Below are 57,439 nucleotides of genomic sequence, written 5' to 3'. Positions count from 1 at the left end.
GGAAAGATCGGCCAGCACCAGGTTGGGGTAGGAGGTGGCGATCCGCTTGTCCTGCAGATCCTCGACCTTCCAGTCCTGGCCCTGCGGGGCGGCATAGCGGAAGGTCGAACCGCCGAATCCGAGCGAGAGTCGTTCGTGCACGGGTGCACCCGAGTCCAGCGACAGATCGCGACCGGTGATCCCCAGATCGAGCTCGCCGGATCCGACATAGATGGCGATGTCCTTGGGCCGGAGGAAGAAGAACTCCACCTGATTGGCCGGATCGAGCACGGTGAGATCGCGGGAATCGGTGCGTTTGCGGTAGCCGGCCTCGGTGAGAATGGCGACCGCGGATTCGGAGAGTGCGCCCTTGTTGGGCACTGCGACGCGTAGCATGGTGGTCCTTTCGGTCGGGGGGACGGTCGGGGCGTCTACAGATGTCGGTAGACGTCCTCCAGCCGCAGCCCGCGGCCCACCATCAGAACCTGCACCCAGTAGAGGAGCTGGGAGATCTCCTCGGCGAGCGCCTCGTCGCCCTCGTGTTCGGCGGCCAGCCAGACCTCACCGGCCTCCTCCAGCACCTTCTTGCCCTGGGTATGGACGCCCGCGTCCAGCGCGGCGACGGTACCCGACCCGGCGGGACGGGTGGCTGCGCGATCCTGGAGCTCGGCGAACAGGGCCTCGAAAGTCTTCACGGCAGGTCATTGTTTCAGACCACCGCCGCGCGACTCCGCCCGAGTGGCGCCACTGTGTCGTGGCACCCACCCGGGCGAGCACGCGCGTACCGCTCACGGCTGTGTCCAGTGCGCATGCGCGAGGGCCTTCCGTGGTCACTGCGCTACCGCCTCCGGGCCCGGCTCGCTCACGCTGGGTCCTTGCGCATGAGCGAGGGCCCTGCGTGGTCACACTGCGCTACCACCTCCGGGCCCGACCCCGCTCACGCTCCGGCGAGCAGGGCCTCCAGTTCGGCGACGGCGGTGCGCAGCTGCGCCGCGAACGCGTGCATCTCGTCGGCGACGGCCGCCGGGGTGGCCAGATACAGATTCCACCGATCGGGCAGCAGCACGTAGGCGATACCGATGCACTTCGGGCTGGTGGACCCGAAACCGAAGTAGCTGATGTTCACCGACGGCGCGGAGCTGGTGCTCAGATAGTCGTCGCGCAGGACGGTCCAGCCGGGGCTGGAGTACAGCGGGATCGGGTCGGTGACGCCCAGTTCGGCGCCGCGGCGCCGCTGGATCCATTCGAGTTCCCACAGATGCTGTTCCGGCGCCGCACCCGACTGGCACTGCTTCGCCCGTTCCACATGCGCGGCGGCGGCGGCCCGGGCGGCGGCCAGTTTCGCGGCGGGCTCGGCCGCCGGGTCCGTCAGGGTGTCGGCGAAGGTCACCATCTCCGGGGTCACCACTCGCATCGCCTCGGTACGGCCGTTGCGGTACTGCCGGGTGGCGATGGATTCGTAGGTGGCGCCGGTGAGGCCCTTGCTGCGCCGATGCGCGAGCTGGTAGCTCAGCTGCGCGAACGCGTCCGGGGAGATGCCGAGCTGTTTGGCCCGGGCGGTGCCGAAATCGGGGAACGAGACGATTGTGGTGGCATTGTCGGCGGCGTACTGCGCGAACGCCGCCCCGGCAGCGACCACCTCCGCCTGCTGCTCCGCGTCGAGCCGGAACTCGATCTGCTCGGCCGGCGGCAGCCCCTGCCCCCGTGCGCCGGACCGCTGGAGATGTTCGCCGACGGGAGTCTCCAGCAGGGTGTCGACGAAGGACAGGATGGTGGTGCCGTCCAAGCCGCAGTGCTCGACATTGATGCCGGCCCGGCCGTCGGCGAAGACGATGAACGAGACCGATTTGTCGAACCACCGGTTGGCGCTGTCACCGTGCAGCAGGGTGTCGGCGGCGTGCAGGTCGTCGCGGGGGGCGAAATCCTCGAGGCAGACGGCGAACAGCGCCGTTTCGACCGTGTCGAACGCCTCGGCATTGTGCGGATCGGTCAGCAGCCGGGCGCGGGCGCGCGCCCAGTCGGCACGCGGCGCGGTGGTCAGCTGTCCGACGGAGGTCCCGGCCGGGGCCGGCTCGGTGGCCGATTTCAGGATCGCGCGCAGACCCGCGATCACATCCTCGAAGGCGTACGGGTCGCCCTCGGGTCCGATGACGTCCAGCCGGAACATGGCCCCGCGGTGCAGTACGAGGATGTGCCGGGCGGTCGACGGCCCGGGTTCGGCGTCGCTGTAGGGCACCCGCACGGTGTCCTGCTCGAGGCCGGGAATCCGGGTCTCGGAGAACAGGTACTTGTTCTGCCACATGGACAGACGCTGCCCGCGCTGGGTGACCGGCGGGATCTCCTCCCGGTCCAGGGCCAGCTTGTAGTCGACCGCCGCGGCGACCAGCGCGGCGGCGCGCTCGGCCTGGTCGGCCGCGGTGGAACCCGCCAGGGCCGTATCGTCGCGGAACAGGAAGAAGAAGTTGGCGTTCAGCGCGATCCGGTCCCGGCGGCCCAGGTAGCGCGAGGGCCAGAACCGGTCGAGCCAGCTGCCCACGCCCGGGGTCTCGTCGTATTCGCGCAGCGCGTCGTGCAGCACGCGGCCGGGTCCGTCGGGGCGCAGCAGATCGGCCACGGCCGCCTCGGTGGCGGCGAGCTGCTCGGCGTCCAGCAGCGGTGTGCACCACTGGACGAAACGCGCGCAGCTGTCCTCGAGGGTGGGCAACGGGACCCTCGGGAGCTGGTCCTCGGCGGCGAAGGTGGGTTCGGTCAAGTCGTTCTCCGGTTCGGTCGTCGGTCGTCGGGTTGCATCCGGCGATCAAGTATTGGGTACGGGCGCCGAAAGGGGCCGGGACACATAGAGATTGGCATACAGCCAACCGTCGTTCTCCAGGCCGGTGGTATCGATGCCGTTACCTGCCAGCGTACTCAGCACCTGCTCGCGTTCGGCCGCCGAGGCGAACCGGCGCTGGGCGAATTCGCCGGGCATCCGCTCGGTGCGGTAGCCCAGGGCCGCCAGTTCCGCCTCGATGGGTTCGAAACCGTACATGCGCAGCACGAAGTGGGCCATCCAGGGGCGCCGGTCGGGGTGGGCGGTGGCGATCCGCACGATCGTCTTCTCGGTGACGTACCCGATACAGCCGGTCGAGACGACCAAATCCGCCGAGGCGAGGATCTCGCGTTGGTCGTCGCCGGGGTCGGTGGCCTCGAGGTCGGCGTGTACCACGGCGTCGAGCAGCCCCGCGGCATGCGCGTAGTCCAGTGCGGGTGCGGAGGCGTCCATACCGAGGAAACGCACCCCCGGCAGCGCGTCGGCACCGGCCGGCCGGGCGCGGTCGCGCGCGATCAACTCATCGGTCCCCAGCCCCGGGTCCGCGTACGATCCGGCCAGTTCGGCGAGGGTGGTGTCCCAGCGCAGCAGGGCCGCGTTCACGCCGTAGGAACAGCCGATGTCCAGCACGGCGGGCGCCGCGCCCTTCGCCGCGCCGCATTCGGTGATCTGCCGCCGCAGATGCGGTTTCGCCAGTTCCGGGATGCGGTAGTCCAACTCCGCCATCCGCGCGTAGTAGTCACGCGGATCGGGCCTCGAGTAGATGTCGTCGAAGGATGCTTTCCCGGTGGTGTGCAACGGAACTGGCACGGTGTGTTCCTCTCCTCGGGCGGTACCCACTCGATCGCGTCGGGTCAATCGAGCAGCCGGTCACCCCGGACGGCCTCGGCCGCCGCGAGATGATCCGGAAGCACCCGTCCGAACAGTTGACGGGTGCGTTCCACGGTGCCGATGACACCGGGACGGTCGCTGTAGGCGAAGATCGCCGTATGCCGCGCGGCCGCGCCCTCCACCGGGGAGACCCGGTGCAGCGAGAAGCGGCCCTGGAAGACTTGCAGGTCCCCCGGGCGCAGTACCAGGCGCCGGATGCGGTGCTCGCCCGATCCGGTCAGGACCGCGCGCACATCCGCCAGGTTCTCCGTCCGGGGCGAGCGGATACCGGGGCAGTATTCGAAGACACCGCCCGCGTCGGGGGTGGCGGTCAGCATGCTGACGGTGAACTCGTTGGTATCGAAATGCCAGGGATGCGATTGACCCGGGGAGACCACATTGAGGACCAGCCCCGCCAGCGGGTCGGCGAATTCGTGCAGCCGGTCCCGGCCGAAACAGTCGGCGAGGAAGCGCTGGAACAGGTCGTCGGTGTAGAGGCGGTGGATGAGCGCGTCGGCGGGAATGCGATCGCGCGGTACGAAGGCGTTACCGCGCTCGAATACGATCCGGCCCGGGTGGTCGACCGGCAGCTCGCTGTCGAGCGGGATGTTGTAGGCGTTGACCCGCTCGGTGCGGTAGTAGGCGTGCGGCGCCATCCGCTCGCCCTGCTCGGCGAGCAACGCGTGCAGTTCGGGCCGGATGAACTCGCGGAGAACGGTACAGCCGTCCTCGGCGAGATCGGCCCGGGCCGCCGCCACCGCGGCTCGCCAGCCGGGGGCGCCGGGTTCCGCGAGCGGGTAGCGGGATGTGTCGACGATGTCGTTCAAGGTCACCGTGGCGGCCATAGCGACATTGTTATCGGACTGTCTGCGACACGCCCGGTGTTTGCCGGAGATAGCAGGTGAGTCCGGTCACGGACCGTTCGGTCTTGTTGTTCCGCAACATCGTTCGTGCCGGCTGATCGTCCCTGATCACAGCGGCCACGAAGGAAAAGCCCACGAAAGGCAGCCCATCATCGGATGTTCGGGCACGAAGGCGATCGGGGCCTTGTTCGCACCCTCCGAATCCGCCGAGCCCGAAGCGGCCTCGCCGCCGGGCCGGGCCCGTAGCGGTGGCCGCCGCTTCCGGTGTCCGGCCGGTTGGTCCGGTAGTCGCCCGGCAACCGGACCGCGGCGGCCGGACGACCGGCGGGTGTCCCGTTCCCGGAACTGTCCGGCGACCGGTCGGCCGCCCGGTGGTGATCCGGATCACCGTTGAAGTCGACCTCGGGTCAGGGCGGAAGCTCGTCATACCGGCACCACGCTGGCGGCCCGCGAGCTCCTGGCGTACGCCCGGAGTCTTCAGGACACGGCGGGATCGCCCGCGGCGACCGTGCGGCAGGTCCGCAACACCTCGTCGAGATCGGTGTGCGACAGACCGATCAGACTGTCGCGGTGCACGCGTGACGGGTGCACCGCGACGGGGATCTCGCACGGGACCACCAGCACCCCGCACCCCGCGGCCGTCGCGGCCGCCACTCCGGTGACGGAATCCTCCACCGCCACGCAATCGCCGGGCTCCAGGCCGAGCAGCTCTGCCGCCCGCAGATACACTGCCGGATCCGGTTTCCCGTGCGGGACCTCGTCACCGCAGACCGATACGTCGAAGCGGTCGCGGCCCAGGGTTTCCAGCGCCAGCTCGGTGAGCGACCGTTTGGTGTTGGTCACCAGCGCGGTGGGCAGGCCCGCGGCACGCACCATCTCCAGCGCCTCCACTGCGCCGGGCCGCCACGGGATCGGGCCGCTCATCAGTTCGGTGACGCGCTGTTCCAGGAAATGGCCGGCCGCCGCCAAGGCCTCGGGCTCCGGCGGCAGACCGAGCTCGGTGAACATGATCCGCAGCGCGTTCGCCCCGGACGCCCCGATGAGGGCGTGCCGGACCTCCTGGGTCATCTCCCGGCCCAGTTCCCGCGCCAGCTCCCGCACCCCGATATCCCAGAGTTTCTCCGAATCGAGGAGGGTGCCGTCCATATCCCACAGCACGCCGGTAACCCGTTTCATATGTACGGCCTTTCGTCGCGGTCGGTCGTATCGCCTGTCACCGGAAGACCCGGAACCCCGGCCGACCCTATCGGCTGCGCGGCCGGGTGGAAGGCTCCGGGCGGCGGCTCACTGCAACCGGGACGCGGTGATCACCAGCTGACCGCCCTCCGGCACCACCTGGAACGACCGATTCTCCGATTGCACCGAACCGTTGCTCATGGTGTAGGTGATGGTGGCCACGGCCGAGCCGGTACCCGATGGGGTCACCGCTCCGATGCTGACGGCGGAGATGGTGGACCAGAACCGGGTGTACTCGGCGTAGCCGCCGGTGGTGGCCTGGTACGCGGGCGAGAGCTGGGACCAGGCGGCGGACGGGTTGCCGGGCAGCAGGCCGTAGTACCCGCGGACGAACTGCTCGACGCGGGCCGCCGAGGGCGGACCGGTTTCGGCCGTGGTGGTCGACGGCGCTGTGGTCGTCGCCGACGACCGGGTGGTGGTCTCGGTATCGGATCCGGAGGTCTCGGGGGCGAGCGCCAGGGAGGTGCCCGGGGCGAGTGCGGCCGGATCGTCGGCGTCGTCGCCGCCGGTGAAGTTCGCGAGGACCAATCCCGCGACGACCACCAGGACCAATGCGGCGGCGCCCGCCAGCAGCGCCGTCCTGGTGCGGTTTCCAGAGCCCTCGCGAGCCGGTGCGTGTTGCGGCGCCGGAGCGGAGGCACCGGCCGGGGCGGGCGACGGGGCGCCACGGAACGCCGGTGGGGTAGCGCCCGGCGGCGGAACCGGAGCCGCGGCGGGAGGTTCCGGCGACAGCGGAGTGGTCGCGGCCGCCTCGGCGGGCAGGATCTTCGTGGCGGCCGGCGACAACGGCTCCACCGGCTCCGGCGCCCGCCCGGCGGCCACCTCCTCGAGCATGACCTGCGCCTCGTGCATGGTGGGCCGGGTCGCGACCTCGGTCGCCAACAGCCGCATCAGCACCGGTCCCAGCGCGCCCGCGCCGGCGGGCGGTTCGACCTGTCCACCGGCCACCGCGTGCAGCACCGCCAGCGGATTGTCGCCGTCGCCGAACGGCGGACGGCCGGTATGCGCGTGGTACAGCGTGGATCCGAGCGCGAACACATCGGAAGCGGGGATCGGCTGCTCACCGCGGGCGACCTCGGGGGCCAGATACGCGGGGGTACCGGCCAGGAAACCCGTGGCGGTCACCGTCACGTCGCCGGTGGCGCGCGAGATACCGAAGTCGGTGATCTTCACCGTACCGTCGTCGCCCACCAGCAGATTCGCCGGTTTCACATCGCGGTGCACGATTCCGGCGTCGTGCGCGGCGGCGAGCGCGGCGGCCGCCTGAGCGCCGAGTTTGGCGACCTCGAGCGGACCCATGGTGCCGTCGAGATTCAACCGGCTCGCCAGGCTCGGCGCGTTCATGTATTCCATGACCAGCCAGGGCTGGCCGTCCTCCTCGGCGACATCGAACACCGAGATGGCGTTGGGGTGGTGCAGACGCGCGGCGATCCGGCCCTCGCGTAGTGCGCGTTTGCGCGCCTCCGAGGTCTGCTGTTCGGTCAGGTTGGGTCCGAGCAGCACCTGTTTGACCGCGACGGTGCGCTGGAGCCGGATATCGAGTGCCCGCCACACCACACCCATGGCGCCGGTGCCGATGGGATCCGTGAGCCGATACCGTCCGGCGATCAGCCGATCCTTGGTCATCTCTGTCGTGGCCCCTTCTGTTCGCCGCCGAGTCTTCCAGCACTCCGCGCGTCACAGGCGGCTGCCTACGGCTCCGCTCCGGCCCGGCGCGACCGAACCCCCCGACAACATTGTCGAGACTTCTGATTCGGCGGTAACCTCAGCGGAAATTCCCGGAAATCCTACGCTCCGGCACCCGGAAGCCGCGCGGGCAGTAGGGGTTTACCGACCCCGCCGCACCCCGATCACCTGCGTTTTCGATCTCTGACGGCGGCGTGGGGCAGCCGGGCCGTCCCACGAGTGACGACAATCACATTGCTGGCAGGTTTATCCGGGCTCACACATTGAAGTACTTCGCCTCCGGATGCAACAGGACGAACGCGTCGGTGGACTGCTCGGGATGCAGCTGCAGTTCCTCCGACAGCGTGACCCCGAGTCGCCCGGCGTCGAGCAGGTCCACCAATTTGGCGCGATCCTCGAGATCCGGGCACGCGCCGTACCCGAACGAGTAACGGGCACCGCGATAACCGAGGGAGAAGTAGTCGGCGATATCGGTCGGATCGGACTCCGCGATCGCGTGGCCCTCCAGGGTGAGTTCCTCGCGGATACGCCGATGCCAGTACTCGGCGAGCGCCTCGGTGAGCTGCACCCCGATGCCGTGCACCTCCAGATAGTCCCGGTAGTTGTCGTCGGCGAAGAGCTGGTTGGCGTAATCGGCGATCGGCTGCCCCATGGTGACCAGCTGGAACGGCAGCACGTCCACCTGCCCGGTCTCGCGGGCCCGCTCACGCGAGCGGAGGAAATCGGCAACGCACAGGAACCGGTCGCGCTGCTGGCGCGGAAAGGTGAACCGGTGACGCTGCGGCGCGTCGGGTTCCGGTTCGGTGAGCACGACGACGTCGTCGCCCTCGGACACCGCCGGGAAATAGCCGTACACCACCGCGGCGTGCTGCAGCACGCCCTGGGTGCTGAGCTCGTCCAGCCAGGCCCGCAGCCGGGGCCGGCCGTCGGATTCCACCAGTTCCTCGTAGCTGGGACCGTCACCGCCGCGCTGACCGCGCAACCCCCACTGGCCGAGGAACAGCGCCCGTTCGTCCAGCAACCCGGAGTACTCGTGCACCGGGAGACCTTTGATCACCCGGGTGCCCCAGAACGGCGGCACCGGGACCGGCAGGTCGGCGGCCACGTCCGAGCGGGCGGGCACCTCGACCGGCGTCTCGGCCGCCCGTCGCTGTTCGGCGATCCGGCGCGAGCGCTCGTGCCGCGCTTTGCGTTCGGCCGCCTTCTCGCGTGCGGCCACCGCCTCCGGGCTGTCCGGATCGGGGCCGTCACCGCGCTTCTGCGACATGATCTCGTCCATCAGCCGCAGGCCCTCGAAAGCGTCGCGGGCGTAGTGCACCTCGCCGTCGTAGACGTCGGTGAGATCGTTCTCCACATAGGACCGGGTGAGCGCGGCGCCACCGAGCAGCACCGGGAACTGGTCGGCGACCCCGCGGGAGTTGAGCTCCTCGAGGTTCTCCTTCATCACCACGGTGGATTTCACCAGCAGCCCGGACATGCCGATCACATCGGCCTTCTTGTCCAGGGCGGCATCGAGGATGGTCGCGATGGGCTGTTTGATGCCGAGGTTCACCACCTCGTAGCCGTTGTTGGACAGGATGATGTCCACCAGGTTCTTGCCGATATCGTGCACATCGCCCTTGACCGTGGCGAGGACGACGCGACCTTTACCGCTGTCGTCGGTGGCCTCCATATGCGGTTCCAGGTGGGCGACCGCTGCTTTCATGACCTCGGCCGACTGCAGCACGAACGGCAACTGCATCTGCCCGGACCCGAACAGCTCACCGACGGTTTTCATCCCCGACAGCAGGGTCTCGTTGATGATCTTCAGCGGCGGCACTTCCCGCATGGCCTCGTCCAGGTCGGCCTCCATCCCGGCCCGCTCGCCGTCGACGATGCGCCGCTCGAGCCGGTCGAACAGCGGCAGCGCGGCCAGCTCGTCGGCCCGCGAGGCGCGGGAGTCGGCCGTGGACACACCCTCGAACAGCTGCATGAGCTTCTGCAGCGGGTCGTAGCCTTCGCGGCGGCGGTCGTAGACCAGGTCCAGGGCCGTCTCCCGCTGCTCGTCCGGAATCCTGCTCATCGGCAGGATTTTCGACGCGTGCACGATGGCGCTGTCCAGGCCGGCCTGCACGCATTCGTGCATGAACACCGAGTTCAGCACCTGGCGGGCGGCGGGGTTGAGGCCGAAGGAGATATTGGACAGGCCCAGCGTGGTCTGCACCTCGGGGTGCCGGCGTTTGAGTTCCCGGATGGCCTCGATGGTCTCCAGGCCGTCGCGACGCGACTCCTCCTGCCCGGTGCCCAGGGTGAAGGTGAGGGTGTCGATGATGATGTCGCTCTCGCGCAGACCCCAGTTACCGGTGATATCGGCGATGAGCCGTTCGGCGATGGCGACCTTGTGCTCGGCGGTGCGGGCCTGCCCCTCTTCGTCGATGGTCAGCGCGACCACCGCGGCGCCGTGTTCGGCGACCAGGGCCATGGTCTGCTGGAACCGGGAATCCGGGCCGTCACCGTCCTCGTAGTTCACCGAGTTCACCGCGCAGCGCCCGCCCAGGTGTTCCAGTCCCGCGCGCAGCACCGGCGTCTCGGTGGAGTCGAGCATGATCGGCAGGGTGGAGGCGGTGGCCAGCCGGGACGCCAGTTCCGACATATCGGCGGTGCCGTCGCGGCCCACGTAGTCGACGCAGAGGTCGAGCATATGGGCGCCGTCGCGGGTCTGGTCCTTGGCGATATCCAGGCATTTCGCCCAGTCCTGGGCGAGCATGGCCTCCCGGAACGCCTTCGAACCGTTGGCGTTGGTGCGTTCCCCGATCATCAGCACACTGGCGTCCTGCCGGAACGGCACCGCGGTGTACATGCTCGAGATACTCGGCTCGGGCTCGGGCGAACGGCGCTGCCCGATCGGCGCCAGCCCGGTCTCGACCTCCCGGACCGCCTCGGCCACCTGACGGATATGTTCCGGGGTGGTACCGCAGCAGCCACCGACCAGGGCCAGGCCGTAATCGGCGACGAAACCGCGCAGCGCGGTGGCCAGCTCTTCCGGGGTCAGCGGGTACTCGGCGCCGTGCGCGCCGAGTACCGGCAGGCCCGCGTTCGGCATCACCGACACCGGGATGCGCGCGTGCTGGGACAGGTAGCGCAGATGTTCGCTCATCTCGTCCGGGCCGGTGGCGCAGTTGAGGCCGATCAGGTCGATACCCAGCGGTTCGAGCGCGGTCAGCGCCGCGCCGATCTCACTGCCGACCAGCATGGTGCCGGTGGTCTCCACCGTGACGTGGGTGATGATCGGGATCCGGCGCCCGGCCCGCTCCATCGCCCGCCGGGTGCCGTTGATCGCGGCCTTGACCTGGAGCAGATCCTGGCAGGTCTCGATCAGGACCGCGTCGGCGCCGGCGTCGAGCATGCCGAGCGCGGCCTCGGTGTAGGCGTCGCGCAGGTCCGCGTACGGCGCGTGGCCGAGGGTGGGCAGTTTGGTGCCGGGGCCCAGGGAACCGAGCACGTACCGCGGCACGCCGTCGGGGCCCGGTCCCATCTCGTCGGCGACCTCGCGGGCCAGCCGGGTGCCCTTCTCCGAGAGGTCCCGGATCCGGTCGGCGATCCCGTAGTCGCCCAGGTTGGGCAGGTTGCAGCCGAAGGTATTGGTCTCCACGGCATCGGCGCCGGCCTCGAAATAGGAACGATGGATATGCCGCAGGACCTCGGGGCGGGTGTCGTTGAGGATTTCGTTGCAGCCCTCCAGCCCGCGGAAATCGTCGAGCGTCAGGTCCACGGCCTGCAGCATCGTGCCCATCGCGCCGTCACCGATCACGACACGCCTGGTGAGAGTGTCGAGCAACGTGGTATCGAACTCGGCGGAGCGGGAGGCAGACATGGATTCCAGACTAGTGTGCGCCTCCGTCACGGTGGCGCCCTGCTTCCTGCCCTGTGCGGGCGACCACAATCGGCGACACCACCGACAGGCGCGGCGGGACCGATACTGCGCGCCGGTGGCGCCCCGCCCCGTAGGCTGGCAGGGGTGAGCTCGAGTGAATCTCCGGTGGATCGGGAACTGCCCGCACTGCGCGACCCCGTGCTCGTTGCGGCCTTCGAAGGCTGGAACGACGCTGGTGACGCCGCCAGCGGCGCGGTGGAGCATCTGGAGTTGATCTGGGATGCGCGGCCGCTGGCCGAACTCGATTCCGAGGACTATTACGACTACCAGGTGAACCGGCCGATGGTCCGGCAGGTGGAGGGCGTCACCCGGGAGATCGTCTGGCCGGCGACCGTCCTGTCGGTGTGCTCCCCGCCCGGCAGCGATCGCGACGTGGTGCTGTTACGCGGGATCGAACCGAATATGCGGTGGCGGCGCTTCTGCGCGGACCTGCTGGAGTTCATCGATCAGCTCGGCGTGCAGACCGTGGTGATCCTCGGAGCGCTGCTCGCCGATACCCCGCACACCCGGCCGGTGCCGGTCACGGGTTCGGCCTACAGCAAGGAGGCGGCCGAGCAGTTCGGCCTCGAGCAGACCCGCTACGAGGGGCCCACCGGGATCACCGGAGTGCTCCAGGACCAGTGTGTGAAGGCCGGGGTCCCGGCGGTGTCGTTCTGGGCCGCGGTGCCGCACTACGTGTCGCAACCGCCGAACCCGAAGGCGACGATCGCCTTGCTGCACCGGGTCGAGGATGTCCTCGATATCGAGGTGCCGCTGCGGGAACTGCCGCAGCAGGCCGAGGAGTGGGAGTCGACGGTGAACGAGATGACCGTCGCCGACGACGAGATCGCCGAATACGTGCATTCGCTGGAGGAGCGCGGCGACGCCGCGATCGACGTCAACGAGGTGATGGCCAAGATCGATGGCGACGCCCTGGCCGCCGAATTCGAGAAGTACCTGCGCAGACGAGGACCCGGCGGCTTCGGGCGCTGAGGGGGGTACGCCGGGCCGCCGGGTCCTCGGTTCAGCCGGCCACCGACCAGATGCGGGCGGCGGCATCACTGGCCAGTTTCGCGATGAGCAGTTCGCGTGGGATCGTCTGGCCGGTGAGGTGATCGAGCGAGGGGACCACCACGTGATGGGCGTCCGCCCGCTGGAGTTCCCGGGTCAGTTCGGCGAACGCCGTCCCGTCACCGGGGCGGGATTCGTGGAACGTCGCGGCGAAGCACAGTCCGCGGGCCTGCGCCAGCTCACGTAGCGCGGCCTCCATATCGTCACCGTCGCCCGCGGCCAGATCGTCGCGTAAATACCCGTATACCAACGCTTCCACCCGAACCTCCTGAATCCTTCCCCACACGGGGGCGGGGAACCATTTCCTGCTCCGGGATCTCCTCCCCGCATTCGCGGGGGTGTTGCTTGAACCGGTACGAAGCCGGTCCGATTCGAGCATGACCCAACCGTGACGACGGCAGAAGAGGTCATGCGGGGGACATCTGGATGCCCTCTGGGGTCCACGGAAAGTTTGCTGGTGCAATACTGGCCGCGTGACTGCTGCTGAAGATCGTCCGCTGTGGGCCATCCGGATGCGCTCGGAACGCGATGCGCGTGGGTGGTCACAGGCGGACGCCGTCCGTGCCCTGCGCGCCAAGTCGTCGCACAATCTCCCGACCGACAGCACCCTGCTACGCAATTGGCGGCGTTGGGAATCCGGCGAATCACGACCCGACGATTTCTACGCGCCCCTCATCGCGTCCGCCTTCGATTCGGTGGCCGCCGCGTTCTTCCCGAAGGCCCGCCCGAGCCGCGACGACGAATTGCTCACCGCCACCGGGATGGACACGCTCGAATTCATGGGACGCCTTCGGATGTCCGATATTTCGAGCGCCACCCTGGACGCGGTACGGATCACCGCGCAGCGGCTGTGCTGTGACTACGCCTCCACCGATCCGCACGAACTCCACCTCGAGGCCGCGGGCTGGCTGCGCCGGATCGCCGCGCTACTCGACAGCCGGCTCACCCTGGCCCAGCACAAAGAGGTCCTGGAGCTGGCCGGCTGGGTGGCACTGCTGCTCGGCTGTCTCGAATACGATCTCGGCCGGCGCAGCAGCGCCGAGGCCACCCGGCGCGCGGCCCGGTCGCTGGGCCAGGAAGCCGGGCACACCGAGATCATCGGCTGGAGTTCGGAACTGGCGGCCTGGTTCGCGCTGACCCAGGGCAATCATCGCGGGGTCATCCAGGCGGCCGAAGCGGTGCCGGCGGAATGCGCGGCCAGCGGGGTCGGTGTGCAGTTGGCCGCCCAGCGCGCGAAAGCCTGGGCGCGGCTGGGCGATCGCGCGGCGGTGGACGCCGCCCTGGCCGAGGGCCGTACCCTGCTGAACCGGCTCGGCCACCCCGAGGATCTCGAGAATCATTTCGTGGTGGACCCGCAGAAGTTCGATTTCTACGCCATGGACTGCTCCCGGGTCGTCGGCGACGATGCGCGCGCCGAGATGTACGCACAAGCGGTGCTGGCCGATTCGGTGTCCCTGGATGGTTCGGTACGCAATCCGATGCGGGTCGCCGAAGCCCACCTCACCCTGGCCGTGGTCGCCGCCCGCGGGCGCGATCTGGAACTGGCGGTGGCGCAGGGGCGGCGGGCGTTCGAGGCGAAGCGGCGATCCCTGCCCTCGCTGCTGTGCATCGGCAGCGAGGTGGCGCAGGAACTGGTGGAGAATTTCCCCGGTGATCCGCGGACCCGCGCTTTCCTCGACGAGCTCCGGTCGCTCTCGGGTGTCTGAATCCACGTCGGACGCGCCGGGAGCCTCCACGTGGAGTGCGCGGGAGTCGGCGCGCGGACGGGCGGGCCGCCCGACTCGGCAATCCATCACCGGCAGCCGCGGGGCCGGCACAGTCCACGGATCGGCGCCGCCCGGCTCACCCGGTACGCCACTTCCGGAAGCCGGGCAAGGCGGCCCCGAATTCCCACCGTTCGTCGTCACGGTGGTCACGTGCCACACATCCCCCGGTCACCGATGGGCAGCGTCGGGCACCCGCGGCGGACACGGCGTACCCGGCAGGGTCTGCAACTCGAAATGCCACCATTCGTTGTCGAAGGTCCGGCACAGCCCCCAGCGGTTGCCGTTGGCCTCCAGCCACGCGGCGCCCTCCCGGGGCGCGATATCGACGGCCCGGCCGGTGACATGGGTGGATTCCTCCGGGGGCAGCACCCAGCGCCGGGTCTCCTCCGGACTCCCGTAGGTGCGCAGCCCCTCTTCCCACATCGCCCGCTGCTCCTCGGGCGAACGGTAGCCCGAGTTGATCGTCATCGGCACACCGCGGGCGTGTGCCTCCTGTTCGGCCATGGTGTAGGCCAGGGCCAGCAGCGGGTCCAGGCCCTCGGTGCCCGCCGCGGCCACCTCGGTGAGCGGCGGGACCGGGAACGCCGGTGCGGGAGTGGGGGCCGCGGGCGCGGCGGTGGCGGGCGCGGCGCCCAGTACCGGTCCGGCGGCCGTGGCCGCCAGGATCGCGGCCGTCACAGCGATGCGGCGGGGCAGCAGGCGCGCGGGGTCGATCATGACGAGGATCCTATCGGCGCGCACTCGCCGATCTCGCTGGAATTACCCCTGAGCTGCACAAACGTGACCCGGAAGCCATGCACTCGTCACCCGTCCTACCGATCGGATCCCTCCGTGGCACGCCCTGACACGCTCTTGCACCTCCGGCGACTCACCGCACCGACCGCAACCTCGCGAACATCTCCATCAGCACATGCGTGAGGTTGATGACCACCAGGCCCGCGCCCGCATCGAACGCCGCGGCGGCCCGCTGATCACTGGAGACGATGTCGAGCCGGATCCGCCCCTGATCGGCGACGACCGCGTGGACCTTCTCGATTTCGGCCAGGACGGCCGGGTCGGCCGGACCGTTCGCACCCATGGACACCGCGAGATCGGCCGGGCCGACCATCAGGCCGTCGACCCCGGGCGTTGCCACGATCTGCGCGGCATTGCGACAACCCGCCGTGGATTCGATCATGGCGATGACGAGCGTTTCCCGCGCATCGGCGGCGAGATGGTCGGCCGCGGTCCGCGTCCCGTACCGGCCCGCCCGGCCGTAGGTCGCGAAACCGCGATCACCCACCGGTGGGTACCGCGCCGCGTGGACCACCGCAGCGGCCTGCCCGGCGTCGTCGATATGGGGTACCACCACTCCGGCGGCGCCGTGGTCGAGGACCCGCTGGATCAGCGCCGGTTCCCGCTGACCCACCCGCACGAGCACATCCATGCCGTGCACCTGGGCGGCGGCGATGTGCTGTCGTAACGGGATCAGGTCGGCGGGGCCGTGTTCGCAGTCGATCAGGACATAGTCGAATCCGGCGACCCCCGCCATCTCGACGAGTTCCTCCGCGGGCATCCGGACCAGCGCCCCGAGCAGCCGCTCACCGTCGTGCAGGCGCTGTTTCATCGCCGTCATCAGCGGGCCACCATTCCGGCCGACAGGTCGATATCGGCGGCGCAGAGACCGGGCATCGCCAGCATCGCCAGGACCGCGCGGGCCACCTCGTCCTCGGTGACCATGCGCGCGAGCGCGGCCCGGGAGACAAATGCCTGTTCGGCCTCCTCGTAGGTGGTCCCGGTCCGTGCGGCCTCGAGCCGGAAGTTACGGTGCATCCGGGCGCTGTTCACCGGACCGGGCGAGAGCGAGTTCACGTTCACCCCCAGCGGCCCGACCTCGGCGGCCAGCGTGGTGGTGAGCCCGATGACCGCCATTTTGGACGCGCAGTAGGGCGTGCGCCGGGCCAGTGGCCGCTTGCCGGAGACCGACGCCAGGTTGATCACGTCACCGCGACCCGCGGCGGCCATCGCCGGGACGAAGGCGCGGCACAGCAGGTACACCCCGCGCACATTGACCGCGAAGACGTCGTCCCACTCATCGGGGTCGATCTCGGTGAGCGGTGCGACCGGGCCCGGTACGCCCGCATTGTTGATCAGGATGGAGACGTCCTCGCCGGCGAGTTCGGCGGCCAGCGCGGTCACCGATTCCGGGGCCGTGACATCGCAGACCGCGGCCCGCATCGACTCCGGATTCCGCGCCACGACCCGGTCGAGTTTGTCCCGGTCCCGCCCGACCGCTATCACCCGGGCGCCCGCGCCGGCCAAGGCCGAGGCGATGGCCGCACCCAGCCCGCTGCCGCCACCGGTGACCAGTGCGGTACGGCCGGTGATCGGGTCATCCGTGGACAGGTTCGCCGGCACCGGTCCGCGCGCTCCGGCAGCAGGGTCGGCGATCTCGCGCGCTCCGGCGGCATCTCCCCCGCGCCCGGAAACCGGACCACCCGCCGCGGCGCGCGGGGCACCGCTCACGAGTTCGCTCCGGCGTAGATGCCGCCTGCCCACGGCAGCTCGGCGCCCGCGTACTTGGCGGCCCGCACATCACCCGAGCGCGCATGCCCCTCGAACAGTTCGACGCGCGCGGCCCGGCCGCACACCTCACCCAGCCGCGCACTCGACGCCTGGTCGACGACCTCGGAATAGGTGACCGTCTTCAGGTACTTACCCACCCACAGGCCGCCGGTGTAGCGGGCCGAGCCGCGGGTCGGCAGCACATGGTTGGTCCCGATCACCTTGTCGCCGTAGGAGACACAGGTGCCCTCACCGAGGAACAGGCCGCCGTAGTTGGTCATCTTCTCCAGTGCCTCGCGCGGTGCGCGGGTCAGTACCTCGACGTGCTCGCTGGCATAGGTGTCGGCGAGTGCGTAGGCCTCGTCCAGGGAGTCGACCACGATGATCTCGCCGTGGTCGCGCCAGGCCGGCGCCGCGAAATCCGCGGTAGGCATACCCGGCAGCAGTGTCTCGATATGGTCGAGGACCCGCTGGCCCAGCGTCTCGGAGGTGGTGATCAGTACCGCGGGCGAATCCGGGCCGTGTTCGGCCTGGGAGAGCAGATCGACCGCGACGACGAACGGATCGGCGGCGTCGTCGGCGATGATCAGGATTTCGGTGGGCCCGGCGAACAGGTCGATGCCGACCTCGCCGAAGAGCTGCCGTTTGGCCTCGGCGACATAGGCGTTACCCGGTCCGGCGAGCAGATCGACCCGGTCGATGGTTTCGGTGCCGCGGGCGAGCGCACCCACGGCCTGGACACCGCCGAGCAGGTAGATCTCGTCGGCCCCGGCCAGATGCATGGCGGCGACGGTCGCCGCCGGGATCTCGCCCCGGATGGGCGGGGTGCAGGCGGCCACGCTCGGTACCCCGGCGACCTTCGCGGTCACGATGGTCATATGGGCCGAGGCGGTGAGCGGGTAGCGGCCGCCGGGCACATACGCGCCGACCCGGTCGATCGGAATATGTTTCTGCCCGAGGTGCACGCCCGGCAGCGTCTCGACCTCGAAATCGGTGAGCGAATCGCGCTGGTGCTGCGCGAAGGTGCGCACCTGCCGCTGGACGAATTCGATGTCCTCGACGACCTGTGCGGGCAGCGTGGTGATGATCTCCTCGATCCGGTCCTGGGAGAGCCGGAACGATTCGGGACTCCACTTGTCGAACTGCTCGGAATACCTGCGCACCGCGGCGTCGCCGCCGAGCCGGATGTCCTCGAGGATCGCGGCGACGCGTTCACCCACCTCGGAGCGGTCCTGGCGGACCACTTCGGCCGGGACCGGCTTCTTCAGAACTACGGGCATGTCGACTCCTGTCGGATGATTCGGTACCGAGCGACGGCCGGCAGCCACTCGCTCAGAAGTGCGGAAATTCGGTGCGGCACTTCCCAGGTGCACAGATGACCGGCGCCGGCGATCGTCTCGAAGCGGGAGTCTTCGATGGCCGCGGCGATGGTGCGGTGGTATTCGCGGGGGCACAGGGCGTCGTCGTCCGCGGAGACGACCAGGGTCGGACAGCGCACGGCACCCAGGGACGGGACCGAATCGAAACGGTCGGCCTGGGCCCGCAGCTGGCTCTGGAATCGGGCCGGCCCGACGCGCAGTGCCATGGCGACGAAGCGGTCGACCAGTTCGGGTGTGCCGGACAGTTCGCCGAACATAGTGGGGGCGATGACCTCGCGCACCACCGTCTCGAACTCCCCGCGGGTGCTCCGGAAGGCCATATCGTGCCAGGAGCGGTACTGGGTGGCGGTCGGGGCGTGCGGATTCGTCGATATCGCGCAGAATCCGAGCACCCGCTCCGGCGCCCGGCGCAGTACCTCGAACCCGGCGATCGCGCCCAGGCTGAGTCCGGCCAGGACGAAGGGCCCGTCCACCGCGCTCAGCACCTGTTCGGCCATCCCGGCGAGGGACGGCGCATCGATGGCGCCCGCCACCGCGTGAAAGCCCGGCCCGGGGTCCACCTCCGCCCACAGCTGCGCGTCGCACAGCATGCCCGGGACGAATACGACGGGTATCTCGGCGGTCATCTCAGCGCTTCCGGCGTGGCACCAGCGCGTACGGCGCGAGGTAGCCGTTGTGGTCGAGGGCGTCGCCGGCGTCGGCCGCCGCCTTGACGACCTCCTCGTCCCAGGTCAGCCGGACCCGGCCGTCACCGCTGTTGACCACGAGCAGCAGCCCGGTCCGCTCGCCCACGTTCCGGATCGACCGGTAGGCGCCGGCCGGGACCGACAGCATGTCCCACTCGCCCAGCCGGACGGTGCGGGCGTCGACGCCGCGATTGAGGGTGACCTCCCATTCGCCGTCCTTGACCATGAGCACTTGACGTTCGGCATGCCGGTGCGCGGAGATACCGGCGCCCGGTTCGGCGCGCAGCCACGCGATATTGTGCCCGTGCGGATTGTGGATCCGCGGCACCTGGGTCGCGTCCTCGGTCATGCCGTAGCCGATCACCAGACCGAGTTCGACCCCGCCGCCGGGCAGCGCGGAATCGAGCAGCGCGCGCCGGGACCATTCGATGTTGTCCGGGGTCGCGATCCGTTCCCGCATCTGGTCGACCGTGAACGGACGCAACGCCGCGATCTGCTCGTCACTGATCGGCTCGACCAGTTCGACACCCTCCGGGATCTCGTCCCCGGCGACGGTATCGACGAGTGTGTTGTCCGCGGTGAGGTAGAGGCCGTGGCCCTTGGCGTCCTCGAGGACCGAGGGCCCCCAGATGATCCCGCCGGTGTCGTCCATGCCGAGCGCGGTGAACAGAAAACCGTCGTCGGGGCCGATATTGGTGAAGCCGCGGAAGATCCAGGTCGGGATGGAGGCGATCTCACCTTCCCGGAGCACGAGTTCACCCTGCTCCCCCTGCGCGCCCCAGCGCAGCAGGTACTCACCCTTGAAGCACAGGAAGACCTCGGCGGTGAAGTGCAGGTGCAGGTTGTTGGTGACCCCGTGGGGCATCGCGGCCGCGCCGATCTGGAAACCGTGCGGTTCCCGCAGGTTGACCACCTGACCGGCGCTCTGGCTCACGCCGCGCCCGATCATCGAGTAGTTCTCCTTGCGGTCCGAGCCGGGTGTCCGGCAATCGATGAACGCCTGGTTGCAGGACACGAAGTCGGTGCGCCGGATGGTGTACCGGTCCAGCTCCTCGGCGGTGACGGTGACTTCGGCAGACATAGGACCTCTTCTTCTCACGGTGGGCGCTCGGCACGGCGGGCGGCGCAACCACGGGAATCGCGAATACGATGATGATTTATACGTATGCATCGTGCCGGAACAGGCCCTCTGTGTCAACGCCGGACAACCGATCCGGATCGCAATCCATCCCGTTTTCGCCGATCATCGGGGCTATTCGCCGCTTCGGGACGACCGGTTCCGTCGCCGGCCAGCAGGCGACAGCAGACCCGCCCGCATCGACTAAGATTCGTATTCACACAACCGCACCGGCCGCTTCCGCGCGGCCGCGCACCCGATCAGGGAGATCCATGCCGATCACGAGCCGCGATGTCGCACGACTGGCAGGCGTATCGCAGCCGACCGTCTCGCGCGCGCTGCGCGGCGATCCGCGGGTCGCCGAGGAGACCCGGGCCCGGGTGCAGGAGGCGGTGGCCGCCCTGGGATATGTGCCCAGCGAAGCCGGGCGCAGCCTGGTGACCCGACGGACCCGACGGATCGGCATCATGGTCAGCGATCTGACCAACCCGTTCTACCCCCATCTCCTGGGCCCACTGCACGACGAGCTCGAGCAGCACTCCTACCGGATGATGGTGTTCACCGAACGGTCGGACAACCAGGTCTCGCTCGAACAACTGGTGGACGGCTCGATCGACGGCGCGGTCCTGCTGACCAGCAATATCGACTCGCTGCTCCCGGGGGAGTTGCAGCGCCGCCGACTGCCGTTCGTCTTCCTGAACCGCGAGAGCACCCCGCACGCCGCCGACGCCGCGGTGGTGGACAACGAGCTCGGCGGCCGCCTGGCGGCGAACCATCTCACCGCGCACGGTCACCGCCAGATCGCCGGAATCTTCGGCCCCGCCACCACCAGCACCGGCCGCGACCGGGAGACCGGCTTCCGCGCCGCACTCGCCGAGGCGGGGATCGCGCTACCGAGTGTGTTCACGCGCCGGGGCCCGTTCGAGTTCGAGACCGGCTACCGGGCGATGCTGGAACTCCTCGACGCCGACCCGCGCCCGACCGCGGTGTTCTGCGGTAACGATGTCGTCGCGATCGGGGCGCTCAACGCCGCCCTGGCCAGGGGCGTTAGCATCCCCGGGGACATCGGCATCATCGGCTTCGACAATATTCCGATGGCCGAGTGGGAGGCGTTCCGCCTGACCACCGTGGGTCACGACCTCGACGCGATGGCCGCGGCGGCCGCCCGCCTGCTCGTCGAGCGTCTCGAAAAAAAGAACAGCGACGACGCCCCGCGACGCATTGTCATGATGCCCCAGCTGATCGAACGCGCCACCGTTTCCGCCCCGCGCCCGTAACAGCGCCGGCGCCGTTTCCGACGCCCGGCACCGGCCACACCGGTATGGGTCCGGCACGCCTCCGAGCGGTTCGTGCATACGTATCATGACCTCGCTCGACGAGGCCGCCGCTGCCACGATCCAGAGGGCCGGCACCCCAGCCCAGCAGCCCGCTCCGGGACTGGTGAAGGCGGCAACTACGAGGTGACGGGTATGTAAACCTTACCCGGGCGGCGTGGCACCACCCCTTGTCTTTCTCGAATACATACGCATACACTCACCGGACACTGAGAGCCGCGTTACACCGCGCCGCCTCCCCTCCCTCTCCCCCGTCCTGTGGGATCACAATCCGAAGGAGTTCAGAGTGAAGCCGAGCCGCCCCCACCGGGCCGAGCCACTCGCCGCCCCCGGCGCCCCGACCTCCTGTCCGCCGCGGTCGCGGATCCGGCGATGACGGCCACCACCGCGCCGCCCGCCCGGCCGGGCCGCCGCGGACATTCCGCCTGGCGCCGGATCGGCGTGCCGTACGCGCATCTGGCCCCCGCCCTCGTGGCCATCGTCCTCACGACGATCTACCCGCTGGGCGTCGCCCTGGTGAACAGCTTCCGGCACTGGCGGGTGAACGAGACCCGCGAACCCGAGCAGTTCGTGGGACTCGCGCAGTACACCAAGGCGCTGACCGACGACACCTTCCACAACGCGGTCTGGGTGACCGTGCTCTTCACCGTCATGTCGGTGGTGCTGTCGGTCGGACTGGGCCTGATCATGGCGCTGATCCTGAACAAGGCGACCTGGTTGAACGGTCTCACCAAGGCGCTGCTCATCCTGCCGTTCGCCATCGCCCCCGCGCTCAAAGGCTACTCCTGGCGATTCATGTTCAACCCCGACTACGGCGTCTACGACGACATGCTCGACACCCTGCTGCCGTTCACCCGGGACATCAACTGGCTCGGTGAACCGTTCTGGGCGCTGGTCGTGGTGACCCTGAGCGAGATCTGGGGCTGGGCGCCGCTCATCGCGCTCATGTTCCTCGGCGGCCTCGGTTCCATCTCACCGGAGATCCGCGACGCCGCGCGGGTCGACGGCGCCAACCCCTGGCAGGAATTCTGGCGGATCAATTTCCCGCTGCTGCGGCCGCTGATCCTGATCGTCGTATTCCTCAAGGCAGTCTGGTCGGTGAAGATGTTCGACCAGGTCGTCACCACCACGGGCGGCGGTCCGGGCCGGGCCACCGAAACCCTGAACTTCTTCGCCTACGAGCAGGGCTTCACCTTCCTCGATATCGGCTACGCCTCGGCCGTCTCGTGGATCCTGGTCGTCGTGCTGGGCGTGCTCGCCACCGGATACCTGATCCTCATGGGTCGGCAGGAGCAGAAATGACCGACACCCTCGAATCCGTTCCCACCGCCGCGCCCCCGGCCCCGAAGGCGGTCCGCCGCGGTCCCTCGCCGCTCGGGCGGGCCGGCAGCCTGCTGCGGCTGCTCGGGACCCTCGCGATCCTGTTCTTCGTGATGTTCCCGATCCTGTGGCTCACACTCACCGCGTTCAAACCGGACCGCGAGGTGTTCTCCACCTCGGTACTGTTCCGCCCCTCGCTCGACAACTTCCGGGCGATCATCGGCGGCCAGAACGATCTGGTGGGGCCGATGTGGAACAGCGTCATCGTCGCCGTGGTCACCACCGTGATCGCGGTACCGCTGTCCATGCTGGCCGCCTACGGTTTCTCCCGGTACAAGTTCCCCGGCGCGAAACCGATCCTGCTGGGCATCGTCGCGACCCAGTTCATCCCGGGTGTCGCCATCGCGCTGCCCTTCCTGACCATGTACCGCGACCTGGGCCTGCTGGATACCCATCTCGCGCTGATCGTCACCAACCTGGCCATCGTGGTGCCCTACAACACCTGGTTGCTCAAGGGCTTCGTCGACGGCCTGCCCGTCGAGATCGAGGAGGCCGGCCGCCTCGACGGCTGCGGCCAGCTCACCCTGCTGTGGCGCGTGGTCACGCCGCTGGCCGCGCCGGGAATCTTCGTCGGCGTGGTGTTCTCGTTCCTGCTGTCCTGGAACGAATTCCTCTTCCCGACCTTTCTGGCCCGCAGCAACGCGGTCACCCTTCCGGTCTCGCTGATGACGCTGGATCAGCCCGACGGGGTGCTGTGGGGCCAGATGGCGGCGGCCGGCCTGCTGGTGATGGTGCCGATGATCGTCCTGGCGACGCTGGTGCGTAAGCACTTCGCGCAGGGCATGACCCTAGGAGCAGTCAAGTGAGGGTGCTGTCCGGACGACCGGAACACACGAGACGGGGACGCGCTGTCCTGGCCCTGGTCTTCGCGACCGTGCTGGCCGTCCTGGCCGGCGGCTGTACCAGCGCCCCGGAGACCAAGAGCCTGATGGACCAGGTCGCGACGGCGCCGGTGGGGCCCGACGGCCTGCTCGACGGCAAACCCTACGACGGCACCACGATCCGCCTCCTCACCTGCTGTGCCACCGTGCCCCAGTTCGCCGCCCTGCACCAGCGGACCGCGGAATTCACCGAACGCACCGGTATCGAGGTCGAATGGTCGAATATCCCGTACGCGGCCTACCTGCAGAAGATCGTGGCCGAGAGCGCCATCGGCGGCGGCACCTACGACGCGCTCATCTGGCCGGATGCCTGGGGTCCGTCGCTGAAGATCGGGGTCCAGCCGCTCAACGAGGCGATGGCCGCCCACGGGGTGACCATGGACGATTTCTCCGGCCCGTTCGAGGAGGCCGCGTCCGCCGGTGATCCGGAGACGACCTACGGGATGCCGCTGCGCGGTTTCTCGTACAACCTGTTCTACCGCAAGGACATCTACGCGAAGCTCGGCCTGGAGCCACCCACGACGTGGGACGAGTACTACCGCCAGCTCGACACGATCAAGAGGGCCACCCCGGAATATCCGGTGGCCGGTCAGTTCAACCGGCGCAACGGCCAGAATCTGAACACCTGGCTGGCCATGCTGTGGAGCAACGGCGCGGAACTCCTCGACGAGAACGGCGACGCGGCATTCGACACCCCGGCGGGAGTGGCCGCGACCGAGAAGTACCTGGAGTCGTTCCGCGCGGGCTACAGCCCGCCGGAATCCTCGAACTGGGGCGAGCTCGAAGCCACCAAGGCCTTCCAGAACGGCGATGCCGCCACCGTGTTCACCTGGTCCTGGCATCTGGAGGATTTCGCGAATCCGACGAAGGCGGCCCCCGAACTGGCCGGCAATGTGGGCGTGGCGCCGATGCCGGGCTTCCCCGGCCACGAGGCGCAGAGCTACGCCTACACCTGGCTGGCCGGGGTCATGAACACCTCGGACAACCAGGGCGCGGCCTGGGAGTACGTGAAGTGGATGACCCACGCGGCGACCGAACGCGCCATCACGCTCGACAAATCGTCACCGGCGACGAGTACCGGGATCACCATGCACGATTCGAACATGCTGGATCCCGCGGTCAACGCGGCCAACAACGGCCTGCCCCGGCTGCAGTACGAGGCCTTGCAGTCCGCCCGCGCCATCCCGATGAACCTGGATTGGCCCCGGATCATGGATGTCCTGGCCGTGGCCGTCAGCAATATGGCCAACGGCGACGAGGTGCGCGCGCAACTCACCGACGCGGCCCGCCGGATCGACGAGCTCGACTGAGCGATCACCCTCGCTCCCCCACGAAAGCCGAATGGATGACTTTGAAAGACAGTGCCTTCCTGCCCTACGCCGACCCGGAGGAGTTCATCGTCGAATGGACCGACCGCATCTGGGTGCAGCGCGGGGTCGGACTGATCCGGCAGAACTACGCTCCCGACGCGATCGTGCACGGCGCCTACGGGACCGGGGTCGGCGTGGAGCCCGTGGTCGCCTCCACCCTGGCCAAGATCAGCGCCTTCCCGGACCGGGTGGGCCAGGCCGAGGACGTGGTGTGGGAGGCCCGCGGTGACGATGCGTTCCTCAGTTCGCATCGCATCTTCAGCAGCGGGACGAATTCCAAGCACACCGTCTACGGCCCGCCCACCCATCGCCGATTCTCGCACCGGACCATCGCGAACTGCCTCTATCGCCACGGGGTGATGGAGGAGGAGTGGGTGATCCGCGACGAACTCGCGGTGGTCCAGGACCTCGGATTGGATCCGTTCGAGGTGGCGCGTACCCTCGCTTTCCGCGGTTTCACCGGCTCGGCCACGCGCGAGAACGCGGTGCACCCCCTCACCGCCGGCGATTCGGGCGCCCGCCCCGGCACCCACCGTGACGAATGCGCGTTCGTCCTGGACATGTTCGACACCGTGCTGGGCCAGGCCATGTTCCACCGCATCGACGAGTACATCGCCCGCGATATCACCTGCCACACGGTCGGCAACCGCACCCCCACCCGGCCGCGCAACTACCAGGAATCGTGGATGGACCTGCTCGCGCCCTTCCCCGACGCCCGGATCGAGGTGCGCGATATCGTGGCCAACGAGTCGGCGCCGCACGGCGGGCTGCGGGTGGGTGTCGTCTGGTGGCTCACCGGTACCTACTCGGGGCTGCCCGTTCTCGGCCCGGTCACCGGGTCGCGGGTCGAAATTCTCGGGTCCTCGCAGTTCCGGCTGCGCGAGGGCCGCATCGTCGAGGAGTGGCGGGTCTACGACCAGCTCGCCGTCCTGGCCCAGCTCGCCCGCGCCCGCGGCGACGAACCCACCGCGGCGGCGGCCGCCTCCGCTCCGGAAAGGCAGTGACATGGCAGAAGTCAGTTACCAGAAGGCGACCCGCCGCTACGCCGGGTCCGACAGCGCCGCCGTCGACCGCCTGGACCTGGATATCGCCGACGGCGAATTCCTGGTACTGGTCGGCCCGTCGGGCTCGGGTAAGACCACCGCGCTGCGCATGCTGGCCGGGCTCGAGGACGTCGACGACGGGTCGATCTGCATCGGGGACCGCGATGTCACCTTCGTCCAGCCGAAGGAACGCGATATCGCCATGGTGTTCCAGTCCTATGCGCTGTACCCGCATATGACCGTCGGCGACAATATGGGCTTCGCCCTGAAGCTGAAGGGCGTACCCAAGGACACCATTCGGCAGAAGGTCGCCGACGCGGCGAAGATGCTGGACCTCACCCCGTTCCTCGATCGCAAACCCAAGGCGCTCTCCGGCGGTCAGCGCCAGCGCGTGGCCATGGGCCGGGCGATCGTGCGCGACCCGGCGGTGTTCCTGATGGACGAGCCGCTGTCGAATCTCGACGCCAAACTGCGCGTCGAGACCCGGGCCAATATCGCCTCGCTCCAGCAGCGGCTGGCCACCACCACGGTCTACGTCACCCACGATCAGGTCGAGGCCATGACGATGGGCCATCGGGTCGCGGTGCTGAAAGACGGTGTGCTGCAACAGGTGGCGACACCGCGCGAACTGTACGACCGTCCGGCCAACGCCTTCGTGGCGGGTTTCATGGGCTCGCCCGGCATGAACCTCAGCACCTTGAGCGTGTGCGCCGACGGGGTCGAGATCGGCGAGTGCACGGTCCCGGTGGCGCGGTCGGCGGTCGCGGAGCTGCGCGAGATCGTGTGCGGGATCCGGCCGGAGACACTGCGGTTGATCGGCGAAGAAGACGAGGGCTTCGCACTCACCGTGGAACTGGTGGAGGAGCTGGGTGCGGATGCTTATGTCTACGGCACCGTCCTGAGCCCGTCGGGGCCGCACCGCGTGAATGTGCGGGTCGACGGCCGGACCCCGCCGCGGATCGGGCAGACGGTACGCGTCGACGTGCGCAACCACGCGGAAGTGCATCTGTTCCATCCGGAAACAGGCGCGCGCCTGGCGGCCTGAGCTGTCCGTTCACCAGTGCGCCGACCGGGCAGGGTCTCGGTCGGCGCATTGCGCTGTCCATATACGGCACCGCCTGCGGTGCGCCGGTGCGATTCCCGGATATCCTGCCGAAATAGCCGGAACCCACCCCTTCCCCGGCGATGAATACGTATGTATTCTAGGTCTCATGCCACTCGATCCGATTGCCTATCAGCCCTACGCCGACCCCGACGACTTCATCCGTGAGGTCACCGATCACATCTGGATCGAGCGCGCGATCGGCCATATCAACGACAACTACGAACCCGATTCGATCGTGCACGGCGTGTACGGCACCTCCACCACCGCGCGCGAGGTGATCGAGGGAACGCTCATGCGGATCTCCACCACCCCGAACCGGGTGGGCCAGGCCGAGGACATCGTCTGGGAGGCCCGCGGCGACGACGCGTTCCTCAGCTCGCATCTGGTGCTCGGTACCGACCTGGAGAACATCGAGTACCGCAGCCGCAATATCGCCAACTGCCTCTACCGCCGCGGCCGGATGGTCGAGGAATGGGTCGTGCGCGACGCGCTGTCGGTGGCCCGCCAGCTCGGCCAGGATCCCGACGAACTCGCCCGCCGGCAGGCCTTCCGCGGCTTCAGCGGTTCCATGGCCGGCCCCGCGCCCGCCGATGTGATCACCGAGGGCGGTAGCGGTCCGCGGCCGGACGACTTCCGGCCCGAGGTCGAAATGGTGCTCGAGTTCATCGATTCGGTCTGGAACAAGCGCGAACTGGAACGGGTCGAGCAGTTCTGGATCCGCGATCTGTGGCTGAACACCGTCGACGATCGCACCATCGCCCGCCCCGAGGGTTACCGGCGCGCCCTGCTGCGCATGCTGCGGCCCTTCCCCGGCGGCACCTTCGACATCCGGGATGTCGCCGCCAACGACTCACCCCGCTACGGCGGTCTGCGCATCGCGGTGACCTGGAAGTTCACCGGAAAATACGACGGTATCGCCGATTACGGCCCGCTCACCGGCTCACCGGTCGAGATCATCGGTATCTCCCAGTTCCTGGTCCAGTCCGGCAAGATCGTCAAGGAGACCCGGATCTACGACGATATCGCCACCCGGTCGCAGATCTACGCCCACCGCGGCGACGAACCGTACGTGAGCCAGAACATCTACTGATCGCCGTCCGGGTCGCCGCCGTACGCGGCGGCGACCCGATGGCGCAGCAACATCTGCTGCGCCATCCGCGCCAGCTCCCGCGTCGCCGGCGACAGCACTCCCGATTCCCGCTGGACCAGCGCGATGGTGTCGTACAGCGGTGGCGCGAAACCCACCACCCGCACCTCGGGCGGGCAGGCGGAGCTGGTGGCCACGGCGCGGGAGATGATCGTGTCCCCGATTCCCCGGCGCACCAGCCCGAGCGCCGCTTCCACCTGTTCCACCTCGATCAGCGGTTCGATCTTGTGGCCCGCGAGCTGGGCCCGTTCGGCCAGTTGGCGGCGGGTCGGTTCCTTCCATCCATAGTGCGCGTCGTAGAGGATCACCGTGGCGTGGGCGAACTGTTCGATGGTGACCGCGCTCGCCACGCGCTCCGGTACGACGGAGGCGTAGAGCACTTCGTCCCGGACCAGCGGGGTCACCCGCAGCCCGTCGGCATCGATGGGCAGCACGACCAGGCCGGCTTCCAGCCGTCCCTCGGCGACCTCCGCCGCGACCTCGACCGAGTTCATCCCCACCAGCCGGATCCGCACCTCCGGGAATCGGCGATGGAACTCCTCGGCCAGATCGGACAGCAGATAGTACGAGGCATTGCGGAGCACGCCGAAGGTGGCCACACCGCCGGTCAGCGACCGCACCGATTTCAGTGCCGCGACTCCGCTGTCCGCCGCGGCCAGCGAGTGTTCGGCATGCGGCAGCAGCGCGACCCCGGCGGCGGTGAGGACCAGTTTGCGGCCGCCGCGGACGAACAGAATGGTCCCGTATTCGTCCTCGAGGGTCCGGACGAGCTCGGAGACCGAGGCCTGGGCGATGCCGAGCGATTTGGCGGCGGCGGTGAACGTCCCGGTCCGGGCCGTCACCAGGAACGCACGCAGTTGCCGAAGAGTCACAGGGTGATCCTATGCGAAGAGCAGCAACTACCCCGGTTGTCCAGGGCCGTCACGGTTTCTAGATTCGAGTCCGTGACCCTCTCGCCCTGGCAGACCTACAGCGTCGCCGGCCTCCGCCGGCTGCTCGCCGACGGGACCGCGACCAGCGCGGAGATCACCCGAACGTATCTGGATCGGATCGAAGGCTTCGACGGCGCCGGATCCCCGCCGCTGAACTCCCTCGTCGATATCGACCGCGCCGCGGTCGAGCACGCCCGCGCCCGCGACCGCGAACGTGCGGCGGGCCGGATCCGCGGCCCCCTGCACGGTATCCCGTTCGTGGTGAAGACCAATATCGCCGCGACCGGCCTGCCGGCGACAGCGGGCAATCGCGGGCTCGCCTCCTACCGCCCCCGCGCCGACGCCGCGGTGGTCCGCGAACTCCGTGCCGCCGGCGCGATCGTCCTCGCCTCCGCGAACATGTCGGAATTCGCCTGGCACGGAACGTTCACCGAAAGCTCGATCCGCGGTGTCACCGCCAATATCTTCGATACCGCGCGCAGCGCCGGCGGGTCGAGTGGTGGGAGCGCGGTGGCGGTGGCCGCGGGTTTCGCGCCGATCTCCCTCGGCACCGATTCCTGTGGCTCCGTGGTGGGACCGGCGGTGCACGCCGGACTCGTCGGCTTCCGGCCTTCCGGTGGCGCGGTCGGCCGCGATGGCGTCATCCCGCTGTCGCCGTCGCAGGATGTCGTCGGCCCGATCGGCCGAACCGTCCGCGATATCGCGGAATTCGCCGACCTGATGACGGGCGGCCGGCATTCCTGGCTCGCCACCGCGGCGGCAACCGATCTCACGAAGCTCACCGCCGCCTACCTGACCTGGCCTTTCGATACACCGTCCGGCCGGTCCGCGTCGCGCGGCCGCGCGGACCGGTCCGCTCGACTACGGAGGCTCGCCGACCACGCGGTCGACACACTCACTCGGGAATTCCGGCTGCGCCGTGCCGAGTTGCCGGAGCTGGACGCCGCTTTCGCCCGGGATGTCCTCACCGACAGCGGATGGACGGACGCGCGGCATTCGATCGACCTGTTCTTCGAACGGACCCCGGCCCGCTACGAGCCGGGCGCCGGTGCCCGGCCGGGGTCTCGGCCCGCCTTCGCCGATCTACTCACCACGACCGCCCTCGACCCGGACACGGCCGCGATCTGGCTGGCGGCGCCGCCCATACCGAACCCGGCCCACGACGCGGCCTTGGCGAAACAGCGCGCCGGGCGGCGCGCGCTCACCGAACTGCTCACCCGCCGCGGCGTCGATGTGCTCCTCTATCCCACGGCCCCCGATATCGCGCACCCCGGCTGGGCCGGGACCGCCGCGGCCGGCATCGCCTCGAACACCGGCGCGCCCTCGGTGCAGGTGCCCCTCGGCGAGGTCGCGGGGGTCCCCGGCGGCCTGACGGTCACCGCGGCACCCGGCCGGGACGCTCGCGCGCTGGCGGTCGCGGCGGCCCTCGAGGCGGTGACGGACGCGGTACGTCCGCCCCAAATCGGGAGTTGAGGCGGCACCGTTGCCGATCGCGGCGGGTTCGATCGGTCGCTGCACCAGCGAAGGCGGGTTGCGACATGAAGCGGCGCTGGGCCTCCTCCGGGTCGCGGAGTTCTCGGGGGACGATCGGGTCGGCTTCAGGCGAGCGGGTGCCCGGGTGTCGGCCGCGCGTAAGCGTTGCCGACCGGCGTTGAAGTGCGGATTATGGCAATCCACCGGACCGGCCCGGGAGCTCCTGCGTGCGCGTGGTGCGACTGCGGCGGACGAGTGTGTCCGTCACCGGCGCCCCGGTCTCTCACCCGTAGCGGGTGAGGAACCGGCGTGCGCCCGGCCCTAGGGTCGATCCGGACGCGTACTCCCCCGTGATGAAGGAGCCGGAGATGGCCGGTACGTTGACCGTCTGGAAGTTCCCCACCGCCACCGGCGCCGATACCGCCGTATCGACATTGGATGACCTGCAACGCCGGGAATTGATCACCGTGCAGGACGCCGCGGTGGTCAGCTGGCCGGCGGACGCGAAGAAACCCAAGACCCGCCAGCTGCACAGCCTGGCCGGGCTCGGCGCGCTGGGCGGCGCGTTCTGGGGCCTGCTGTTCGGGCTGTTGTTCTTCATCCCGCTGATCGGTGCCGCCATGGGTGCGGGCCTGGGCGCGATGTCGGGGTCGCTGGCCGATATCGGTATCGACGACGACTTCATCAAAGAGGTGCGCGACAAGCTGACCCCCGGCACCTCGGCGCTGTTCGCGTTGACCTCCGATGCCACGATGGACCGGGTGCACGAGGCGTTCCACGGCCAGTCGGCGGAGTTGGTCTCCACCAACCTGTCCCATGAGCAGGAAGCCAAATTGCGCGAGGTCTTCGCCGACTGATCTCCGGTTTTCGCCCCGCAGGAGGGCCTGTGACCGCTCATCCACCGATTGCCGGGCGCGGGGTCGGGGCCGATGTGCGGACCGCGGCGCCGGTGTCCCCGGCCGGGTCGATCGGCCGGTGATGGATTCCGACCTGACCGCTGCGCTGCACGGGCCGCTGTTCTCCCGCCGGATTCCCCTGGACCGCGATAACGCCGCCAGCCGGATCAGTGCCTACATCTACGGCAATATCCTCGTGCTCACCGCCCTCGTCCCCGTCGTCACCGCCGAGAAACACCTCGGCATCCTCATCGTGGCCGGCACCGCCGTCTCCACCTTCCTGGCCCACAGTTTCGCCGAGACGGTCGCCCGCACCGTCCGCGAACAACACACCGCGACTGTCGCCGACCGGGTCCGCGCACTCCGCAATTCGGTACCCATCCTCACCTCGGCGGTCCTGCCCTGTGCCGTCCTCGCCGCCGGCTGGCTGGGCTGGCTGCAACCCCGGACCGCGCAGATCCTCGCCGAACTGGTGATTCTCGTGCGTATCGGCGGAATCGTCTTCGTCATCGGCCGACTCCGCGGCAGGCGTCCCACCCGGGCCACCGGGATCACCGCGCTGCTGCTCACCCTCGCCGCCGCCCTCGTCGTGATCGTCAAGATCGCGCTGACCCATTGAGGCCCGCCGGGGCCCGCCGCACCATCCCATAGGGCTTTCCTTCGGAACAGTCAGGATTCCAACGGGTTGTCCGATATCACTTGCCGCCATACCGTCGAATCCATGAAGTTCACCCCCGTCCGCCTCGCCGAACTCGAAGGCTCCTTCCAGATCCTCAAGCGTCCCGCGCTGGACCGCCCGGCCGCCCAGCGCGACCCGTTGGTCATCGCCACCGTCTCCGAGATGCTCTCCACGATCGAGCAGGGCGGCCTCGACGCGGTGCTGTCCTATGCCCGCGATCTCGACGGGTTCACCTCCGCCCAGGTCGAACTCGGCCCGGCCGACCTGGCGCGGTCGGGTGATTCGCTGTCGCCCGAGCTGCGGGCGGCCCTGGAGCTGGGCCACGAACGGACCAGCGCGTTCGCCCGGGAGACCCGATCGCATCTGGTCGATTTCGAAACCCAGTTGGCGCCCGGCCTGACCACCGGCGTGCGTTATGTACCGATCTCCCGGGTGGGCGCCTACGTGCCGGCCGGCCGTTTCCCGCTGCTCGCCGGAGCGTTCATGACCGTCGGCGTCGCCAAGGTGGCCGGGGTCCCGACTGTTCTCGCCTGCACTCCCCCGCGCCGCGACGGCACCGCCGACCCCGCCGTGCTCTACTCCTGCCATCTCTCCGGCGCCGACCGCGTCTATGTGCTGGGCGGGGTCCAGGCGCTGGCCGCCATGACGTTCGGCCTGCTGGGTGAACCGTCGGTCGATATGCTCGTCGGCGCCGGTAACGCCTATGTGGCCGAGGCCAAACGGCAGCTCTTCGGCAAGGTCGCCATCGACCTACTGGCCGGCCCCTCGGAGGTCGCGGTGATCGCCGACGAGACCGCCGATCCGGCGACCGTCGCCGCCGATCTCCTCGGCCAGGCCGAACACGGCACCGAATCGCCGGCCGCCCTGGTCACCACCTCGCGGCAACTGGGCGAAGCGGTGATCGCCGAGGCCGATCGGCAACTGGAAACCCTGAAGACCCGGGATATCGCCGGACCGGCGTGGCGCGACTACGGTTCGGTGACCTGGGCCAAGGACGCCGCGACCGCCGCCGCCCTGATGGACGATCTCGCGCCCGAACACCTGGAGATCCAGACCGCCGACGACGAGTACTACCACAACACCCTGCACAACTACGGCTCGATCTTCCTGGGCCGCTGGAGCACGGTGGCGTACTCCGACAAGGGCATGGCGGGCACCAACCATGTGCTGCCGACCGCCGGTGGCGCCAAGCACAGTGCGGGCCTTTCGGTATCCCGCTTCCTCAAACCGCTGACCTACCAGCGCGTGGAACGATCGGCCACCCCCGAGACGGCCGGAGCCGTCGAAACCATCTCGCAGTACGAAGGTATGGCCGCTCACGAGGCGACCGCGACCATCCGCCTCGACGCCTACCGGACCGACGAGGCCTGAGTTATACCCCGGCGGGCCATCGGCCCGTCCGGCAGTAACCGGGATGCCCCCATCCGCTTTCGGCGGGTGGGGGCACTGCGATTCCCGAGCTCAGGGCCACCAGAGCGCGACCGTGAGCCCCAGCAGACCCAGCGTCAGCTGCATAAGTGCCAGGTCAGCCATCCATCGGCCGCCCCCGCGAGCCTTCGATACCGCCCCAGCGGTGACCGCGCGGGTAGAGCCGTATCGGGGTGATCAGTGCCGCGTGCTCGGTCACCGACCGCCGCACCGATTCGGCGTGTTCGAAACCGGGTACGACGACTGCCCGCGCGCCGAACTCGCTCGCGTGCCGGGCCAGCGCCAGCACGGTCACCAGCGGACGCGCGTCGGTGTACACGGTGTACACGAGTCGAAACCCATGCCGCCGCGCCAGCTCGTGCAGGTCCACGGCGGGCGTGGGAACATCACGCCTGACCAGGCCGATCGCGGCCGGACTCTCAGCAGTGACCACGCGGGCCTCCCGCGTCCGCGCACCAGCGCCGCATCGCGTGCGCGACGAACTCCAGCTTCTCGATCGACGGCGGCACCGCCCGGGGCCCGTCCGGAATCCGGGTGTCTCCGGGCGTGCGCGTAGGTAGCCACCCCGCACGGGGTTCGCTCGGCCGTTCGCACCGTAATCCTTTGATGTGCATGGGGAATCCACCGCTCCTGGCTAGTGTTGGAGAGCACCCGGCGCAGGGTCCACCAGGGCATCAGCGACCAAACTGTGAATGATGGACCACCAGTTCGCGGCGCTCCTGGCGTTGATCTGGTGTCCCCCAGGGCTTCTGAGGGGTGGCCTGCGCCGGGTGCGTCCTCAGTAGACAAGCGCGGCAGTGCGTTTGGAAGCTTCCGATGCCCCAAATCCTGAGAAAAACTGCAACATTCCAGTTTTCATCCCCGGGCATTCCAGTTCGAGGCACACTGCGTTCCAGTGCGGGATGTGCAGGCCCGCGCCAAGGGGAGTGGGATGGTAGACAAGGAGACCGACAGCACCTTCGCGCGGCGGATGCTGGGAAGACAGCTACGACACCTGCGCGAGACTTCGGGGGTCAGTGTTCAGACGGCAAGGCAAGCTATCGGAGTCGGACATCAGACCCTGTGGCGGTTGGAGACCGGGCAGTCGACGCGAATCTCGGCTCTACAGGTGCGGGAGCTGTGCCGCATCTACAAAGCGCCCGATGAAGTCACGGACGTACTACTCGAGCTGCTGGGCGGACTGTCGTACAAGTCATGGTGGCATGCCTATCGCGAGGCGGTACCGAAGGATTTCGATCTGTACCTGGGACTCGAGATCGCGGCCAGCCGGTTCGTCAGTTACGCACCGACATTGCTGCCGGGTCTGGTGCAGACCCAGCCCTACCGGCGGGCGATGGCATGGTCGGGCAATCCGGGAATGTCGACCATCGAGGTCGAGCAGCGAATCGAGATCGCAGCCCGGAGGCAGTCACGCCTACGCGAAGACCCCGATCTACAGCTCGAGATCCTTGTGAGCGAGGCGGCGCTGCGCCAACGGATCGGCGGTGGAGCCGTCATGGCCGAGCAGCTGCGTTACCTCGCGGAGGTCAGTCGGCTGCCGAATGTATGCCTCCAGGCCGTACCGTTCAGCACCACCCATGTCGGCTTGGAAGTCGGGCTGTTCGTGCTATTGGAGTTTCCGGAGCAGCGCAACGCGTGGACGTCAGAACCGCCGGTTGTGTACGTTCAGGGCTACACCAGCGACCAATACCTGGAGCGTCCGGAAGAGATAGCCCGATATCGGGATGCCGCTTCTCGCATCAAACAATCGGCGCTGGGCGAGCACGAAACCAGGGACCTGGTTCTGAAGATCGCGGAGGAGCACGATGAACAGCGCTGACCTATCGGGAGCACGGTGGTTCAAGAGCAGCCGCAGCGCGAGCAATAAGGAGTGCGTCGAAGCCGCGCACCTGAGCGGAGGTTTCGTCGGCGTGCGTGACTCCAAGAATCCGACCGGCCCGGCGCTGGTCTTCACACCTGGTGAGTGGGACGCCTTCCTGGCGGACGCGAAGGCCGGGGAATTCGACCGGCCGTAGCCCTCGGCCAACGAAACCCCTGCCCGAGGGCGGTCACTCGGTCGCCGCAACTGCCTCGAGAAGGGGCGGTGACGGCGACCGAGTTGTTTCAGCTTTCGGCCGACGCACCCGTGCACCTCGGCTTGTTCGGTCAGCGAATGTCGGCCGGACAGTTTCTCGTATGCGCGGATCGTAGTATGCCAGCTGGTGAGTCAGAGCCTGCGGGTAGTTTCGCAGCCATGCCCGCCCGACCGTCGAACGTTGATCGAGCTACGACGAGCCTATCGGACGACTCTTCCGCGACGGCGTCCGGCTTCCGTGGTGAGGCACGGCGCCGCACGACAGACCGAAGTCGCCGTCTGCCCTAATCGTCCACGCTGAGCGCCTGGGTGCGGGCGCTCAGCGAACGACCCAGCTCGCTCACCTCCGCATCCATTTCGGGCAGCCAGGTCCGTGTCGCCGTGCCGACGAATCGCTCGACGAATGGAGTTTGCAGCACCGGTTTCAGCCAGCGCAGCGCACCCGCCCACCCGGGCACATTGATCCGCCCGGCACGCCGCTCGATGCCCCGTTCGAAGGCGGCAGCGCACTCCCGCACCGTGACGGTTTTCTGGAACAGGGCCGGCAACGAGGCGAGCGCTCGCGCGGCCGCCGGCAGATCGGTGAACGTTTCCCGCACCAGCGCGGTGTCGATCCACAACATATGCGCCGACCCGACGGCGACGCCACGGTAGCCGACCTCCGCTCGGACAGCGTTGGCGAGTTGCTCGACCCCGGCCTTCGTCGCGGCGTAACTCGCCAGCCCGGGCATCGCCACGTAGGCGGCGACGGAGGACACGAACAGCACGTACCCGCCCCGTTCGATGACCGCGGGCAGGGCGGCGCGCACGGTATGGAAAGGTCCGACGAGGTTCACATCGACCACCCGCCGGAAGGCAGCGGGGTCCACCGCCAGAACCGATCCGTAGCTGCCGATACCGGCATTGGCCACCACGATATCGATTCCCCCGAACCTTTCGACTCCCCGCGCGACCGCGGCCTCCATCGCGGCGAGATCGCATACATCGGCGGTGACCGCCACGACGTACTCGTCGCCGCCCAGTTCCACAGCGAGCTCCCGCAGCGGGGGCGGATCGATATCGGTGAGCACCAGCCGCGCCCCGCGCGCCCGCAGCCGCCCGGCGAGCTCCGCACCGATACCGCGGGCGCCGCCGGTGATGAGTACGACCTTTCCGGTGAAGGCGGTCATGAGGTTGAACGCTAGACCGACCGGTCCGGCTCCGGAAGAGTCCGGGCACCGATATCGGCGCCTGTGAGCGTGCTGTTATCCCGACGCCGGGGTCTGCGTGCCCCGGCCCCGAATCGTGACTCGACCACCCGGCCGCGGACACGGTGTCGAGATCCCGCGGATCGGCGCGAGGGCGTTTTCGTCCGGCGTTTCCCCGGGCCGTGCCGGACCCGCCGTGCCACCCGCTACCGGCCGGGGGACGGGTCCCGGCCCGGTTGGCGGGCCAGCGACGCCAGGACGATCTCCCGCGCCGCGCGGACCGTTGCCGTGTAGGCGCTCGGATCCCGGCCGAGGCGTTCGGCGCCGGCGCGCATGACCCCGGACAGCAGCTCCACCACGAGGGGCACATCGCCGAGATCGCGGAACTCGCCGCGAGCCACGCCGTCTCGGACGACGTTCTCCACCTCCACGACGATCGCGTGGAAAGGCCCGTCGGGGCCCTTGGGCACCTCGTCGGCCAACGGGCCCGAGCCCGGCCGGAACATCAGCTGCATGGCCTGGTCCGTGGACGCCTCCAGAACCGCCTCGATGATCTCCCCCAGCCGCTCCGCCGCCGGATCGGCGGACCGTGCGGCGATCGCGGTCACCCGCTCGAGCATGGGCCGGCCGGCGCGCCGGGTCAGCGCCAGGACCAGCGCACCCTTATCGCTTGCGTAGTTGTACAACGTGTTGCGCGCGAGCCCGGCCCGGGCCGCGATATGGCCCATTTTGATCGTGTCGTATTCGCGTTCGAGCAGTAATTGCCGCAGCGCCTCGGCGAGGTCGGCCCACACCATCTCGTGGTGCTCCTCGATACTGGTTCCCCGAATCCGCGGCATCCCATCATCCTTCCCCACCACGCCGTACCACCGAGCCCCGCATAGCGTCCCGGAGCATCGCGTGGCCGGCTCCGGCCCTCGGCCGCTGAGCCGGGTCCGCGCAGGGCGATCCGAGCCCGGCCGGGGCCGGTGGGATGGCCGGCTCGGTCACAGCTGGTTCAGCAGTCCTGCCGCCACAGCGCGGGCATGCCACAAACGGTCGCTGTCGCCTTCCAGGCCGGCGCGTGTCATGGCGCCCTCCAGAAGGAAAGCCAGGTGTTCCGCCGTGGTTCCGACGATGTCGGGACGCTCGGGCAACAGTGCCGCGATGTGCTCGGCCATCAGGCGCTCGACTTCCTCTTTGCGCCGACGCACCAGAGCGCGTCCCTCGTCCCCGGCGGGCATCTCGGCAGCGGCGTTCAGCAGCCCGCAGCCACGGAAGCTGTCCTCCGTGGCGCTGTCGATGTAGGTATCGAACACGGCCAGCACACCGTCGCGCGGGTTTCGGACCCCGTGGAGGCGTGAACGGTACCTCGTCAGCCATTCCTCGTGCCGCGCCTCCAGATACGCGCGGACGAGCTCGGCCTTGGAGGAGAAGTTGTTGTACAGGCTCATCTTCGCCACCCCGGCCTCGGCGGTGATCGTATCGATCCCGGTCGCCGTAACCCCGTCACAGTAGAAACGCAACGCCGCAGCGGCCAGGACCCTCTCACGAGCCGGCCGCCGCCGCCCGGCGCTCGGCGCTTGCTCCACCTCACTCATCGGCACCTCGATTCGACTAGGTAGACAAGTCTACCTAGTCTGGATTGGGCCGCGACTCGGCCGGCAACTGCCGAGCCGCGCTCCCTCCATTGCCGGCGAACCAAGGAAGGCACCATGACTCTCTTGACCGACAGCCTCATCGTCGACGGAGTACGCCTGGCCTACCGGGATCACGGCCGGGGTGAACCCGTGATCTTCATCCACGGCACGCCCTCACACTCCTACGAGTGGCGCAATGTCGCACCGCATATCGAGGCAGCCGGCTTCCGCGCCGTCACCTACGACCTTCTGGGATACGGCCGCTCCGAGCGGCCGGTGGACCGCGACACATCCGTCGCCGCCCAGACCGACCTTCTGGAACACTTCCTCGACGCGCTGGGTGTCGACCAGGTCAACATCATCGCTCACGACATCGGCGGCGCCATCGGCCTGCGTTTCTCCATCGCCCACCCCCACCGAGTGCGACGGCTGATGGTCATCGACACGGTCAGCTACGACTCGTGGCCCTCCTCGACCTGGCAGAAGATCATCGAGGACAACCTCGACGACTACACGAGCATGCCGCAGGACACGTTCAACGCCCTGCTGACCCGGCAACTCGGCATGACCGTCACCGACGACACGCTCATGAGCGAAGACGTGCTCCGGGCCTACCTTGCACCCCACCAGTCCACACTGGGCCGCGTCTCCTTCTTCGAACACCAAGTACGCCACTACGACTCGAAGTACACCGAGGAGATCGGTGACGAACTCACGCAGCTCACCATGCCCGTCCGGATCCTGTGGGGCGAGGAAGACCGATGGCAGCCCCTCCACTACGCGAAGCGGCTCGGCGACGCCATCCCGCAGGCCGACCTCATCGTCGTCCCCGGGGCCGGCCATTTCCTCATGGAGGACGTCCCCGAACGTGTCGTTCACGAAATCAGCGACTTCCTCCGTACCCCGGCCCCCGCAACCGCCCGCAGGTGATTCCCTCCCCAAGCCCACCAGGGCCATGGGCAGACACCGCTAGCGCGCCTGTCCGGTGGCCACGGCAGCCAGTTGCGCGTTTTCCTGGTGGGCCGCGGTGAGCTTCACCCGAGTGAGGCGCCAGCCGTCCGTCGTCCTGACCGCCTCGTTGTCGTAGTAGCCGACCACCAGCCACCGATCGGGTCCACCGTTCGCGAGCTCACCGGGGAGCCAGTGTTCGGCACGGACGTGCGCGTGGATCGTGGCGCGGTCGCCGTCGATCTCGACGACATGGCCGGTGATCACATGGTGGGTCGCCGCGAAAGACGCGAAAGAGGCGCGGAGAATCTCGCGGTAGTCGCCGAGCGGCACGGTTGTCGGTGGAATACCGGAGACGGATTCGAAGTCGACCGTAACCGGGTCGGTGAAAACGCGGCGCGGCAACTCGGTGAACTCCTTCAGGTCGGCGATATCGGCATACCGGCCCAGCAGTTCGATGAGTTCGGCGCGATCACTGAGCGCATTCATGGGAAAAGCCCCTCTCGGTACACCACGGCGCCGTGGGGCCGCCAAGGCATTTATGCGACGTTCTGTCGTAAAATATTACGACGAGTTGTCATAAAAATCCAGCAACGAAGGCGGCCCCCACCGCACGGGATGCCGCTCCCGCGACGACGCGCCGCCCGAGCGGAGCGGCCGCCGGCCGCCGGTAGCCGGTAGCCGGTAGCCGGTAGCCGGTAGCCGGTAGCCGGTAGCCGGTAGCCGGTAGCCGGTAGCCGGTAGCCGAAGCGCAGCACGTGTACCACCTGCAGATCGACCACCAGAGTGCAGAGCGCCGCACTGCCCGCCGAGTTCTAGTCGACCCGGCGGCTACGCCCGGACCCCGCCCCTGGTCCCGGGGCCCTCGATCGCTCGTGCCGGTGCCGGAGTGCCGGAACTCAGCGGGAGAACGTCACATGGATCGTTCCGCTCGGCGCGACCTCGCTGTCGACCTCGTAGCCTTTTTCCAACTCACGCAGGTCGTCCCACAACCGGGCGCCGCGGCCGAGCAGGATGGGCGCGATCGCGACATGCAGCCGGTCGACGAGGCCCGCCGCCAGATAGGCGCGCACCACGGATACGCCGCCGCCGATGCGTACGTCGAGATCCCCCGCGGCCTTCGTCGCCAGGGCGAGCGTTTCCTCCGGAGTGGTCTGCACGAAGTGGAACGTGGTGCCGCCCTCCATCTCCAGTGCCGGCCGCCGCTCATGGGTGAGGACGAACACCGGAACGCCGAACGGCGGGTTCGGACCCCACCAGCCCTGCCAGTCCGGATCACCGGGGTGGGCGTGCAGACCGAACATGCCGGCGCCCATAACCTCGGCGCCGATGCCCTCGAAAGAGGCGGCGACATGCGCGTCGTCCACGCCGGTCGTGCCCACACCGGACGTGTCCCCCAGTACACGCCTCCGGAAAGTCCTCGTCGCCGCGTAGGCCGACACCAGGCGGTTCCAGTCCTGGCCCATCGGATCGTCGGGCGTCTGGTCGGTGGTGGTCGCGTATCCGTCGAGGGAGATGTTCAGATCGACTCGGACCTGGCCCATTTACCGCTCCTTGCAAGTGATTGTAAAATGCAAGCACTAAGGTAGATGGGGTGCCATACCGTGTCAAGGAGGAGCTATGGAGCCGAGATCCGGATGTGCGATCAACGCCGCGGTAGAAGCGCTCGGTGATCACTGGTCGGTACTGGTACTGCGCGACATCATCTTCGGAGACCGCCGATACTTCAGAGAGCTGCTCAACGGGTCGATCGAGGGCATCGCGTCGAACATCCTCAGCGACCGGCTCAAGAAGCTCGTCGCCGCCGGCATCCTGACCAAGGACGAGGTCGCGCGCGGTCAACGCGCCCGCTACAGCCTCACCGAGGCCGGTATCCAGACCCTGCCGATCATCTTCGCCCTCGGCAACTGGGGTCTCGACTGGCGAACGGGGACACCGGAGTTGCGGGCCCGCCAGGAACTCATGCGCGCCGAAGGAATGCCGTTCATCGAAGAACTCATGCAGGATCTGCGCAGACGCCACCTCGATGCCGCGCCGGTCGAGAGAGAGGGCCCGGGTCCGCTCGAACGGCTGGCCGCGGCGTATGACGCAGCCACCGCCGACAACGGGCTCGGACACCCTGCCGACGAGCGCGGCACGATGAACAGGCCGTGAAGGCTCACTGTCGCATCCGCGGCCGCGAGGCCGGGTCACCGACGACAGGAGTACGGGGAGCGGGCGGCGGATACCGCGCACGCACCAACGCCGGTGGATGCCGGACGCCGCATCGACCCCGGCCCTCGGCGGCACAGCCGTGTCGGTGATTCGAATTACCCGCGAATAGTTGGTGCATTAACTATTCGTGGGCTACATTCGACTCTACAGGGGGTATCCGAGCGGACTGGAGGCACGTTGACCGCGGAAATCGACGACCCACTGCGGTTGGAGCGGCAGGTGTGTTTCGCGCTGGCCGTGGCGAACCGCTCGGTGCTCGCCGTGTACCGGCCACTACTGGAACCGCTGGGCCTGACGCACCCGCAGTACCTCGTCATGCTGGCGCTCTGGGGTGAGGCACCGATGTCGGTGAAGGCCATCGCCGAGGCGATCCAGCTCGACTCCCCCACACTGTCCCCGCTGCTCAAACGCCTGGAGAGCGCCGGCCTGGTGACCCGGCGGCGCGATCCCCGCGATGAACGCACCCTGGTCGTCGACCTCACCGACGCGGGGCGCGCGCTACGCCGCGAAGCCGAACGGATCCCGCCCGCCGTCGTCGATCGGCTCGGCGTGGAACTCGGCGATCTGGAGGAGTTGCGGGAGGTACTCGGCCGCGTCAACGAGGCGGCACGCCGGGCCGCACTCGCATACCCGGACAACGAATCGTGAACGCCCCCGCGAACCGCCGCGGCGAACCGCGGCTTCCGGACCGTCGACAGGAGGGCCCCGTGACAGGCCAGACCCCCACACCGGCACAGCGCATCCGCTACCTCTTCGGCGAGACCCTGCCGCCCTCGATGCAGCAGTGGGTTCTGCGTGACCAGACCGGCCCGGGCGCCACGCGGCGATACCTGCAGCGCTTCCTGCTCCCCCCGATCCCGTTCCTGTGCCTGTTCGCGCTGGTGCCGGGACCGTGGTGGATGGGGTTCTCGATGGCCGTGCTGGTGTTCCTCCCGCTGGCCTTCTTCGCGGTCGCTCTGGTGTATGTGCACCGGCGCCACATCCTGATCAAGCACGGCCTCGATCCCGTACTGGCCGACCCGAACCGACATCGCCGCGCCGCCGCGGAACGGGCGAGCTACGAAATGCGCCACCACCGCGGATGACCCCGCACCGCGGACCGTCCTCCGCCTCGGCGGCGGCCGCCCGCCGATCCCGCGGATCCACCACGACCTCGACACCGCGAGCACGGCCTCGACCCACCCGCCGATCCCCCGGAGCCCGGATCACAGCCCGACCGGCGGCCACCGCCGACGTTCACGGAAACAGAGTCCGGCCTATCGGTCCGGAGGAGCCCCGCGGACACCGGGAGCCGGTGCGGGAGTCCCCGTCTTCCCGCCCGGGCCCGCCGTACCGACCGCGACCGCCGTGGCCGCACAGATACACGTGATGGCGAACCACTGTGGGACCGACAGCGTCTCGCCGAGAACGAGTAGACCGGCCAACGCCGCGACGACCGGTTCCAGACTCAGCAGAATCCCCGCGGTCCCGGCCGGAATACGTTTCAGCGCGGCCATTTCCAGGGAGTACGGGATCACCGCGGACAGGATCGCGACCGACGCACCCAGGACCAGGGTCTGCGGCTGGAACACGGCGCCGCCGTTGCTCACGATCCCGGCGGGCAATCCGAGGCAGGCGGCCACCGGCAGGGCGATCCCGAGTGCCGAGTGTCCGAGGGTGCCCGCCAGCGCACGGGAGAGCAGCAGATAGGAGGCCATCGCGGCGGCGGACATTCCGGCGAACAGGAATCCGAGCCAATGCAATCGGCCGGATTCCGGATCGCGGATCAGCCACAGCCCGACGGCCACGAGGGCGACCACCGCGAGGTCGCGTGCGCTCCGCGAGCCCGCCACCGCGACGGTCAGCGGACCGAGCAGCTGAATTGTGCCGGCAATGCCGAGCGGCAGGTAGTGCAGGGCGGGATAGATCAGGTTCATCCCGGCGATCGCCACCCCGAGTCCCACGACGGCTGCGATCTGCGGGGCGGTGCGGGGCATCCGGCGCGGCCGGAACACCACGACCACGACCACGGCGGCGATCCCCAGCCGCAGGCCGAGGACGCCCAGCGGATCGAGCCGGTCGAAGAGGTACTTGCCGAGGGCCTGCCCGGACTGGGTGCACACGGCGGCGGTGAGGACCAGGAGTGGAGCCGGTATCACGCCCTCCAGGGTGGGGGCGCGCCGGTTTCAGGTCCATCGAAAGATCAGTCGCCCGATCGTTTAGATTGGCCTACATGATCGACCTGCGTCGTCTGCTGGTGTTGCGGGTACTGGCCGAACGGGGCACGGTGACGGCCACGGCCGCCGATCTACACGTCACGCCCTCGGCGGTATCGCAGCAATTGCGGTCACTGGCCGACGAATTGGGTGTGGAACTGCTGACCCGCTCCGGGCGCACCGTGGAACTCACACCCGCCGCCCGGTCGTTGCTCGCCCATGCCGACGATCTGGGCGCGCGGTGGGAACGGGCCCGCGCCGAGATCGCCGCCCACGGCGGCGCACTCGTCGGCCGGTTACGCCTGTGCGGCGTGTCCTCGGCCGCGGCGGCCCTGCTCGTCCCGGCCGCCGCCCGATTACGCGCCGGCCACCCGCGCCTGGACCTCCACATCCGCGAACTGGAGAGCGGCGACTGTTTCCGGCAGTTGCTGGCCCAGCGCGCCGAGATAGCCCTCGTCCTTCCGGCCCACAGTCCGCCGGTGGACGATCCCCGCTTCGAGCAGACGGTGATCTTCGACGACGCGCAGGATCTGCTCGTACCCGAAGGCCACCCGCTCACCCGGCGCGACGCGGTCGCACTGACCGATGCGGCCACCGAGACCTGGATCGTGAAACCCGAACACAACGACTCCTACGATGTGCTCGTCGCCGCCTGCGCCGCGGCCGGCTTCACTCCGCGCATCACACATCATCTCAAGGAGTGGTTCGCGGTATCCGCGGCCGTCGCGCACGGTTTCGGTGTCTGCCTGCTGCCGCGCATGGTGCCCGTCCCCGATCACCATCGGGTGGTACGGATACCGCTGCACGGGGCCACGCGACCGACCCGCGTGATCACCGCCGCCACGCGCCGTGGGGGCCGCGCGCATCCCCTTGTCGCCGCGGGACTGGACGCCGTGACCGCGGTGGCGGAAGAGTTGACGGGCCGCTGACCGCGGCAGCTGCTCCGAGAGTTCGATAGACCGCGGCAGACGGGTGCATACCTGTCCGGCTCGTCGGGCCGCGTCCCCATCCCCCTTCTACGTTATACACGATCCGGGACCCTCATGAGACGCCGAATTGTGGTCCATAATCGCCCACTGATGCGGAAACCACCAGGTGAGGAGCGGCGAATGAGTTATGTGCTGGGTTTCGAGGAAATCGACCGGACGCAGCTCGCGACCGTCGGCGGCAAGGGCGCGAACCTCGGCGAGTTGTCACGGATCGAAGGTATCGCGGTACCGGAGGGTTTCTGCGTGACGACGGCCGCCTTCCAGCGGGTCGCCGCCGAAGTACCGGCCATCGACGACCGGATCGATCGGTTGTCGCGGCTCGAACCGGCCGACCGGGAGTCGATCCGGGTACTGAGCGCGGAGATCCGCGCGGCCATCGAAGAATGCGCTGTTCCCGGCGATGTGGCGGCGGCGATCACCGGCGCACTCGCCCGGCTCGGGGCACACGAACCCTGTGCCGTCCGATCCAGCGCGACGGCCGAGGATCTGCCGACCGCGTCGTTCGCGGGGCAGCAGGACACCTTCCTGAATGTCGTGGGGCCGGAGGCGGTACTGCGGCATATCAGCCGCTGCTGGGGGTCGCTGTTCACCGAGCGAGCCGTCACCTACCGTCTGCGCAACGGCTTCGACCAGCGGAAGGTACGGATGGGGGTGGTCGTGCAGCGGATGGTGTTCCCGCAGGCGGCCGGCATCCTGGTCACCGCGGACCCGGTCACGTCCAACCGGAAGGTCGTTTCCGTGGATGCCGGCTTCGGCCTCGGCGAGGCCCTGGTCTCCGGTCTGGTGAACCCGGATGTCTACACGGTGCGCGACGGCGAGGTCGTTTCCCGGACGGTGGCCACCAAACGGGTCGCCGTCCAGGCCGACCCGGAGGGCGGCACCCGCGTCGAGGAGATCGAGCCCGAACGGCAGAACCGGCCGGTGCTCACCGAGGCGCAGATCGTGCGCCTGGCACACCTGGGCCGTCGCATCGAGGCGCATTTCGGCAGCCCCCAGGACATCGAATGGTGCCTGGTGGACGACGAGTTCCGCATTGTGCAGAGTCGGCCGCTCACCGCCCTGTTCCCGATTCCCGAGGCCGACGACGACGAGAACCACGTCTACATCTCCGTCGGCCATCAGCAGATGATGACCGATCCCATGAAGCCGCTGGGGATCTCCGTATGGCAGTTGACGAGTCCGGCGCCCATGCGGCACGCGGGCGGCCGGTTGTTCGTCGATGCCACCCGGGGACTGGCGGCGCCGGCGACCCGCGCGGCCATGGTCGACGGTTTCGGCCGGTCCGATCCGCTGACCGGGGACGCGCTGCGGACCGTCCTCGAACGTGACGACTTCCTCCGCCCGGTTCCGGACGAGGGGCCCGGCGGCCCGCTCTCCGGCGCCGGCCCCACGCTGATCGAGGCCGATCCGGCCGTGGTCGACGAACTGATCGCGGATAGCGAGGCCTCCCTCGACACGCTGAAACGCGCCATCGGCACCACATCCGGGCCGGAACTGGTCGACTTCGTCCTGGCCGATATCCGGGAGCTGCGCCGGGTGCTGTTCCATCCGCGCAGCCAGCAGGTGATCAAGGCCGGGATGGAGGCCACCTGGTGGCTCAACGATCACCTGCAGGAGTGGCTGGACGAGAAGAACGCGGCCGACACTCTCGCCCAATCGGTTCCGCACAATGTCACCGCGGAAATGGGCCTGGCGCTGCTCGACGTCGCCGATGCGATCCGGCCACACCCGGAGGTCGTGGCCTTCCTGCGGCAGATCGAGGACACGGGTGCCGAAGGGACCGGTTTCCTGGACGAGCTGGCGCGGCTGCCGGGCGGTACCGCGGCGCGCGCGGCCATCGACGCCTATCTCGACCGGTACGGAATGCGCTGTGCCGGCGAAATCGATATCACGCGGCCGCGCTGGAGCGAACAGCCCGCCGCGCTCGTGCCGACGATCGTCAACAACATCAGGAGCTTCGAACCGGGCGCCGGCACACGACGCTTCGAGGAGGGCCGGCTCCAGGCCGAGCGGAAGACAGAGGAACTGCTGGATCGGCTGCGTGCGCTACCGGACGGGGACCGGAAGGCCGCCGAGACCGCGCGCATGATCGACCGGGTCCGCGTCTTCTCCGGATATCGGGAGTATCCGAAATACGGGATGGTCAGCCGGTACTGGGTCTACAAACAAGCCCTGTCACGCGAGGCCGAGCGTCTCGTGCGGGCCGGGGTGCTGCGCGAGCCCGACGATATCTTCTTCCAGACGTTCGAGGAACTCCGCGAGGTCGTGCGCACGCGCCGGGCGAGCGCGGAACTCATCCGGGAGCGCAGGGACGCCTTCCGCTCGTACGACGCCCTCACGCCACCCCGCGTGCTCACCTCCGACGGCGAGACCGTCACCGGCGCGTACCGGCGCGCGGATGTACCGGACGGCGCGCTACCCGGCATGCCGGTCTCCACCGGGACCGTCGAAGGGCGCGCCCGCGTCGTCTCCGATATGGCCCGGGCCGATCTGGAACCGGGCGATATCCTGGTCACCGCCTATACCGATCCGAGCTGGACGCCCCTGTTCGTCGCGATCACGGGCCTGGTGACGGAGGTGGGCGGACTGATGACCCACGGCGCGGTGATCGCCCGCGAGTACGGCCTGCCCGCCGTGGTGGGTGTGGAGGATGCCACCCGGCTGATCCGGGACGGGCAACGGATCCGGGTGAACGGGACGGACGGGTACATCGAGATCCTGTCCCGGCCGGACGAGTGAGATTCGGGGCCGGCCCGGCGGCCGGACCCGGCACGCCGTAGCCCGCACCCACCGAAGCCGCTCTCCGGGAGACGAATCACTCGGTCGTCGCGACTCTGCCGGCAGCGGGGTTCGCGACGACCGGGTCGTTCGCCGCGGCACCGGCGGGGTCGGGTGGCCGGACGTGGTCACGGCAGTTCCGGGACCGCCCGATTCCGAAGCGGCCGGCGCCACGACGTTCGCGCCACCACAGTGACGCTCCGGCACAACGACGGCCTCACTCGGTCACTTTGGGATGCCCGGTTCCGGCCCACTTGATCCAAAGAATACGACGCTCACGATCGACCAGATAGAAGACCCGGCCACCACCGGTTATCTCGAGTTGCCACTGCTCCATCGCAACTCCTTTGTGTACGCCGGTGGCGAGACGCCCGTTCAGGGGATGGTGCCGGGGCGTTCGACCGGCCCGAGATCACCGTCGGTCTCTGAACTCAGAATCTTCGCCAGTACCGGATCGGCCAGTACTTCAGCGGTGTGGCGCCAGCTCTCGATCACCTGGACCACAGGTGTCGGGTTGTGCAGTGAATCGGCCGCGCGCATCGTGGATACCAACTCGACAACGAATTCCTGGACCTCTTCGCGCGACAAGAACTCCACCCAGGGGAACACGTCGGGAAGCACATCGGTGACCAACTCCCGGACCTGCGGATCACGCTGCATCAACGCCACGAACATCTGCGTTGTCACCGAAGCCGCCTTGTGCTCGACTTCGGCTCGGGCAGCCGTTGTCAGGACCAAGTCCTCTGCGTCGCGCCGCCGCACAAGCAGCACCTGTCCCGGGGACTTCCGTAACCGCTCTACGGTTGCTTTGCCGTGTAGCTGCAGATCGGAGAACGACACCTCATCAACGGCCATACTTCAAAAGTACTTTAAAAGTGCCGACCTGTCGATACAGCGCCAGGCCGGCCCGGCCCAGCGGACGACGTGGGTGCGGCGGAGTACGCGAGGGGTCCGCTCAGACGCGTTCTTTCGACCTGGTCCGTACCCGCAGCGCGATCGGCTTCTGGGTCTCGGCGAAGAAATCGTTGCCCTTGTCGTCCACCACGATGAACGCCGGGAAGTCCTCCACCTCGATCTTCCAGACCGCTTCCATACCCAGTTCGGGGTATTCCAGGACCTCCACCGATTTGATGCAGTCCAGGGCGAGCCGGGCGGCGGGGCCGCCGATGGAGCCGAGATAGAAACCCCCGTGTTCCTTGCACGCCTTGGTGACCTGGGCCGACCGGTTGCCTTTGGCCAGCATCACGAACGACCCGCCGGCCGCCTGGAACTGGTCGACGTAGGAGTCCATCCGGCCCGCGGTGGTCGGACCGAAGGAACCCGAGGCGTAGCCGTCGGGGGTTTTGGCCGGCCCCGCGTAGTACACGGCCATATCGCGCAGGTACTGCGGCATCTCCTCGCCCGCGTCGAGCCGCTCCTTGATCTTGGCGTGCGCGATATCGCGGGCCACCACCAGCGGGCCCGACAGCGAGAGCCGGGTCTTCACCGGGTATTTCGACAGTTCCGCGCGGATCTCGTCCATCGGGCGGTTCAGATCCACCTGCACCACATCGCCGCCGAGGATCTCGTCGGTCTGCTCGGGCAGATACTGCGCGGGTTCGCGTTCGAGCTGCTCCAGGAACACACCCTCGGGGGTGATCTTGGCCAGCGCCTGCCGGTCCGCGGAGCAGGACACCGCGAGCGCCACCGGGCAACTCGCGCCGTGCCGGGGCAGGCGCACCACGCGAACGTCGTGGCAGAAGTACTTCCCGCCGAACTGGGCGCCGATCCCGAAGGACTGGGTCAGTGTGAAGACTTCCTGCTCGAGTTCGAGGTCACGGAAGGCGTGCCCGGTCATCGACCCCTCGGTGGGCAGATTGTCCAGGTAGTGCGCGGAGGCGTATTTGGCGGTCTTGAGCGCGAATTCGGCACTGGTACCGCCGATCACCACGGCGAGGTGGTAGGGCGGGCAGGCCGCGGTACCCAGCGAGCGGATCTTCTCGTCGAGGAATTCCAGCATCCGGGTGGGGTTCAGGATGGCCTTGGTCTCCTGGTACAGGAAGGACTTGTTGGCCGAACCACCGCCCTTGGCCATGTACAGGAACTTGTAGGACGGCTGCGCGGGATCACCGGGCGTGGAGTACAACTCGACCTGCGCGGGCAGGTTGGAGCCGGTGTTCTTCTCGTCCCACATGGTGAGGGGCGCGAGCTGGGAGTACCGCAGATTCAGCTTCGTGTAGGCGTCGAACACGCCGCGGCTGATCCACTCGGCATCGTCGGCACCGGTGAGCACGCCCTCGGACTTCTTGCCCATCACGATGGCGGTGCCGGTGTCCTGGCACATGGGCAGGATGCCGCCGGCCGAGATGTTCACATTCTTCAGCAGATCCAGCGCGACGAAACGGTCGTTGCCGCTGGCCTCCGGGTCGTCGATGATCCGGCGCAGCTGGGCCAGATGCGCGGGCCGCAGATAATGGCTGATGTCGTGCATCGCCTCGGCGGTCAGCAGGCGCAGGACCTCGGGGTCGACCTGGAGGAAGGTCCGGCCGCCGGATTCGAAGGTGCTGACGCCCTCGGTGGTCAGCAGCCGGTACGGGGTGTCGTCGGCGCCGATCGGGAGCAGGTCTGAATAACGGAACTCGGGCGCGGTCACCGATCGCACTCCTTTGGAGGTGGGCTGCGGGTCGAACACGACGCAGCCGCCGGTGAAGGCCACTGCGCCGGGGGTCTGGCACAGCGAGCCTAGCGACCGGCGGCCGCACCACCTCGAGTTAGGCAAACCTAAATCGTAACCCGGCGGCCGCCTCGCTGGGCGACCGTCCGATCCGGCGCACGACCCGCGATGCGGCTCCGTTCCACGATTCGCGGTGACCGCCCTACACCGCTTCCGCGGCCGATTCCGGAATCCGGAGCTGCGCCGACGCGTCCACGCCCAACCGGCGCTCGAATCCCTCCGGGATCACGATATCGGACCGGTCCAGGTCGGTGACCGCGGTCTTGCGCAGCCCGAGCAGCGCGGAATCGATTCCGCCGCGCAGGATATCGAGCACGTTCTCCACTCCGGCCTGGCCGTTGGCCGCCAGACCCCACAGGTACGCGCGGCCGATCATCACCGCCCGCGCCCCGAGCGCCACGGCCTTCACCACATCACTGCCGCGGCGGATCCCGCCGTCCAGCAGGATCTCGATCTCGTGGCCCACCGCATCCGCCACCACCGGGAGAGCGCGGATGGAGGCCGGAGTGCCGTCGAGGTTGTTCCCGCCGTGGTTGGACACCGAGATGGCGGCCACCCCGGCGTCGACCGCGCGCCGCGCGTCGTCCACCCGCATCACGCCCTTGAGCATGACCGGCCCGTCCCACTGTTCACAGACCCAGGCGACATCGGCCCAGTCCGGCGGGGGCGTACCCATCCATTCCCCGTAGGCGCCGAAGAAACCCGGTGCGGGCGCCTCGCCCAGCGCCATATTGGGCGCGGTGAGGTCGGGCAGCGAGCCCGACTTCAGATAGCGGGTCAGCCAGCGCGGTTTGGTCAACACCTGCGGCGCGAAACTCGCCATCGTCTTCAGGTCGAGTTTCTCCGGGATCACCGGGCTGCCCCAGTCGCGGCCGTGCGAGAACGACCAGTCGAGGGTGAGGATCAGGCCTTTCGCGCCCGCGGCCTTCGCGCGCGCCATCCGCCCGGCGATATCGTCCTTGCTGCCGCACCAGTAGAGCTGGAAGAAGGTCGCCGGGTTGGCGGCGACGACCTCCTCGACCGATCTGCTGGCGAACGAGGAGAGCCCCATGGCGGTGCCCCGGGCCGCCGCGGCACGGGCCACCGCGACCTCACCGTCGGGGTGTACGGCCTGGACGCCGGTGGGCGAGATGATCACCGGCATGGAGATCTGCTGACCCAGCACGGTGGTGGACTGGTCGCGTTCGCCGATCGGTCCGGCGACATGGGGCGCGAACCCGAGTTCGCCGAAGGCGGCCTGGTTGTCGTCGATGGTCAGCCCGCGTTCGGAACCGGCAACCAACGCGCCGTACACCGATTTCGGCAGCCGTTTCTTCGCGCGCCGATGCGCTTCGGCGACGGTTTCGAACCACGGATTCATGGTCGGATCCTTTCCACTGGTTCCGGCCACCACTGCCGGATCTGGTCGTACAACTGGGAGATGAGCAGGTCGAGCAGCCGGGCGCCCTCGGCCGCGGTGGCGCCGGTCGGATCACCGAGGACGCCGTTGGCACTCACCGCCGCGACCCCGCCGGTCCGCAGCCGCGGCAGGATGTCGGCGAGCGGCCGGGTGTCGCCGGGTTCGGCGCGGTCGGCGCGGACGCAGTCCGGGTCGAGCGCCAGCTGGAGCGAGGTTTCGGTCCGCCCGGCGTGCGCGTCACCGTCGTGGCGCGGCAGGAAGAGCCGGATATCGCGCGATTCGCGCCGCAGCAGATCCACCGCCCGGCGCAATGCCTCGATATTGCCGCCGTGCCCGTTGACCAGCACGATCCGCTCGAAGGTCGCGGTCGCCGAACGGCACAGTTCCACGATGAGCAGTTCGAGGGCCGCCGATCCGATCGACAGCGTGCCGGGAAATCCGGCGTGCTCACCGCTGGCGCCGTAGGCGATCGCGGGGGAGACGAGCACCTCCGGACAGCGCACGGCCACACCCGCGCACAGCGCGACGGCGACATCGGTGTCGGTGGACAGCGGCAGGTGCGGCCCGTGCTGCTCGGTCGCCCCCACCGGCACCACCAATACCGGCGCGGCGGCGCGTAACGCGGCCACGTCGGGCGATGTGAGGTCCGCCACCTTCATGGGCCGAGATTAACGTCAGTCACTGACATAATCAATAGGCCCGCATACGGGAGTGGCCCGCAGAGTACGACCCCGACCGATTGCCCAGGAAGTGCGAGGTCGTCTCGCCCCGACCGGGGTTCCGACGCCGACGCAGCGCCGGGACCGACGCGGCCCCGGCAACCGCACGCGGCGTCGGCCCGGCTCGCAGGCCGCCGGAACGTCAGGGCCTCCCCCGGCGAGATCGCAGGCGGGGGGCGGGAAAACAAGGGGTACCGTCCCGAACACAGTGGCAGCAGCGCAGTATTACCGCGTGACACCACAGCACTCCCGCGGCCGCCCGCGCGGAACCACCAAACGCGAACTCGAACTGATCGCGATGCGGTTGTTCAGCGAACAGGGCTTCGACGAGACCACCGTGGAACAGATCGCCACCGCGGCCGGGATCAGCGGACGCACCTTCTTCCGGTACTTCCCGGGGAAGGCGGAGGTGCTCTGGTACTCGTTCGACGACGAGGTCACCGCGCTCCGCGCCGCGTTCGCGACCGTGCCCGACGCCGAACCCATGATGGCGGCGGTCCGGCGGGTGGTGGTCAATGCCAACCGGTACCGCGCCGAGGACGTCCCCGAACTGCGCATGAGGATGAAACTGGTCGCCGCCGTGCCGGCGCTGGCCGCCACGGCGGGCACCCATTACGACGCGTGGGAGCGGGCGGTGGGCGAGTTCGCCGCCGGCCGGCTCGGGGAACCCGCCGATTCACTTCTCCCGATGGCGGTCGGCCGCACCACACTGGCCGCCGCCCGGGCGGCCTTCGACGCGTGGCTCGCCCGGGCGGACGCGGACCTCACTGTGTACCTCGATCGGGCACTGGCGGCGCTGGAACAGGGTTTCGCCACCCCCGGAGCGACCCCGCTCACATCGGCGCGGTAGAACCGGACCGGCAGGTTTCACCGATATGGGCGCGGGGGTATGACTAGGCTCGGTATCGGCACGACCGCCGGAAAATCTATGATGTACCCGACCGCCGTCGAAAGGGGCACAAGTTACATGTCCGAGGTGTCCATGGGCCTTTCGGCGGACTCATTGGCTGCGGGACCCGTAGACAATCTGCTTCCGCAGCTCGTCGAACATCTGCGCCAGAACCGCACCGCGCTGCGCGAGGAGTGGGCCCGCCGGATCACCGAGGCGCGCCTGCTCACCGCGATGACGCCCGAGGAGGTCTTCTCCGAGGCGACGTCGGTCTACGACAACTACGTCGAGGTGCTCGAGACCGGTAGCGTCGAGGCGCTGCAGGCCTACGCCCGCGATCTCTCCGAGCGCATCATTCCGCGTGGGGTGGAAACCGACGAGGTCCTCGGCATGGTGCTGCTTCTGCGCGACGTGCTGGCCCGCTCGCTGTTCGAGAAGTACCAGTCCAATTTCGAATTACTGAACGCGGTACTCGACGCCTACGAACCGGCGGCCAACCGGATCGCCAACACGGTGGGCGTCTCCTTCGTGCAGGAGCGCGAGCGCGTCATCCGGCAGCAGCAGGAAGCGATTCGCGAGCTGTCCACCCCCGTGCTGCAGGTGCGCGAACAACTGCTGATCCTGCCGATAATCGGCGTACTCGACAGCCAGCGCGCCCGGCAGCTCACCGAACAACTGCTGCGCGCCATCCGCAACAATCGCGCCAAGGTCGTGGTCATCGATATCACCGGTGTGCCCGATATCGACTCCACGGTGGCCAACCACCTGGTCCAGACGGTCGACGCGTCGGGTCTGATGGGTGCCAGTGTCATCATGACCGGCCTGTCCTCGGAGATCGCGCTCACACTGGTCACCATCGGTCTGGACCTGTCGAAGATGAACGCGGTCGGCGATCTGCAGGGCGGTATCGAGGAAGCGGAGCGGTTACTGGGCTATGAAGTGTCCAGAGTGACCGAGCGCAGCGAACGCGATTCGCGCTGACCGGGCACCACTATGCCAGTACCGATCCTCAAACAGGGCACATATCTGATCGCGTCGGTGCAGTCGGCGCTGACCGATGCCGATACCGAACGCCTCCAGGACGACCTGATGAAGCAGGTCAGCAAATACCGCGCGCAGGGCATCATCGTCGACGTGACGGCCATCGATGTGATGGACTCCTTCGCCGCCAGATCACTGCGCACCATCGCGCATATGACCCAGTTGCGTGGCGCCGAAACCGTCATCGTGGGCCTGCAGCCCGAGGTCGCCTTCGCCATGGTGCAACTCGGCCTCACCTTCGAGGACATGCACACCGCGCTGGACCTCGAGGAGGGCTTGGCCTGGCTGAACCACAAGGCTTCGCGGCGCCAGCACCGAGATGGTCGTGACAGTGCCCGCTGAACAGGTGGTTATCGCGGTGAAGATGTCGAACGACATCGTGACCGCACGTCAGGCCGGGCGTGAGCTGGCCGAGGAACTCGGCTTCACGCTCACCGACCGGACCATGATCTCCACGGCGATCTCGGAGGTCGCGCGGAATATCACCAGTTACGCCGGCAGCGGCGAGATCCGGCTACAGGTCGACGAGCGCGACGGCCGCCGCGCCCTGGTGGTCCAGGCCAAGGATCAGGGTCCCGGGATCATCGATATCGCCCGGGCCATGGAGGACGGTTATTCGACCGGCCTCGGCCTGGGGCTCGGTCTCCCCGGTGCCAAACGGCTGATGGACGGTATGGCCATCGAATCCGCGCCCGGCCGAGGAACCTTGGTGGAGATGTGGAAGTGGGTACCCCACGGTGCATGAGGACGGGTACATCGGCCGGATCGAATGGGCGATGGCCGGCCGCGCCCTCCCCGGACAGGATGTGTCCGGGGATCGGTGTGTCGTCCTGGACACCGGTACCGGCACCGTATTGTTCGCGGTACTCGACGGTCTCGGCCACGGAGCGGCCGCGGCCGCCGCGGTGGACCGCGCCACCCGGGTGCTCGCCGAGAACCGCGCCGAGCCACTGGACGTGCTGATGGTGCTGTGCCATCGGGCCATGTCCGATACCCGTGGCGCCGCGGTCACCCTGGCTTTGTTCGGCGCGGAGGAAACGCAGTGGCTGGGTGTCGGAAATATCGACTCGATCGTGCTGACCAAGGGCCCCACCGGCCCCCAGGTCAGTGCCACCGCACTGCAGAGCGGGGGGATCGTCGGATACCGATTGCCGTCCACCCTGCAACCACAGACGGTACCGGTGCGGCCGGGCGATCTGTTGCTGATGTCCACCGACGGAGTGGAGGCGGAACCGGGTCAGGGCGTGGACCTCGCGAAATCCACCGCCGATATCGCCCAGGAGTTGCTGAGCCGGCACGCCAAGGACACCGACGACGCCCTGGTACTCGCGGCCCGGGTGCGGGGCGTGTCGAACGGGACCGCCCATCGGGAAGCGCCGTGATCCCGCGGGGCCGGCGATGAGTACCGTGCTCGCGGCATTCCTCGACGCCTACGCCGACGCGTTGCGCCGCCACCTCGCCGACCCGGAGGGCGACGGCCTGGCCGTGGGGCACGAGCTGGGCCGCCGGGCGCTGGTCGAGGGCATCAGCCTGCTCGATCTCACCGAGCACCATTTCCGGGTGGTGAAACAGGTACAGGCCGAAGCCGGCGAGACGGCCGGGCCGCGGGATGGCGGCCGTACGGAGAGTCCGCTCGCCGAGGACGCCCTCGAATTCCTGCTGCAGACCCTGATCACACTGGACGTCGCCACCCGCGGCTACCTGGACGGCACCCGCCGGTACGAGCAGCAGCGGTCCCGGGCCGACGATCTGGCCGGGCGCGACGAATTCCGCACCGCCCTGGTGGAATCGCTGCAGGACGGGTTCTTCGTCGCCGACGCCCACGGCTCCATCATCGAGGTGAACAAGGCGTTCGGTGAGCTCACCGGCTACGGCGCGGCCGGTGTGCCCTATCCCCTGCCGCATCCCTGGTCGATCCCGGAGGGTCCGCGCTACCCCGATCTGGGCACCGAGGCGTCCCGCTTCGTGGTCCCGATCCAGCATCGGGACGGCCGTCGCCGCTGGATCGGGGTGAGTACCAGTGCGCTGGTCAAGCCGGACGGCGAGGAGCACATCTTCGTCGGCACCGTCCGTGATGTCACCGCCGAGCACGACGCCCAGGCGCGCGACCAGGCCGCCAACCGGCTGGCCACCGCGCTGGCCTCGGCCACCACGGTCGCCGAAGTCCTCGAGGTGGGCCTGGACGAGTTGCGGCGCACGGTCGGCGCGGAGACCGCGGTGGTGGCGGTCTGGGCCGGGCTCACCGCGCCGGAGGTCTACATCTCCGGCAACCCCCCGGCCGCCGGGGCCGGCTCCCGGCTCGAGCCGGCGACCGAAGCGATTCTCAAACGCGCCCGGGTGCGGCCCGGCCGCACGCTCATCGCGGTCCCGGAGGGCGCGGGCAGCGCACAGGGCATCGTGGCGCCGCTCGGCGAGAAGAGCGATGCCGCGCTGTGGCTGCGCTTCGCGGTCCCGCGGGTCGTCGACGCCGCCGATTGGACGCTGTTCTCACTGCTCATCGGTCATCTCAGCCTGGCCGTCCAGCGGGCCCGCAACTTCGATCAGGCGCGCTCCACCTCGCTGACCCTGCAACGCGCCATGCTCGGCCCCATCGAACTCCCGCCGCGGTTCTCGGTGCACTACGAACCGGCCCTGCCGCCGCTCGAGATCGGCGGCGACTGGTACGACGTGGTCCCGCTACCCGACGGCACCATCGGTGTGGTGGTCGGCGACTGTGTGGGCCGTGGTCTGTCCGCGGCCGTGGTGATGGGTCAGTTGCGTACCGCGGCCCGCGCGCTGCTGCTGCGTGGCGCCGGTCCGGCCCAGCTGCTCACCGAACTCGACCCGGTGGCGGCCCGGATTCCCGGCGCCTTGTGCACCACCGTCTGCGCGGCCGTGCTGGATCCGGTGCGCGGACTGGTGCGGTACAGCAATGCCGGCCATATGCCACCCATCCTGGCCGATGTGGACAAGACCGGGCGGATGCTCGAGGGCGGCCGGTCGGTGCCGTTGGCCACCTTCGAGACCGCGCGCCGCCCGGAGGCCACCACACCGCTGCCACCCGGGTCTACCCTGGTGTTGTTCACCGACGGCCTGGTGGAACGCCGCGGTGAGGATATCGACGAGGGT

Annotated in this window: 54 protein-coding genes (2 of these 54 only partly in view); 27 read left to right on the top strand and 27 right to left on the bottom strand. The window is 68.8% G+C overall.

Going from position 1 to position 57,439, the window contains the following annotated elements; genetic code table 11:
- From hisG to metH, 8 genes are all read right to left on the bottom strand, one after another.
- Positions 1-375, bottom strand: partial view of an ATP phosphoribosyltransferase gene (hisG, locus tag ABZV91_RS05245; RefSeq protein ID WP_355235682.1) — the 5' portion only. It extends 477 nt beyond the left edge of the window; only the first 375 of its 852 coding nucleotides appear in the window; it begins with the start codon at positions 373-375; its stop codon lies off the left edge, out of view.
- Positions 376-410: 35 nt separating this feature from the next.
- Positions 411-674, bottom strand: a complete 264-nt coding sequence (locus ABZV91_RS05240; protein WP_030521337.1) for a phosphoribosyl-ATP diphosphatase — start codon at positions 672-674, stop codon at positions 411-413.
- A 242-nt stretch (positions 675-916) separates the two neighbouring features.
- Positions 917-2,731, bottom strand: a complete 1,815-nt coding sequence (locus ABZV91_RS05235) for a choline/carnitine O-acyltransferase (RefSeq protein WP_355235679.1) — start codon at positions 2,729-2,731, stop codon at positions 917-919.
- Positions 2,732-2,776: 45 nt separating this feature from the next.
- A complete protein-coding gene (locus ABZV91_RS05230; protein ID WP_355235676.1) occupies positions 2,777-3,598 on the bottom strand; it encodes a class I SAM-dependent methyltransferase in 822 nt (273 codons plus the stop codon).
- Positions 3,599-3,642: 44 nt separating this feature from the next.
- Positions 3,643-4,503, bottom strand: a complete 861-nt coding sequence (locus ABZV91_RS05225; RefSeq protein WP_355235674.1) for an arpA protein — start codon at positions 4,501-4,503, stop codon at positions 3,643-3,645.
- Positions 4,504-4,998: 495 nt separating this feature from the next.
- Complete coding sequence (locus ABZV91_RS05220) at positions 4,999-5,697, bottom strand: HAD family phosphatase (RefSeq protein ID WP_355235671.1); 699 nt, start codon at positions 5,695-5,697, stop codon at positions 4,999-5,001.
- 108 nt (positions 5,698-5,805) lie between these two features.
- Positions 5,806-7,383 carry a serine/threonine-protein kinase gene (locus ABZV91_RS05215; RefSeq protein ID WP_355235668.1) on the bottom strand — a complete coding sequence of 526 codons (1,578 nt, stop codon included), beginning with the start codon at positions 7,381-7,383 and terminating at the stop codon, positions 5,806-5,808.
- A gap of 316 nt (positions 7,384-7,699) precedes the next feature.
- Complete coding sequence (metH, locus tag ABZV91_RS05210) at positions 7,700-11,296, bottom strand: methionine synthase (RefSeq protein ID WP_355235665.1); 3,597 nt, start codon at positions 11,294-11,296, stop codon at positions 7,700-7,702.
- Positions 11,297-11,440: 144 nt separating this feature from the next.
- Between metH and ABZV91_RS05205 the strand changes: the two genes are divergently transcribed.
- Positions 11,441-12,328 carry a PAC2 family protein gene (locus tag ABZV91_RS05205; RefSeq protein ID WP_030521346.1) on the top strand — a complete coding sequence of 296 codons (888 nt, stop codon included), beginning with the start codon at positions 11,441-11,443 and terminating at the stop codon, positions 12,326-12,328.
- Between the two features lie 31 nt (positions 12,329-12,359).
- On the opposite strand, the gene ABZV91_RS05200 is transcribed toward ABZV91_RS05205, so the two are convergent.
- Entirely contained in the window at positions 12,360-12,665 is a 306-nt protein-coding gene (locus ABZV91_RS05200; RefSeq protein WP_039825256.1) for a hypothetical protein, read from the bottom strand.
- 214 nt (positions 12,666-12,879) lie between these two features.
- Between ABZV91_RS05200 and ABZV91_RS05195 the strand changes: the two genes are divergently transcribed.
- Positions 12,880-14,112, top strand: coding sequence for an XRE family transcriptional regulator (locus ABZV91_RS05195; RefSeq protein WP_355235661.1), 1,233 nt, complete (start codon positions 12,880-12,882; stop codon positions 14,110-14,112).
- 228 nt (positions 14,113-14,340) lie between these two features.
- Here ABZV91_RS05195 and ABZV91_RS05190 read toward each other — a convergent pair whose 3' ends face one another.
- The 6 genes from ABZV91_RS05190 to ABZV91_RS05165 all read right to left on the bottom strand — a co-directional run bounded on the left by ABZV91_RS05190 (position 14,341) and on the right by ABZV91_RS05165 (position 19,862).
- Positions 14,341-14,889, bottom strand: a complete 549-nt coding sequence (locus ABZV91_RS05190; RefSeq protein ID WP_355235658.1) for a M15 family metallopeptidase — start codon at positions 14,887-14,889, stop codon at positions 14,341-14,343.
- A 151-nt stretch (positions 14,890-15,040) separates the two neighbouring features.
- A complete protein-coding gene (locus ABZV91_RS05185; protein WP_355235656.1) occupies positions 15,041-15,787 on the bottom strand; it encodes an aldolase/citrate lyase family protein in 747 nt (248 codons plus the stop codon).
- A complete protein-coding gene (locus tag ABZV91_RS05180; RefSeq protein WP_355235804.1) occupies positions 15,787-16,539 on the bottom strand; it encodes an SDR family NAD(P)-dependent oxidoreductase in 753 nt (250 codons plus the stop codon). Before ABZV91_RS05180 ends, ABZV91_RS05185 begins: the two co-directional genes overlap by 1 nt.
- A 134-nt stretch (positions 16,540-16,673) precedes the next feature.
- Positions 16,674-17,996: a histidinol dehydrogenase gene (gene hisD / locus ABZV91_RS05175; protein WP_355235653.1), complete on the bottom strand. Its 1,323-nt coding sequence runs from the start codon at positions 17,994-17,996 to the stop codon at positions 16,674-16,676.
- Positions 17,987-18,721 (bottom strand): alpha/beta fold hydrolase, encoded by a 735-nt coding sequence (locus tag ABZV91_RS05170; RefSeq protein WP_355235651.1) that lies wholly within the window; start codon positions 18,719-18,721, stop codon positions 17,987-17,989. The genes hisD (ABZV91_RS05175) and ABZV91_RS05170 overlap by 10 nt, the downstream gene beginning before the upstream one ends.
- Before the next feature lies 1 nt (position 18,722).
- Positions 18,723-19,862: a cupin domain-containing protein gene (locus ABZV91_RS05165; RefSeq protein ID WP_355235648.1), complete on the bottom strand. Its 1,140-nt coding sequence runs from the start codon at positions 19,860-19,862 to the stop codon at positions 18,723-18,725.
- Positions 19,863-20,170: 308 nt separating this feature from the next.
- On the opposite strand from ABZV91_RS05165, the gene ABZV91_RS05160 reads away from it, so the two are divergent.
- The 7 genes from ABZV91_RS05160 to ABZV91_RS05130 all read left to right on the top strand — a co-directional run bounded on the left by ABZV91_RS05160 (position 20,171) and on the right by ABZV91_RS05130 (position 28,101).
- Positions 20,171-21,175 (top strand): LacI family DNA-binding transcriptional regulator, encoded by a 1,005-nt coding sequence (locus ABZV91_RS05160; RefSeq protein ID WP_355235645.1) that lies wholly within the window; start codon positions 20,171-20,173, stop codon positions 21,173-21,175.
- A gap of 429 nt (positions 21,176-21,604) precedes the next feature.
- On the top strand, positions 21,605-22,534 hold the full coding sequence (locus ABZV91_RS05155; protein ID WP_355235643.1) for a sugar ABC transporter permease: 930 nt from the start codon (positions 21,605-21,607) through the stop codon (positions 22,532-22,534).
- Complete coding sequence (locus ABZV91_RS05150; RefSeq protein WP_355235640.1) at positions 22,531-23,418, top strand: carbohydrate ABC transporter permease; 888 nt, start codon at positions 22,531-22,533, stop codon at positions 23,416-23,418. Before ABZV91_RS05155 ends, ABZV91_RS05150 begins: the two co-directional genes overlap by 4 nt.
- Positions 23,415-24,803: a sugar ABC transporter substrate-binding protein gene (locus ABZV91_RS05145; RefSeq protein ID WP_355235637.1), complete on the top strand. Its 1,389-nt coding sequence runs from the start codon at positions 23,415-23,417 to the stop codon at positions 24,801-24,803. Before ABZV91_RS05150 ends, ABZV91_RS05145 begins: the two co-directional genes overlap by 4 nt.
- 35 nt (positions 24,804-24,838) lie before the next feature.
- Complete coding sequence (locus tag ABZV91_RS05140; protein WP_355235634.1) at positions 24,839-25,867, top strand: ester cyclase; 1,029 nt, start codon at positions 24,839-24,841, stop codon at positions 25,865-25,867.
- A gap of 1 nt (position 25,868) precedes the next feature.
- Positions 25,869-26,951 carry a sn-glycerol-3-phosphate ABC transporter ATP-binding protein UgpC gene (gene ugpC, locus ABZV91_RS05135; RefSeq protein WP_355235632.1) on the top strand — a complete coding sequence of 361 codons (1,083 nt, stop codon included), beginning with the start codon at positions 25,869-25,871 and terminating at the stop codon, positions 26,949-26,951.
- 166 nt (positions 26,952-27,117) lie between these two features.
- Entirely contained in the window at positions 27,118-28,101 is a 984-nt protein-coding gene (locus ABZV91_RS05130; RefSeq protein WP_355235629.1) for an ester cyclase, read from the top strand.
- Here the strand turns inward: ABZV91_RS05130 and ABZV91_RS05125 are convergent.
- A complete protein-coding gene (locus ABZV91_RS05125) occupies positions 28,095-29,030 on the bottom strand; it encodes a LysR family transcriptional regulator (protein ID WP_355235626.1) in 936 nt (311 codons plus the stop codon). The genes ABZV91_RS05130 and ABZV91_RS05125 overlap by 7 nt on opposite strands.
- Positions 29,031-29,102: 72 nt before the next feature.
- Here ABZV91_RS05125 and ABZV91_RS05120 point away from each other — a divergent pair, with 72 nt between their 5' ends.
- The 4 genes from ABZV91_RS05120 (at position 29,103) to hisD (ABZV91_RS05105) (ending at position 33,509) form a co-directional block, all read left to right on the top strand.
- A complete protein-coding gene (locus ABZV91_RS05120; protein ID WP_355235623.1) occupies positions 29,103-30,563 on the top strand; it encodes an amidase in 1,461 nt (486 codons plus the stop codon).
- A 368-nt stretch (positions 30,564-30,931) separates the two neighbouring features.
- Complete coding sequence (locus ABZV91_RS05115) at positions 30,932-31,420, top strand: DUF1269 domain-containing protein (protein WP_355235621.1); 489 nt, start codon at positions 30,932-30,934, stop codon at positions 31,418-31,420.
- Between the two features lie 121 nt (positions 31,421-31,541).
- Positions 31,542-32,078 (top strand): hypothetical protein, encoded by a 537-nt coding sequence (locus tag ABZV91_RS05110; protein ID WP_355235801.1) that lies wholly within the window; start codon positions 31,542-31,544, stop codon positions 32,076-32,078.
- A gap of 102 nt (positions 32,079-32,180) precedes the next feature.
- Positions 32,181-33,509 carry a histidinol dehydrogenase gene (gene hisD, locus ABZV91_RS05105; protein WP_355235618.1) on the top strand — a complete coding sequence of 443 codons (1,329 nt, stop codon included), beginning with the start codon at positions 32,181-32,183 and terminating at the stop codon, positions 33,507-33,509.
- Positions 33,510-33,663: 154 nt separating this feature from the next.
- Here the strand turns inward: hisD (ABZV91_RS05105) and ABZV91_RS05100 are convergent, their stop codons facing one another.
- A complete protein-coding gene (locus tag ABZV91_RS05100; protein ID WP_355235615.1) occupies positions 33,664-33,999 on the bottom strand; it encodes a hypothetical protein in 336 nt (111 codons plus the stop codon).
- 498 nt (positions 34,000-34,497) lie between these two features.
- On the opposite strand from ABZV91_RS05100, the gene ABZV91_RS05095 reads away from it, so the two are divergent.
- A complete protein-coding gene (locus ABZV91_RS05095) occupies positions 34,498-35,385 on the top strand; it encodes a helix-turn-helix transcriptional regulator (RefSeq protein WP_355235612.1) in 888 nt (295 codons plus the stop codon).
- Positions 35,372-35,581 carry a DUF397 domain-containing protein gene (locus ABZV91_RS05090; protein WP_355235609.1) on the top strand — a complete coding sequence of 70 codons (210 nt, stop codon included), beginning with the start codon at positions 35,372-35,374 and terminating at the stop codon, positions 35,579-35,581. Before ABZV91_RS05095 ends, ABZV91_RS05090 begins: the two co-directional genes overlap by 14 nt.
- Positions 35,582-35,924: 343 nt before the next feature.
- Here ABZV91_RS05090 and ABZV91_RS05085 read toward each other — a convergent pair whose 3' ends face one another.
- The 3 genes from ABZV91_RS05085 to ABZV91_RS05075 all read right to left on the bottom strand — a co-directional run bounded on the left by ABZV91_RS05085 (position 35,925) and on the right by ABZV91_RS05075 (position 38,407).
- On the bottom strand, positions 35,925-36,809 hold the full coding sequence (locus ABZV91_RS05085; RefSeq protein ID WP_355235607.1) for an SDR family oxidoreductase: 885 nt from the start codon (positions 36,807-36,809) through the stop codon (positions 35,925-35,927).
- Between the two features lie 224 nt (positions 36,810-37,033).
- A complete protein-coding gene (locus tag ABZV91_RS05080; RefSeq protein ID WP_355235604.1) occupies positions 37,034-37,666 on the bottom strand; it encodes a TetR/AcrR family transcriptional regulator in 633 nt (210 codons plus the stop codon).
- Positions 37,667-37,813: 147 nt separating this feature from the next.
- Positions 37,814-38,407 carry a TetR/AcrR family transcriptional regulator gene (locus tag ABZV91_RS05075; RefSeq protein WP_355235601.1) on the bottom strand — a complete coding sequence of 198 codons (594 nt, stop codon included), beginning with the start codon at positions 38,405-38,407 and terminating at the stop codon, positions 37,814-37,816.
- Between the two features lie 114 nt (positions 38,408-38,521).
- On the opposite strand from ABZV91_RS05075, the gene ABZV91_RS05070 reads away from it, so the two are divergent.
- Positions 38,522-39,376 (top strand): alpha/beta hydrolase, encoded by an 855-nt coding sequence (locus ABZV91_RS05070; RefSeq protein ID WP_355235598.1) that lies wholly within the window; start codon positions 38,522-38,524, stop codon positions 39,374-39,376.
- A gap of 39 nt (positions 39,377-39,415) precedes the next feature.
- On the opposite strand, the gene ABZV91_RS05065 is transcribed toward ABZV91_RS05070, so the two are convergent.
- Both ABZV91_RS05065 and ABZV91_RS05060 read right to left on the bottom strand, forming a co-directional pair.
- Positions 39,416-39,883 carry a nuclear transport factor 2 family protein gene (locus tag ABZV91_RS05065; RefSeq protein WP_355235595.1) on the bottom strand — a complete coding sequence of 156 codons (468 nt, stop codon included), beginning with the start codon at positions 39,881-39,883 and terminating at the stop codon, positions 39,416-39,418.
- Between the two features lie 410 nt (positions 39,884-40,293).
- The gene (locus ABZV91_RS05060; protein ID WP_355235592.1) at positions 40,294-40,938 is read right to left on the bottom strand and encodes a dihydrofolate reductase family protein; all 645 of its coding nucleotides are present in this window, start codon (positions 40,936-40,938) and stop codon (positions 40,294-40,296) included.
- A 76-nt stretch (positions 40,939-41,014) separates the two neighbouring features.
- Here ABZV91_RS05060 and ABZV91_RS05055 point away from each other — a divergent pair, with 76 nt between their 5' ends.
- The 3 genes from ABZV91_RS05055 to ABZV91_RS05045 all read left to right on the top strand — a co-directional run bounded on the left by ABZV91_RS05055 (position 41,015) and on the right by ABZV91_RS05045 (position 42,693).
- The gene (locus ABZV91_RS05055; RefSeq protein ID WP_355235589.1) at positions 41,015-41,548 is read left to right on the top strand and encodes a helix-turn-helix domain-containing protein; all 534 of its coding nucleotides are present in this window, start codon (positions 41,015-41,017) and stop codon (positions 41,546-41,548) included.
- Between the two features lie 237 nt (positions 41,549-41,785).
- Positions 41,786-42,256, top strand: a complete 471-nt coding sequence (locus tag ABZV91_RS05050) for a MarR family transcriptional regulator (protein WP_355235586.1) — start codon at positions 41,786-41,788, stop codon at positions 42,254-42,256.
- A gap of 59 nt (positions 42,257-42,315) precedes the next feature.
- Complete coding sequence (locus tag ABZV91_RS05045) at positions 42,316-42,693, top strand: DUF5313 family protein (RefSeq protein WP_355235584.1); 378 nt, start codon at positions 42,316-42,318, stop codon at positions 42,691-42,693.
- A 171-nt stretch (positions 42,694-42,864) separates the two neighbouring features.
- Here the strand turns inward: ABZV91_RS05045 and ABZV91_RS05040 are convergent, their stop codons facing one another.
- Positions 42,865-43,746, bottom strand: a complete 882-nt coding sequence (locus tag ABZV91_RS05040) for an EamA family transporter (RefSeq protein ID WP_355235581.1) — start codon at positions 43,744-43,746, stop codon at positions 42,865-42,867.
- Positions 43,747-43,820: 74 nt separating this feature from the next.
- Here ABZV91_RS05040 and ABZV91_RS05035 point away from each other — a divergent pair, with 74 nt between their 5' ends.
- Together ABZV91_RS05035 and rph are read left to right on the top strand one after the other, a co-directional pair.
- On the top strand, positions 43,821-44,732 hold the full coding sequence (locus ABZV91_RS05035; RefSeq protein WP_355235578.1) for a LysR family transcriptional regulator: 912 nt from the start codon (positions 43,821-43,823) through the stop codon (positions 44,730-44,732).
- 180 nt (positions 44,733-44,912) lie between these two features.
- Positions 44,913-47,531, top strand: coding sequence for a rifamycin-inactivating phosphotransferase (gene rph, locus ABZV91_RS05030; protein WP_355235576.1), 2,619 nt, complete (start codon positions 44,913-44,915; stop codon positions 47,529-47,531).
- Between the two features lie 414 nt (positions 47,532-47,945).
- Here rph and ABZV91_RS05025 read toward each other — a convergent pair whose 3' ends face one another.
- The 4 genes from ABZV91_RS05025 to mftE all read right to left on the bottom strand — a co-directional run bounded on the left by ABZV91_RS05025 (position 47,946) and on the right by mftE (position 52,341).
- The gene (locus ABZV91_RS05025; RefSeq protein WP_355235574.1) at positions 47,946-48,425 is read right to left on the bottom strand and encodes a hypothetical protein; all 480 of its coding nucleotides are present in this window, start codon (positions 48,423-48,425) and stop codon (positions 47,946-47,948) included.
- A gap of 100 nt (positions 48,426-48,525) precedes the next feature.
- On the bottom strand, positions 48,526-50,202 hold the full coding sequence (locus ABZV91_RS05020; RefSeq protein ID WP_355235571.1) for a fumarate hydratase: 1,677 nt from the start codon (positions 50,200-50,202) through the stop codon (positions 48,526-48,528).
- A gap of 223 nt (positions 50,203-50,425) precedes the next feature.
- On the bottom strand, positions 50,426-51,643 hold the full coding sequence (gene mftD / locus ABZV91_RS05015) for a pre-mycofactocin synthase MftD (RefSeq protein ID WP_355235568.1): 1,218 nt from the start codon (positions 51,641-51,643) through the stop codon (positions 50,426-50,428).
- The gene (gene mftE, locus ABZV91_RS05010) at positions 51,640-52,341 is read right to left on the bottom strand and encodes a mycofactocin biosynthesis peptidyl-dipeptidase MftE (protein ID WP_355235565.1); all 702 of its coding nucleotides are present in this window, start codon (positions 52,339-52,341) and stop codon (positions 51,640-51,642) included. The genes mftD and mftE overlap by 4 nt, the downstream gene beginning before the upstream one ends.
- A gap of 292 nt (positions 52,342-52,633) precedes the next feature.
- On the opposite strand from mftE, the gene mftR reads away from it, so the two are divergent.
- From mftR to ABZV91_RS04980, 6 genes are all read left to right on the top strand, one after another.
- Positions 52,634-53,251, top strand: coding sequence for a mycofactocin system transcriptional regulator (gene mftR / locus ABZV91_RS05005; RefSeq protein ID WP_355235563.1), 618 nt, complete (start codon positions 52,634-52,636; stop codon positions 53,249-53,251).
- Positions 53,252-53,368: 117 nt separating this feature from the next.
- A complete protein-coding gene (locus ABZV91_RS05000; protein ID WP_030521382.1) occupies positions 53,369-54,271 on the top strand; it encodes an STAS domain-containing protein in 903 nt (300 codons plus the stop codon).
- A 12-nt stretch (positions 54,272-54,283) separates the two neighbouring features.
- The gene (locus ABZV91_RS04995; RefSeq protein ID WP_030521383.1) at positions 54,284-54,673 is read left to right on the top strand and encodes an STAS domain-containing protein; all 390 of its coding nucleotides are present in this window, start codon (positions 54,284-54,286) and stop codon (positions 54,671-54,673) included.
- Positions 54,651-55,076, top strand: a complete 426-nt coding sequence (locus ABZV91_RS04990; protein WP_036513668.1) for an anti-sigma regulatory factor — start codon at positions 54,651-54,653, stop codon at positions 55,074-55,076. The genes ABZV91_RS04995 and ABZV91_RS04990 overlap by 23 nt, the downstream gene beginning before the upstream one ends.
- Positions 55,069-55,713 (top strand): SpoIIE family protein phosphatase, encoded by a 645-nt coding sequence (locus ABZV91_RS04985; RefSeq protein ID WP_355235558.1) that lies wholly within the window; start codon positions 55,069-55,071, stop codon positions 55,711-55,713. The genes ABZV91_RS04990 and ABZV91_RS04985 overlap by 8 nt, the downstream gene beginning before the upstream one ends.
- Positions 55,714-55,729: 16 nt before the next feature.
- Positions 55,730-57,439, top strand: the 5' portion of a protein-coding gene (locus tag ABZV91_RS04980) for a SpoIIE family protein phosphatase (protein WP_355235555.1). It continues 621 nt past the right edge of the window; the window shows 1,710 of its 2,331 coding nt (coding positions 1-1,710); the start codon lies at positions 55,730-55,732; the stop codon falls past the right edge of the window.

Source organism: Nocardia sp. NPDC004568 (assembly GCF_040609955.1).
GTDB lineage: Bacteria > Actinomycetota > Actinomycetes > Mycobacteriales > Mycobacteriaceae > Nocardia.
This window is presented reverse-complemented; position numbering and strand designations above follow the sequence as displayed.

Bases quoted from the DNA above. Each gene is read 5' to 3' on its own strand.
- ABZV91_RS05090 (WP_355235609.1), top strand. From the start codon at position 35,372: ATGAACAGCGCTGACCTATCGGGAGCACGGTGGTTCAAGAGCAGCCGC.
- ABZV91_RS05185 (WP_355235656.1), bottom strand. From the start codon at position 15,787: ATGACGGCGATGAAACAGCGCCTGCACGACGGTGAGCGGCTGCTCGGG.
- mftD (WP_355235568.1), bottom strand. From the start codon at position 51,643: ATGAATCCGTGGTTCGAAACCGTCGCCGAAGCGCATCGGCGCGCGAAG.
- metH (WP_355235665.1), bottom strand. From the start codon at position 11,296: ATGTCTGCCTCCCGCTCCGCCGAGTTCGATACCACGTTGCTCGACACT.
- ABZV91_RS05215 (WP_355235668.1), bottom strand. From the start codon at position 7,383: ATGACCAAGGATCGGCTGATCGCCGGACGGTATCGGCTCACGGATCCC.
- ABZV91_RS05065 (WP_355235595.1), bottom strand. From the start codon at position 39,883: ATGAATGCGCTCAGTGATCGCGCCGAACTCATCGAACTGCTGGGCCGG.
- ugpC (WP_355235632.1), top strand. From the start codon at position 25,869: ATGGCAGAAGTCAGTTACCAGAAGGCGACCCGCCGCTACGCCGGGTCC.
- ABZV91_RS05060 (WP_355235592.1), bottom strand. From the start codon at position 40,938: ATGGGCCAGGTCCGAGTCGATCTGAACATCTCCCTCGACGGATACGCG.
- ABZV91_RS05075 (WP_355235601.1), bottom strand. From the start codon at position 38,407: ATGAGTGAGGTGGAGCAAGCGCCGAGCGCCGGGCGGCGGCGGCCGGCT.
- ABZV91_RS05165 (WP_355235648.1), bottom strand. From the start codon at position 19,862: ATGTCTGCCGAAGTCACCGTCACCGCCGAGGAGCTGGACCGGTACACC.
- ABZV91_RS05170 (WP_355235651.1), bottom strand. From the start codon at position 18,721: ATGACCGCCGAGATACCCGTCGTATTCGTCCCGGGCATGCTGTGCGAC.
- ABZV91_RS05130 (WP_355235629.1), top strand. From the start codon at position 27,118: ATGCCACTCGATCCGATTGCCTATCAGCCCTACGCCGACCCCGACGAC.
- ABZV91_RS04990 (WP_036513668.1), top strand. From the start codon at position 54,651: ATGGTCGTGACAGTGCCCGCTGAACAGGTGGTTATCGCGGTGAAGATG.
- ABZV91_RS05115 (WP_355235621.1), top strand. From the start codon at position 30,932: ATGGCCGGTACGTTGACCGTCTGGAAGTTCCCCACCGCCACCGGCGCC.
- hisD (WP_355235653.1), bottom strand. From the start codon at position 17,996: ATGCCCGTAGTTCTGAAGAAGCCGGTCCCGGCCGAAGTGGTCCGCCAG.
- hisD (WP_355235618.1), top strand. From the start codon at position 32,181: ATGAAGTTCACCCCCGTCCGCCTCGCCGAACTCGAAGGCTCCTTCCAG.
- ABZV91_RS05085 (WP_355235607.1), bottom strand. From the start codon at position 36,809: ATGACCGCCTTCACCGGAAAGGTCGTACTCATCACCGGCGGCGCCCGC.
- ABZV91_RS05110 (WP_355235801.1), top strand. From the start codon at position 31,542: ATGGATTCCGACCTGACCGCTGCGCTGCACGGGCCGCTGTTCTCCCGC.
- ABZV91_RS05000 (WP_030521382.1), top strand. From the start codon at position 53,369: ATGTCCGAGGTGTCCATGGGCCTTTCGGCGGACTCATTGGCTGCGGGA.
- ABZV91_RS05070 (WP_355235598.1), top strand. From the start codon at position 38,522: ATGACTCTCTTGACCGACAGCCTCATCGTCGACGGAGTACGCCTGGCC.
- ABZV91_RS05140 (WP_355235634.1), top strand. From the start codon at position 24,839: ATGACTTTGAAAGACAGTGCCTTCCTGCCCTACGCCGACCCGGAGGAG.
- ABZV91_RS05190 (WP_355235658.1), bottom strand. From the start codon at position 14,889: ATGATCGACCCCGCGCGCCTGCTGCCCCGCCGCATCGCTGTGACGGCC.
- ABZV91_RS05220 (WP_355235671.1), bottom strand. From the start codon at position 5,697: ATGAAACGGGTTACCGGCGTGCTGTGGGATATGGACGGCACCCTCCTC.
- ABZV91_RS05225 (WP_355235674.1), bottom strand. From the start codon at position 4,503: ATGGCCGCCACGGTGACCTTGAACGACATCGTCGACACATCCCGCTAC.
- ABZV91_RS05080 (WP_355235604.1), bottom strand. From the start codon at position 37,666: ATGCCGCGGATTCGGGGAACCAGTATCGAGGAGCACCACGAGATGGTG.
- ABZV91_RS05160 (WP_355235645.1), top strand. From the start codon at position 20,171: ATGCCGATCACGAGCCGCGATGTCGCACGACTGGCAGGCGTATCGCAG.
- ABZV91_RS04995 (WP_030521383.1), top strand. From the start codon at position 54,284: ATGCCAGTACCGATCCTCAAACAGGGCACATATCTGATCGCGTCGGTG.
- ABZV91_RS05150 (WP_355235640.1), top strand. From the start codon at position 22,531: ATGACCGACACCCTCGAATCCGTTCCCACCGCCGCGCCCCCGGCCCCG.
- ABZV91_RS05025 (WP_355235574.1), bottom strand. From the start codon at position 48,425: ATGGCCGTTGATGAGGTGTCGTTCTCCGATCTGCAGCTACACGGCAAA.
- mftE (WP_355235565.1), bottom strand. From the start codon at position 52,341: ATGAAGGTGGCGGACCTCACATCGCCCGACGTGGCCGCGTTACGCGCC.
- ABZV91_RS05035 (WP_355235578.1), top strand. From the start codon at position 43,821: ATGATCGACCTGCGTCGTCTGCTGGTGTTGCGGGTACTGGCCGAACGG.
- ABZV91_RS05055 (WP_355235589.1), top strand. From the start codon at position 41,015: ATGGAGCCGAGATCCGGATGTGCGATCAACGCCGCGGTAGAAGCGCTC.
- rph (WP_355235576.1), top strand. From the start codon at position 44,913: ATGAGTTATGTGCTGGGTTTCGAGGAAATCGACCGGACGCAGCTCGCG.
- ABZV91_RS05095 (WP_355235612.1), top strand. From the start codon at position 34,498: ATGGTAGACAAGGAGACCGACAGCACCTTCGCGCGGCGGATGCTGGGA.
- ABZV91_RS05155 (WP_355235643.1), top strand. From the start codon at position 21,605: ATGACGGCCACCACCGCGCCGCCCGCCCGGCCGGGCCGCCGCGGACAT.